Source organism: Microcoleus sp. S36a_B3 (assembly GCF_036700745.1).
Classification (GTDB): Bacteria; Cyanobacteriota; Cyanobacteriia; order Cyanobacteriales; family Microcoleaceae; genus Microcoleus.
In genome coordinates this window covers 1-49,088 of record NZ_JAUBPN010000032.1, presented here as the reverse complement: position 1 = coordinate 49,088, position 49,088 = coordinate 1, and the positions used below count along the sequence as shown (strand labels likewise).

At 44.4% G+C, this 49,088-nt stretch carries 46 protein-coding genes and 21 tRNA genes; 20 read left to right on the top strand and 47 right to left on the bottom strand.

Annotated features, from left to right (window positions below; genetic code table 11):
* Positions 1 to 246: 246 nt before the first annotated feature.
* From QUA01_RS23990 to QUA01_RS23980, 3 genes are all read left to right on the top strand, one after another.
* Complete coding sequence (locus QUA01_RS23990; RefSeq protein WP_333092935.1) at positions 247 to 369, top strand: hypothetical protein; 123 nt, start codon at positions 247 to 249, stop codon at positions 367 to 369.
* Positions 370 to 395: 26 nt separating this feature from the next.
* Positions 396 to 1,310: a Uma2 family endonuclease gene (locus QUA01_RS23985; protein WP_333092934.1), complete on the top strand. Its 915-nt coding sequence runs from the start codon at positions 396 to 398 to the stop codon at positions 1,308 to 1,310.
* 65 nt (positions 1,311 to 1,375) lie between these two features.
* On the top strand, positions 1,376 to 3,244 hold the full coding sequence (locus tag QUA01_RS23980) for a tetratricopeptide repeat protein (RefSeq protein ID WP_333092933.1): 1,869 nt from the start codon (positions 1,376 to 1,378) through the stop codon (positions 3,242 to 3,244).
* 61 nt (positions 3,245 to 3,305) lie between these two features.
* Here the strand turns inward: QUA01_RS23980 and QUA01_RS23975 are convergent, their stop codons facing one another.
* Entirely contained in the window at positions 3,306 to 3,938 is a 633-nt protein-coding gene (locus tag QUA01_RS23975) for a L,D-transpeptidase (RefSeq protein ID WP_194012195.1), read from the bottom strand.
* A 709-nt stretch (positions 3,939 to 4,647) separates the two neighbouring features.
* Here QUA01_RS23975 and QUA01_RS23970 point away from each other — a divergent pair.
* Together QUA01_RS23970 and QUA01_RS23965 are read left to right on the top strand one after the other, a co-directional pair.
* Positions 4,648 to 5,151 carry an autotransporter gene (locus tag QUA01_RS23970; RefSeq protein WP_333092931.1) on the top strand — a complete coding sequence of 168 codons (504 nt, stop codon included), beginning with the start codon at positions 4,648 to 4,650 and terminating at the stop codon, positions 5,149 to 5,151.
* A gap of 104 nt (positions 5,152 to 5,255) precedes the next feature.
* Entirely contained in the window at positions 5,256 to 6,602 is a 1,347-nt protein-coding gene (locus QUA01_RS23965; protein ID WP_333092930.1) for a PQQ-dependent sugar dehydrogenase, read from the top strand.
* 694 nt (positions 6,603 to 7,296) lie between these two features.
* On the opposite strand, the gene QUA01_RS23960 is transcribed toward QUA01_RS23965, so the two are convergent.
* On the bottom strand, positions 7,297 to 7,653 hold the full coding sequence (locus tag QUA01_RS23960) for a peptidoglycan-binding domain-containing protein (protein ID WP_333092929.1): 357 nt from the start codon (positions 7,651 to 7,653) through the stop codon (positions 7,297 to 7,299).
* A 294-nt stretch (positions 7,654 to 7,947) separates the two neighbouring features.
* A complete protein-coding gene (locus QUA01_RS23955) occupies positions 7,948 to 8,586 on the bottom strand; it encodes a HesA/MoeB/ThiF family protein (RefSeq protein WP_333092936.1) in 639 nt (212 codons plus the stop codon).
* A gap of 297 nt (positions 8,587 to 8,883) precedes the next feature.
* Between QUA01_RS23955 and QUA01_RS23950 the strand changes: the two genes are divergently transcribed.
* Positions 8,884 to 9,243, top strand: coding sequence for a DUF4189 domain-containing protein (locus tag QUA01_RS23950; protein WP_333092928.1), 360 nt, complete (start codon positions 8,884 to 8,886; stop codon positions 9,241 to 9,243).
* Between the two features lie 186 nt (positions 9,244 to 9,429).
* On the opposite strand, the gene QUA01_RS23945 is transcribed toward QUA01_RS23950, so the two are convergent.
* Entirely contained in the window at positions 9,430 to 9,771 is a 342-nt protein-coding gene (locus QUA01_RS23945) for a hypothetical protein (protein ID WP_333092927.1), read from the bottom strand.
* 443 nt (positions 9,772 to 10,214) lie between these two features.
* Here QUA01_RS23945 and QUA01_RS23940 point away from each other — a divergent pair, with 443 nt between their 5' ends.
* Entirely contained in the window at positions 10,215 to 10,526 is a 312-nt protein-coding gene (locus QUA01_RS23940) for a DUF433 domain-containing protein (protein WP_333092926.1), read from the top strand.
* Between the two features lie 97 nt (positions 10,527 to 10,623).
* Here QUA01_RS23940 and QUA01_RS23935 read toward each other — a convergent pair whose 3' ends face one another.
* From QUA01_RS23935 to QUA01_RS23805, 27 genes are all read right to left on the bottom strand, one after another.
* Complete coding sequence (locus tag QUA01_RS23935; RefSeq protein ID WP_333092925.1) at positions 10,624 to 10,884, bottom strand: hypothetical protein; 261 nt, start codon at positions 10,882 to 10,884, stop codon at positions 10,624 to 10,626.
* Positions 10,885 to 11,172: 288 nt separating this feature from the next.
* A complete protein-coding gene (locus QUA01_RS23930; RefSeq protein WP_333092924.1) occupies positions 11,173 to 12,135 on the bottom strand; it encodes a GNAT family N-acetyltransferase in 963 nt (320 codons plus the stop codon).
* 170 nt (positions 12,136 to 12,305) lie between these two features.
* Positions 12,306 to 12,379 (bottom strand) — tRNA-Lys (locus tag QUA01_RS23925).
* Between the two features lie 74 nt (positions 12,380 to 12,453).
* Positions 12,454 to 12,996: a Uma2 family endonuclease gene (locus tag QUA01_RS23920; protein WP_333092923.1), complete on the bottom strand. Its 543-nt coding sequence runs from the start codon at positions 12,994 to 12,996 to the stop codon at positions 12,454 to 12,456.
* A gap of 183 nt (positions 12,997 to 13,179) precedes the next feature.
* On the bottom strand, positions 13,180 to 13,752 hold the full coding sequence (locus QUA01_RS23915) for a dihydrofolate reductase family protein (protein WP_333092922.1): 573 nt from the start codon (positions 13,750 to 13,752) through the stop codon (positions 13,180 to 13,182).
* A gap of 327 nt (positions 13,753 to 14,079) precedes the next feature.
* Positions 14,080 to 14,649 carry a 3'-5' exonuclease gene (locus QUA01_RS23910; protein ID WP_333092921.1) on the bottom strand — a complete coding sequence of 190 codons (570 nt, stop codon included), beginning with the start codon at positions 14,647 to 14,649 and terminating at the stop codon, positions 14,080 to 14,082.
* 148 nt (positions 14,650 to 14,797) lie between these two features.
* A tRNA-Ser gene (locus QUA01_RS23905) sits at positions 14,798 to 14,880 on the bottom strand.
* Between the two features lie 4 nt (positions 14,881 to 14,884).
* Positions 14,885 to 14,958: transfer RNA gene (locus QUA01_RS23900), tRNA-His, on the bottom strand.
* A 154-nt stretch (positions 14,959 to 15,112) separates the two neighbouring features.
* Positions 15,113 to 15,189, bottom strand: a tRNA-Ala gene (locus QUA01_RS23895).
* A gap of 7 nt (positions 15,190 to 15,196) precedes the next feature.
* Positions 15,197 to 15,270: transfer RNA gene (locus QUA01_RS23890), tRNA-Arg, on the bottom strand.
* A 15-nt stretch (positions 15,271 to 15,285) separates the two neighbouring features.
* Positions 15,286 to 15,357 (bottom strand) — tRNA-Thr (locus QUA01_RS23885).
* 95 nt (positions 15,358 to 15,452) lie between these two features.
* Positions 15,453 to 15,526, bottom strand: a tRNA-Leu gene (locus QUA01_RS23880).
* 122 nt (positions 15,527 to 15,648) lie between these two features.
* A tRNA-Pro gene (locus QUA01_RS23875) sits at positions 15,649 to 15,721 on the bottom strand.
* Between the two features lie 4 nt (positions 15,722 to 15,725).
* A tRNA-Leu gene (locus QUA01_RS23870) sits at positions 15,726 to 15,806 on the bottom strand.
* Positions 15,807 to 15,829: 23 nt separating this feature from the next.
* Positions 15,830 to 15,906: transfer RNA gene (locus QUA01_RS23865), tRNA-Leu, on the bottom strand.
* Positions 15,907 to 15,932: 26 nt separating this feature from the next.
* Positions 15,933 to 16,006, bottom strand: a tRNA-Gln gene (locus QUA01_RS23860).
* Between the two features lie 5 nt (positions 16,007 to 16,011).
* Positions 16,012 to 16,090, bottom strand: a tRNA-Gln gene (locus tag QUA01_RS23855).
* Between the two features lie 10 nt (positions 16,091 to 16,100).
* A tRNA-Asn gene (locus QUA01_RS23850) sits at positions 16,101 to 16,175 on the bottom strand.
* Between the two features lie 6 nt (positions 16,176 to 16,181).
* Positions 16,182 to 16,254, bottom strand: a tRNA-Phe gene (locus QUA01_RS23845).
* 3 nt (positions 16,255 to 16,257) lie between these two features.
* Positions 16,258 to 16,344, bottom strand: a tRNA-Ser gene (locus QUA01_RS23840).
* A 220-nt stretch (positions 16,345 to 16,564) separates the two neighbouring features.
* A tRNA-Tyr gene (locus QUA01_RS23835) sits at positions 16,565 to 16,646 on the bottom strand.
* A 13-nt stretch (positions 16,647 to 16,659) separates the two neighbouring features.
* A tRNA-Lys gene (locus QUA01_RS23830) sits at positions 16,660 to 16,734 on the bottom strand.
* A gap of 5 nt (positions 16,735 to 16,739) precedes the next feature.
* A tRNA-Glu gene (locus QUA01_RS23825) sits at positions 16,740 to 16,814 on the bottom strand.
* A 45-nt stretch (positions 16,815 to 16,859) separates the two neighbouring features.
* Positions 16,860 to 16,933 (bottom strand) — tRNA-Cys (locus tag QUA01_RS23820).
* Positions 16,934 to 17,011, bottom strand: a tRNA-Glu gene (locus tag QUA01_RS23815).
* A 111-nt stretch (positions 17,012 to 17,122) separates the two neighbouring features.
* Positions 17,123 to 17,195, bottom strand: a tRNA-Asp gene (locus tag QUA01_RS23810).
* A gap of 383 nt (positions 17,196 to 17,578) precedes the next feature.
* Complete coding sequence (locus QUA01_RS23805; protein ID WP_333092920.1) at positions 17,579 to 17,806, bottom strand: hypothetical protein; 228 nt, start codon at positions 17,804 to 17,806, stop codon at positions 17,579 to 17,581.
* A gap of 73 nt (positions 17,807 to 17,879) precedes the next feature.
* Between QUA01_RS23805 and QUA01_RS23800 the strand changes: the two genes are divergently transcribed.
* Together QUA01_RS23800 and QUA01_RS23795 are read left to right on the top strand one after the other, a co-directional pair.
* Positions 17,880 to 18,812 (top strand): polysaccharide deacetylase family protein, encoded by a 933-nt coding sequence (locus tag QUA01_RS23800; protein WP_333092919.1) that lies wholly within the window; start codon positions 17,880 to 17,882, stop codon positions 18,810 to 18,812.
* Between the two features lie 180 nt (positions 18,813 to 18,992).
* A complete protein-coding gene (locus QUA01_RS23795) occupies positions 18,993 to 19,934 on the top strand; it encodes a biotin--[acetyl-CoA-carboxylase] ligase (RefSeq protein ID WP_333092918.1) in 942 nt (313 codons plus the stop codon).
* A 289-nt stretch (positions 19,935 to 20,223) separates the two neighbouring features.
* Here QUA01_RS23795 and QUA01_RS23790 read toward each other — a convergent pair whose 3' ends face one another.
* Together QUA01_RS23790 and pdxA are read right to left on the bottom strand one after the other, a co-directional pair.
* Complete coding sequence (locus tag QUA01_RS23790) at positions 20,224 to 23,835, bottom strand: OmpA family protein (RefSeq protein WP_333092917.1); 3,612 nt, start codon at positions 23,833 to 23,835, stop codon at positions 20,224 to 20,226.
* Positions 23,836 to 24,030: 195 nt separating this feature from the next.
* Positions 24,031 to 25,134: a 4-hydroxythreonine-4-phosphate dehydrogenase PdxA gene (pdxA, locus tag QUA01_RS23785; RefSeq protein WP_333092916.1), complete on the bottom strand. Its 1,104-nt coding sequence runs from the start codon at positions 25,132 to 25,134 to the stop codon at positions 24,031 to 24,033.
* A gap of 513 nt (positions 25,135 to 25,647) precedes the next feature.
* Here pdxA and petM point away from each other — a divergent pair.
* The 3 genes from petM (at position 25,648) to QUA01_RS23770 (ending at position 28,055) form a co-directional block, all read left to right on the top strand.
* Entirely contained in the window at positions 25,648 to 25,806 is a 159-nt protein-coding gene (gene petM, locus QUA01_RS23780) for a cytochrome b6-f complex subunit PetM (protein ID WP_370528839.1), read from the top strand.
* A gap of 352 nt (positions 25,807 to 26,158) precedes the next feature.
* Positions 26,159 to 27,136, top strand: coding sequence for an SDR family oxidoreductase (locus QUA01_RS23775; protein WP_333092915.1), 978 nt, complete (start codon positions 26,159 to 26,161; stop codon positions 27,134 to 27,136).
* Between the two features lies 1 nt (position 27,137).
* Complete coding sequence (locus QUA01_RS23770) at positions 27,138 to 28,055, top strand: NAD(+) kinase (protein ID WP_333092914.1); 918 nt, start codon at positions 27,138 to 27,140, stop codon at positions 28,053 to 28,055.
* 377 nt (positions 28,056 to 28,432) lie between these two features.
* Here QUA01_RS23770 and QUA01_RS23765 read toward each other — a convergent pair whose 3' ends face one another.
* The 7 genes from QUA01_RS23765 to era all read right to left on the bottom strand — a co-directional run bounded on the left by QUA01_RS23765 (position 28,433) and on the right by era (position 34,068).
* A complete protein-coding gene (locus QUA01_RS23765) occupies positions 28,433 to 29,509 on the bottom strand; it encodes an ATP-binding protein (RefSeq protein WP_333092913.1) in 1,077 nt (358 codons plus the stop codon).
* 313 nt (positions 29,510 to 29,822) lie between these two features.
* Entirely contained in the window at positions 29,823 to 30,812 is a 990-nt protein-coding gene (locus QUA01_RS23760) for an AbiTii domain-containing protein (protein ID WP_333092912.1), read from the bottom strand.
* 358 nt (positions 30,813 to 31,170) lie between these two features.
* Positions 31,171 to 31,503: a DUF5615 family PIN-like protein gene (locus tag QUA01_RS23755; protein ID WP_333092911.1), complete on the bottom strand. Its 333-nt coding sequence runs from the start codon at positions 31,501 to 31,503 to the stop codon at positions 31,171 to 31,173.
* Positions 31,500 to 31,730, bottom strand: a complete 231-nt coding sequence (locus QUA01_RS23750; protein WP_006634608.1) for a DUF433 domain-containing protein — start codon at positions 31,728 to 31,730, stop codon at positions 31,500 to 31,502. Before QUA01_RS23750 ends, QUA01_RS23755 begins: the two co-directional genes overlap by 4 nt.
* Positions 31,731 to 31,801: 71 nt before the next feature.
* Positions 31,802 to 32,380, bottom strand: coding sequence for a Uma2 family endonuclease (locus QUA01_RS23745; RefSeq protein ID WP_333092910.1), 579 nt, complete (start codon positions 32,378 to 32,380; stop codon positions 31,802 to 31,804).
* Positions 32,381 to 32,412: 32 nt separating this feature from the next.
* On the bottom strand, positions 32,413 to 32,997 hold the full coding sequence (locus QUA01_RS23740; protein ID WP_333092909.1) for a Uma2 family endonuclease: 585 nt from the start codon (positions 32,995 to 32,997) through the stop codon (positions 32,413 to 32,415).
* A 159-nt stretch (positions 32,998 to 33,156) separates the two neighbouring features.
* Positions 33,157 to 34,068: a GTPase Era gene (era, locus tag QUA01_RS23735; RefSeq protein ID WP_228042427.1), complete on the bottom strand. Its 912-nt coding sequence runs from the start codon at positions 34,066 to 34,068 to the stop codon at positions 33,157 to 33,159.
* 509 nt (positions 34,069 to 34,577) lie between these two features.
* On the opposite strand from era, the gene QUA01_RS23730 reads away from it, so the two are divergent.
* On the top strand, positions 34,578 to 34,997 hold the full coding sequence (locus QUA01_RS23730; protein WP_333092908.1) for a hypothetical protein: 420 nt from the start codon (positions 34,578 to 34,580) through the stop codon (positions 34,995 to 34,997).
* A 255-nt stretch (positions 34,998 to 35,252) separates the two neighbouring features.
* Here the strand turns inward: QUA01_RS23730 and QUA01_RS23725 are convergent, their stop codons facing one another.
* Positions 35,253 to 35,510: a hypothetical protein gene (locus tag QUA01_RS23725; RefSeq protein WP_333092907.1), complete on the bottom strand. Its 258-nt coding sequence runs from the start codon at positions 35,508 to 35,510 to the stop codon at positions 35,253 to 35,255.
* A 441-nt stretch (positions 35,511 to 35,951) separates the two neighbouring features.
* Here QUA01_RS23725 and QUA01_RS23720 point away from each other — a divergent pair, with 441 nt between their 5' ends.
* From QUA01_RS23720 to QUA01_RS23705, 4 genes are all read left to right on the top strand, one after another.
* Positions 35,952 to 36,509 (top strand): NUDIX hydrolase, encoded by a 558-nt coding sequence (locus tag QUA01_RS23720; protein ID WP_333092906.1) that lies wholly within the window; start codon positions 35,952 to 35,954, stop codon positions 36,507 to 36,509.
* Between the two features lie 81 nt (positions 36,510 to 36,590).
* Positions 36,591 to 37,346, top strand: a complete 756-nt coding sequence (locus QUA01_RS23715; protein ID WP_333092905.1) for an ATP-binding cassette domain-containing protein — start codon at positions 36,591 to 36,593, stop codon at positions 37,344 to 37,346.
* Between the two features lie 53 nt (positions 37,347 to 37,399).
* Positions 37,400 to 37,861 (top strand): DUF29 domain-containing protein, encoded by a 462-nt coding sequence (locus QUA01_RS23710; protein WP_194009938.1) that lies wholly within the window; start codon positions 37,400 to 37,402, stop codon positions 37,859 to 37,861.
* Between the two features lie 33 nt (positions 37,862 to 37,894).
* Entirely contained in the window at positions 37,895 to 38,545 is a 651-nt protein-coding gene (locus QUA01_RS23705; protein WP_333092904.1) for an ABC transporter permease, read from the top strand.
* Positions 38,546 to 38,556: 11 nt separating this feature from the next.
* Here the strand turns inward: QUA01_RS23705 and QUA01_RS23700 are convergent, their stop codons facing one another.
* Positions 38,557 to 39,168: a DUF1802 family protein gene (locus QUA01_RS23700; protein ID WP_333092902.1), complete on the bottom strand. Its 612-nt coding sequence runs from the start codon at positions 39,166 to 39,168 to the stop codon at positions 38,557 to 38,559.
* A gap of 125 nt (positions 39,169 to 39,293) precedes the next feature.
* On the opposite strand from QUA01_RS23700, the gene QUA01_RS23695 reads away from it, so the two are divergent.
* Positions 39,294 to 40,253, top strand: coding sequence for an aldo/keto reductase (locus tag QUA01_RS23695; protein ID WP_333092901.1), 960 nt, complete (start codon positions 39,294 to 39,296; stop codon positions 40,251 to 40,253).
* Positions 40,254 to 40,425: 172 nt separating this feature from the next.
* Positions 40,426 to 42,297, top strand: coding sequence for a serine/threonine-protein kinase (locus QUA01_RS23690; RefSeq protein WP_333092900.1), 1,872 nt, complete (start codon positions 40,426 to 40,428; stop codon positions 42,295 to 42,297).
* A gap of 109 nt (positions 42,298 to 42,406) precedes the next feature.
* Here QUA01_RS23690 and QUA01_RS23685 read toward each other — a convergent pair whose 3' ends face one another.
* Positions 42,407 to 43,048 carry a Uma2 family endonuclease gene (locus QUA01_RS23685; RefSeq protein WP_333092899.1) on the bottom strand — a complete coding sequence of 214 codons (642 nt, stop codon included), beginning with the start codon at positions 43,046 to 43,048 and terminating at the stop codon, positions 42,407 to 42,409.
* 96 nt (positions 43,049 to 43,144) lie between these two features.
* A complete protein-coding gene (locus tag QUA01_RS23680; protein WP_333118285.1) occupies positions 43,145 to 43,651 on the bottom strand; it encodes a hypothetical protein in 507 nt (168 codons plus the stop codon).
* Positions 43,652 to 43,909: 258 nt separating this feature from the next.
* Between QUA01_RS23680 and QUA01_RS23675 the strand changes: the two genes are divergently transcribed.
* Positions 43,910 to 45,154 carry an SGNH/GDSL hydrolase family protein gene (locus QUA01_RS23675; RefSeq protein ID WP_333092897.1) on the top strand — a complete coding sequence of 415 codons (1,245 nt, stop codon included), beginning with the start codon at positions 43,910 to 43,912 and terminating at the stop codon, positions 45,152 to 45,154.
* 98 nt (positions 45,155 to 45,252) lie between these two features.
* On the opposite strand, the gene QUA01_RS23670 is transcribed toward QUA01_RS23675, so the two are convergent.
* From QUA01_RS23670 to QUA01_RS23660, 3 genes are all read right to left on the bottom strand, one after another.
* Complete coding sequence (locus tag QUA01_RS23670) at positions 45,253 to 46,188, bottom strand: branched-chain amino acid ABC transporter permease (RefSeq protein WP_333092896.1); 936 nt, start codon at positions 46,186 to 46,188, stop codon at positions 45,253 to 45,255.
* Between the two features lie 190 nt (positions 46,189 to 46,378).
* Positions 46,379 to 47,329 carry a branched-chain amino acid ABC transporter permease gene (locus QUA01_RS23665; RefSeq protein ID WP_333092895.1) on the bottom strand — a complete coding sequence of 317 codons (951 nt, stop codon included), beginning with the start codon at positions 47,327 to 47,329 and terminating at the stop codon, positions 46,379 to 46,381.
* Positions 47,330 to 47,562: 233 nt separating this feature from the next.
* Positions 47,563 to 48,819 carry an ABC transporter substrate-binding protein gene (locus tag QUA01_RS23660; protein WP_333092894.1) on the bottom strand — a complete coding sequence of 419 codons (1,257 nt, stop codon included), beginning with the start codon at positions 48,817 to 48,819 and terminating at the stop codon, positions 47,563 to 47,565.
* Positions 48,820 to 49,088 lie beyond the last annotated feature (269 nt).

The window sequence follows — 49,088 nt, the reverse complement described above, 5'->3', positions numbered from 1 at the left end:
GACTTTTTGAGAAGACGCACAAATGGGGCTGGCTGGCATGATAGGAAAGCATCAGCACTACATTCTACTCCTCTATCCTTACATATTTAGCACTACCCCGTTCGGAATGGGGTCGGGATTTGTTTGCTGCCGTCCGTTCAGTTGTGAATACTGGCAAACGTCAGGGTTTAACTGCTTATCAATCTATTCAACAAGCTCTCTCGATTGATGGCTCCCTTTTTTCCCCTAGTTGAGCAATTACGTTTTATGTTTGCAGTTCGTGATTGTTATTTAGCTAAGATTCCCGGTGCAAAGGATACCGACTTTCTGCCACAAGAAATCACATCGCGCTATAATGTAACAATTACCGCAGTGGCTGTATCTCCTTAATATCTCGCAGGGATAATTGTATAACCATGCACGTACCAGATCCGCAATCTTCCCCAACAAAAGTGCTGCCGACGATGTACGATCTACCCAGTGAAGACCCGGAGGAACCCGGTTTGCCTGACGAATATCACCGGTGGCAAGCACAACTTTTGTGCGATAGCTGCATTCCCCCCAATTATCCGCCCGATCGCGTATTTTCTGCCAGCGATCTCAATCTATACTACGACTCCAACCATCTCAATTGGTACAAAAGACCCGATTGGTACTTAGTTGTGGGCGTTTCCAGATTTTACAAAGACAGAGACTTGCGCCAAAGTTACGTGATTTGGGACGAAGCTGTCAATCCTTTAATTGCGATCGAATTTCTGTCACCCGGTACCGAAGATGAAGATTTGGGGCTGACAGAATCTGCACCAAACAAGCCGCCGACTAAGTGGCAGGTTTACGAGAGAATTTTGCAGATTCCGTATTATTTTGTGTTTAGCAAATACAACAACCAATTGAGAGTATTTCGCTTAATCGGCAACCGTTACCGCGAACAATTGTTAACAGGTTCTCGATTCTGGATACCAGAAATACAGTTAAGTTTGGGTTTGTGGCAAGGTGCTTTCCTGCAAAATGAAAGGTTGTGGCTGCGCTGGTACGATATTAATGGGAATTTGATTGCGACTCCTGAAGAATTTGAAAGACAGCGAGCTCAATTGGAAAGCCAACGAGCTGAATTTGAAAGGCAACAAGCTCAAATTGAAAGACAGCAAGCTGAATCGGAAAGACAGCGGGCTGAATCAGAAAGACAGCGGGCCGAATTTGAAAGGCAGCAAGCTGAAATTGAAAGACAGCAAGCTGAATCAGAAAGACAGCGGGCTGAATCGGAAAAGTATCGAGCCAATCAATTGGCCGATCGCCTGCGAGCAATGGGCATTAATCCAGACGAGCTGTAAAATGAAGTAGCAGCCTGCAATACTGCCTGCTGTCTCAATAAAAACTTATTAACTAAAAATAAATTATGCCAGAATCTACCTCATTGCGCGATCGCTACCTAGCACTGATCGATAAAATTGTCGAAATCACCCTCAAAGGTCAAATTCGCTCTAAAGAACAAGTTTATCAAATGCTGGTGGAAGACATTAGCACCGGCACCGGCGAAATCTTTGAACGCTGTTTTGGCGAACGCCTTGACGCTACCGAAAACCTGCTAAGAAACGAAAAAGACGAAATCAAACAAGCAAAGGCAAATCGCAGCCTCAGAGCGCTAAAAACCATCCAAGGAGAATGGGAACGCTGGCAGAAAGATAACCGCGTCGATCGCGAAATTGCATCATCCATCCAACAAATCCTTAGTGCCGAATCAAACGGCCGTCTCCTGGCAATATTGCAAGTAATAGATCCCAATAAAGAACATCCGCTGACTCTCGCTCAATTGCAGCAATTAGCAAAATCCCTGCACCAACAAATGCTGCAAACAACTAATCCCGAAACCGAGCGAGATTTGCAGCAAATTACCGCCGGTATTGCCAAAGGTTTAGAATCTTGGCAGCGGTTGGAACCGGAACTCGTCGGTTGGATTTATCAGCCGCAGCAGCTAGGATTCGCTGGCAGTCCCGAACAAAATGGGCCTTGGGCTTTTTGGGCGAAAAAGGTTAATAGTCCTTTGCCTCATGCTCTTTTGCAGACTATTTCAATCGGTGAATCTATAGTTGAATTTGCAGCCCAGCAATCTACTGTAGAAATTGGTACATTGGTGGAATTGGCGATTATTTTGCAGTGCTTGCAACGGGCTTTGGCGACATGGTTTGACAAGCAAGTTTATGATTCCAAAGTATCCACAAAAGCTTCAATTTCTACTTATATTACTTTTGCGGTAATTTGGAGCCAGCTAGCTAGTGGGTTTAATAATTCTACTAAGAGCGGGGAACAGTTGGCTAATGCTTGTTTTCAAGTAACTTTGCAAATTTTGCGGGCTTTTTCTGTGCGGGAATACTTTCCGCTTTACGGGGGAATTTTTGCTTCGTTTGACGGTAAAGCTCTGCGCCATACTTTGGATTATTTAGATGAACCGCTGCGCCGTGTTGAAGGTACTCAAGCGAAAGCTCGGATTCTGACGCTTTTGGGTTATTCGATGCAGGCGGCTGGGGCCTACGAGCGATCGATCTTGCTGCACAAACAATCGCTGGAAATTGCCCGCCTCGAAGGAGACAAAGCTTGCGAAGTTGCTAATCTCAATCACATCAGCCGCAACTATGTTGCTCAAAAAAATTATCAGGAAGCGATTAATTACAGCCAGCGGGCTTTAATTATGGCACGACAAGCGGGAGAGCGGCAAGGTGAGGCAAATGCCCTGGCTAATTTGGGCTACAGCGAAGTGTTTCAGGCGCGGCAGTTGGAGGAGGTGGAACCGGAGGTTTATGAAAGTGCGATCGGCTATTTGGAGCAAGGTTTGTTGTTGTCGGAAAAATTGGGCGATCGCCAAAGTCAAGCTTTTTGCTCTAGCAGCCTCGGAATTGCTAAAATTGCTCTGGAAAATCCCGCAGGTGCGATCGAGTATTTGATTGAAGGTTGGCAAGCTGCCCAATTTTCGGGCGATTTGTATTTGCAAGGTCTGAATTTAGCTTATTTGGCTCAAGCTTATTACAGCTTGAATGAACTAGAACAAGCGATATTTGCTGGCTGTTTGGGGATGTATACTTTGGAGCAAATTGGGGCGGTAGAGTGGCGGCAATCGGCTGGTTTGCTGACAATTTTGCGGGGACAAATGGGCTCTGAAGCTTTTAAAGAATCTTTGGCCAAAAGCCGATCGAAGATCATTCCGGCGATCGGCGTTGATGGCTACGATTACATCCCAGAATTGCTCGAAAAATACCAGCAATCTATTTGATATTCGTAATCTTGAAAAATCAGGGCGGGCACTCTTGGCACCGCCCCTACCGAAACTACGATTACTTCTCAACAATCACAGACGTACCAACTGCGACTTTCTCAAATAAAGCTTGGGCATCTTTATCGAACATTCTGACACAACCGTGAGAAGCAGCTCGCCCGATCGACTCTAGAGTCGGAGTCCCGTGAAAACCGATCACATTCTTACCATCAGTCCAAAACCCGATCCACCTACTCCCCAGCGGATTGTCGGGCCCTGCGGGTACAAGTTCTCCCGTCCAAGGATGTTCCCAAACAGGATCTTTAATCATTTGCATGACTTTAAAGCTGCCCGTGGGAGTTTCCCAGCCCTGTTTCCCGACAGCAACCGGGAAACTCGCTTGCACCTTATTTTTGCGGTAAACATAGACGCGGCGTTCTCGCAATCTCAGCACTAAACGGACTTCCTCAACGGGATTTTCTACAGCCTTTGGTTCCTGGGGAATAAACTGCAAAGATTCGCCCAGGGGCGGCAGTTCTGGGGCTGCGAGATTCGGCAATTTTACCTCCGATTTTGATCGCTCAGTGGCGGCACTATTGCTTGGATTTGCAACAGATTGGGCAGTCGCCTGCTGCTGTAAGGCTACAGACAGCGCCGCCGCACTCAAACTCAGCACAATTAACTTGTTAAATAAAAATTTGCTGTTTACCATTTTTTGTTCGCTGAACTCCTCACTAGAACTTGCTACAAAGCTGCTATCCAATTATCCGCCAACTGCACCCGATATGCAAATTTTCGAGCTGAATTTTTGACTGTAAATTCGCCCCAATCTTTTGTTTCCATTTCACAAATTATAACTTGTTTAACGGTAACAGCAAAGGTTTGTAGTGAGGAATTTAGTCCTCAGATGGGATGCGAACTTTAGTCCGCAATTTAGGACAAAGTAAAGTCCGTACTACGAACTGTTTTTGCGATCGAGCTGCCGGACATAATTATGATGCGTAAATCCTGCAAACCCATGATTTAATTTTACCTGGGACTAATTTTGATTTTTTAGCTGTGGCAGACTGGCGATCGACAATTAAAACTGTGGCACTGCTGAATCCGGCAAGCGCAATCTGTCTTTTTGCCGATTTTCCCGCCCGGGAGCGACAGTTAGGTGGGCCTAAAAAAACGGAAACGGTCGATCGAACAAACTCAATATATCACGCCTGCACAAAGAGAGATACCAAGTGCTGAACTTATGGTAAATCGGGAACTTTTGATATAAAATTTAGTCGCTAATAAGTTATTCGATAATCTTTTGTAATATTGTTATAAATTTCCTACTCCGGGGATTAAACTGGATTAGGTGTAGAGGTTGGGATTTTCGCGCAGCGGAAGCAAACCCAACCCAGAATAGTAGTTAATGTGAGGTTTCAATGCGTCTTCAGAAAATCAAATTATTGACAGGTGCAACCCTGTCGGTGCTAATGTCGGCTGTCTCAGTGCATCCGGTGATGGCTAACCCTGCAACTCAAATAGCCCAAACGCAGACCACCACAACAGCAAATACTCAAACCCTGACCGGTTTTGTCAAAAGTATTGTCGGCGACGTAGTAACCATTCGCCCAGAAAATTCGCGGTACAGGACTCTCAGGATTCAAAAATGCGTCCTGAAAATTATTGGCCTCGTACCGGGAATGAAAGTCAGAGTCTTGCTAGCCGGAGATATGGTGCAAAATATCGCCGTGATCCCCGACTACAAGGTGGTAGCTACAACGGTTGTTCGTCCCGCCGCCGTAGCACCGCGTCCGGCCCCTGAACCGCCACCAATGCTTCCGGCTCCCGCTCCCCGTCCAATAACCCGTCCGGCTCCAGCTCCGATGCCGGCTCCCCGTCCAATTCCGGCTCCCCGTCCGGCTCCTGTGAGAGGACTTTGGTAGAACTAGGTTTTTAAAGGGAATTAAGTCACCGCGCGCGGTGGCTTCGCTGTTTAATAGCAGCTAAAATCAAAGAATTGTCGAGCAATTGTGGAGAAACCGCTGCTATGTCTTACCTGCGTTTCCTGTTGCTAATTCTGCTGCTGCCGTTGATTGGGTGCGATCGAGCTACAGATGCCACAGCCACTTCTGTTCCCCAGCCAAGTCCACTGTCGCAAATTCCCTCCCCTGCACCGCTGACAAATGGTCGGGCAAATCAAATTGTACCGACCAAACCGCTTTCCCCGCAGCCGATCGGCATTGTGGCAAATTCTTTGCCGCAGCCAGGAGCCACCGAAAGCGCCTCGAAACCTGCTCAAATAATACCGATTCCCCCATCGCCAGTGCTGCGAGTGCCTCCGGGCTTTGTCGTCAATGTTTTTGCTGACAATTTAGATGCTCCCCGATGGCTGGCTTTGACGCCGACTGGGGATGTTTTGGTAACAGAAACCCGGCAAAATCGGATTACGCTATTGCGGGATGGTAACGGCGACGGTGTTGCTGAGGTTCGCAAGACTTTTGCTAGCGCCCAAAACAATTTAAATATTCCCTTTGGCATGGCTTTTGCCGATCGCTATTTTTTCCTAGGAAATACCGCAGAAGTCCGCCGGTTTCCCTACACAAAAGGGCAGGAACAATTAACTGGAACAGGGGAAAAAATTGCCGATTTACCGGGCGGTGGCTACAACCAACACTGGACGCGAAATGTGATCTCTTCCCCAGACCAACGCCAGTTGTTTGTATCAGTTGGTTCCCAGTCTAATGCCAACTCCGAACCGCTGCCGAGGGCTTCTGTGCAAGTGATGAATTTGGACGGCACAAACCAGCAAACATTTGCTTCCGGTTTGCGAAATCCGGTGGGATTGGATTTTCACCCGAAAACTAATCAACTCTACGCCACAGTCAACGAACGCGATGGTTTGGGAGATGATTTGGTGCCGGATTACTTGACAAGAATTCGTAAAGGCGAGTTTTACGGCTGGCCTTACGCTTATTTTAAGCCGAATTTGCTCGACCCGCGCCACGCTAAAAACGGCAAGAGCGATCGACCTGATTTAGCGGCCAAAACATTGATGCCAGACGTGCTGTTTCAGGCGCACTCGGCAGCTTTGGGATTTCAGTTTTACGACGGAAAAACGTTTCCCAAAAGATTTTTTAACGGGGCGTTTGTGGCGTTTCGCGGCAGTTGGAACCGCAACGCAGGAACTGGTTACAAAATTGTGTTTGTACCTTTTAATGCGGCTACCGGACGACCTCAAGGTTATTATGAGGATTTTTTGACTGGTTTTCTCACCGATCCTTCTGGCCCGAAAACTTGGGGGCGGCCGGTTGGTTTGCTGGTTTTACCTGACGGGAGTTTGCTGTTTACTGAGGAAGCGAACAACCGGATTTATCGGGTTCAGTATCGCGGGTGAAAAAAGGGCGATCGATTAGATACCGACTTTTTCAAGAAGTCGGGAATCTGATTTTTTAGTCAGCTTCAAACCTTACTTATATCAAATCCGGTAACATCGGAATGATTCAGATATATATTCTCTCCCTCTGTGTACTCTGTGTTCTAGCACCGGTTAAATCATTCCGATGCTACCGGAAACGATATAAGTTTAGATTTACCGGAAATTTCTTGAATAATTAATAACCTATCTGCTTCCGCAGTTTCGCGATTTAAATCCGACAGTTCGTAAAATGATAATTTTAGTAGCCGATTTGATTTGAAATTTTAAATGTTAGCCGAAAATCGCTATTTTTTATATCAATTGCAGTCTGTGCTTTTTGTTTTAAAGTCAGTGGGGTATTCCTCTTAATATCGTTTCCGGTTGCATTGGAATGATTTAACCACAGAGGCCGCAGAGAACACAGAGGAAGACAAGAGAGATTTGTAGTTACACAAAATAGGCTCTCTGCACGACTACAAACCGCTGCGATTAATAATTGGAAACAATGACCCCGCCCAAAAATAAAAGTCGCCGAGGCGATCGACGGTGGAACAAAAAAATTTAGACTTTTGTTCGAGTTTCCAGATTCACGGCGCTGTAAGTAAATCTAAAATCTAAAATCTAAAATCTAAAATCTACTGATTTAGGAACTTTTGTTGTCAGGTACTTAAAGTTAGGAACTAGCAAACAATCTGTCCCAAGTTTTGCCTCCCACAATTCCGTCTACAGGAAGGTGGGCTTGTCGCTGAAATCTCTTCACTGCATCTAAGGTTGTAGTGCCGAACACGCCATCAAGTGCGATCGGCTCTGGGCACACACCCTGCGCGTTCAACAATTTTTGCAGTTTTTTGACATCTGCCCCTCTCGATCCGTGTTTCAAGATCCTTTTATGGAATCTAACTTCTGGTTCGTGGCAATCATTAGTGGGACAAACAGTGCCGCCCGCTGAATAACTGGCTGCATTGGCGCCAGTCAAAACTAATAAGCCCAGAAGTGCTAGTAAATAATAAAAAGTCTGCGATCCAACCATACTTTCCCTGTTAATTTTATCAAGCGTTTTCTGCAACTTTCACCCGCCATCAACGGGTATCGTGCCGCCGACTCAAATCGTGGACGATCCCCAAATTTTAGACTAAGAGCTCAACTTCCCGTAATTCACGACGCTGCAAGTCAATCCAAAATCTAAAACTTGTACTGAGCGAATCCGAAGTATCTAAAATCTAAAATCGACTGACGATCTCTTTCGAGGGTGAGAAACCGGGTTTATAGGATGGGGGCATCCAATCTTGATTGACCGGGTTTCTGGCAACAGTCAACGGACATTCTACAATATAAGTGGCTGTACTGCAAAATCTCCGATCGTGCAAGTTAAATTTTGTTGCTCTTTGGTAGCAGCAAAGGTAACAATTACTTTGCAGGCGACTGCAACTGTCAGCATTACCAAGTTTCTCGCCAGGGGGTAATCGCAAACGTCATCATTCGCCGCTGAAGGAACCCGATAGTGTTGGTTCCATATTATTTCGGAGTAATCGGCTGCTAATCGGACGTGCAAGCAGGGAATGGAGACTCTGGTACAGTAATCTTTGACTGCTTGCCGCCCGACGCTGTTATCAAAAGTATCGATCGCGACGGCGCTATTGGCAAGCAGTCGATCGGCATTTGCGCGTGTCAATTCTTTGGAGTGCGCGTCAATGCTGACGGATAAAGCGCGGTACAGGTTGTTGGCGAGAATTTTGGCTTTGAATGCGCCGATGTCCGATCGATAATAAGGTTGAGTGGAAAGGTTGCGCTTTTCGATGCGATCGCGATCGATGACTCTTAACTGGCAAAAGCCCGATCGCGCCAGACTTTCTGTAATATTCGCACCCAAAGCGCCCGCGCCGCAAACCGTTACCGAGAAGTTTTTTAGCAGCGACATTACTGCGGAACTTCTGTAAAGTTGTTTGTGAAAAAATATACTTATAGTAATTGGGAATTGGGAATTGGGAATTGGTTATTTGACCAAATACTAACTACTAACTACTAACTACTAACTACTAACTACTAACTATTTCCGATGCCCCATCCCTCCGCTTCGCTCCGCCCATTATCTATCTTCAACTACTCCAACTAACGACTTTTAAATTAATCGAGTATTAATTTTTCTAAAGATTCTTGACATCAATAAATATTCTAATATAATAGTGAGCAATCGTCAAGATAAATCTTGTAAAGCTCTGAATCGAATATGTTGCAAAATCTCTTTTTCAAGTTGGTTGGAGTGACAGTTTTGACAGTTTCAATCTTGGGCTATGCCCCAGTTGTTCGAGCTGAAAATACTCATGGAGCTACTGCTTATTCTCCGACTTCTGACGCTACGGGTATTAGTTGGGATCATGCTACAGAGAAAGAAGCGCTAGACGCAGCAGTCGCCGCGTGCAATCAGCAAAGTGATGGGGCTAACGACTGCGAACCCCTGACATCTAATACGAATAACTGTGGAGCGATCGCAGTAGGTAAAGGAGGAGCGGGCGCTGGTTGGGGCGATGATAAATCAGCAGCAGAAGCTCAAGCTTTGGCTGGTTGCAGCGAACTAGACGGCGGCAACTGCAAAGTGCAGCTTTCGGCTTGCAACAAGTAATTGAACTGATAAAAATCGGTCGGAGGGATGTATATTTCCGATCGCAAAACAGCTTAAAAAATATCTATATTATATCCAGTCAGTTATGCAAAAAAAATGCTTGTAGTGAATACTTTATTCATGATAATCTGATGACTAAAGCTCTCACTACAAACCACTTGGGTGCGCCACAAGCACCTTACCCAGTTAATCACCTATTTCGGAAGTAACTGGATCGGGTGGCAGTAAACTTTCTAATCTATCTTTTGACCAGTATTCAGTAGGATAGGCGAGTCCAATAATATCAGAGAGTCGAATCAGCCACGTAACTTGTCCGTAAGCATCAGTATTTTCTCCCTGTTCGTTTGGGGGAACAATTACCAAAAGTTCGATAAATTCTCCAAACAAATTAATCGGAATGCCGCCGAAACTACTATTATTTGTTTTAATCCAAATTTTACTGCCTCGATCGAGAGCTTCTTGCAGTCGCTGGAAGAGCAAACTGGATTTTTTGACCAGGGATTTTTGGGTTTTTGACTTTTTTCCCATAGTTTTAAGAAGTTAAAGTAGTTGTACTGTCGGTTGCACGGTGGCTTGGGGTTAACGCGCGATCCCATAGCTGCAAGCTTCGCTAACCCAATTTGGTATTTCAACGAACAAAAAAAGGTGGTGAAGCGGGCTTATCCCCTAGGGAATCGCCTTGTCAACACCCTATCAGTGTAGTCTACAAGAAAGTGCTGCAGTGCGATCGTAACAACAATTTAATTGCCAAATCGGGAAATGACACCAGTTTACAAAAAATGTAAGTTTAGCAAAGCTTCAAACCCTTAACTCATAAGTGATTGCCAATTATTCAATTATTTAATATAAAATCTCAAATCCTCCGATATTCGGTGGGAGTGTTACAGAATCAGTTAGGGATACCCGTATTTATACTGTGCCCCAATTGCAGTATAATCGACGAAATCTTCCCAAATCGTTTAAGTAAAAAAATGGACTGGCGAAAGCTCATTCATCCCAACCGGAAAACTTCAACAAGTCCACCAGCAGCGCCAGAAACTCGATTGTCTGTAGAATTCTTATTGGGGCTGTTTGCAGCGGGATGGACGGAACAACAGGTATTAGAAAAATATCCCGCACTCACTTCGTCTCAATTGCGCGAGGCTTTAGCTGCTACTGATTCAAAGTTAATTTCATCCATCGCCAATCCAGAGTTACTAGAAATTGTCGAGCAAACTAGAGAAGAATTGAAAAGCGGAAAAAAGTTATCGCTTGAGGATATTGAGGGAGATGTTTGGGAGTAATCTTAAATATGGTTAGATGGGAATTATACAGTAGTGCGATCGTCCTCGATCGCGATTATTTGTCGCCAGCGGGGACGATCGCACTGCACTCAAAAAATTACCATTCTGTTTCTGCCAAATGTCGGTGATGTTGACGCATTCCCTTTAGCATAACTTGTTCTGACACCACATTCAGAATTACGCCCCAACTGCGACAGTAATTCCTATCGGCATCAACAAAATAAGGTGCAGAATTTTCGCCTTCATCTGTTACCATAATGAACTGCTCGACAACTTGCTTCTTAAGTCGCATTGCTTCCACCGCGCAACCGCAGCTAGTGCCGCCGCCTGCGTTAATATAACTCTTGCAAAAATCCAAAGCACCCCACCCCAACCCTCCCCTTATTAAGGGGAGGGAGCAAGATTATTCTTGTTTCTCCCCTTAATAAGGGGGGACTTGCGGAGGGTAAATTTGACTTTTGCAAGAGGTCTAATGTGCTTTAATGCGCGTTCCCAATCAATCAATTCGCTGCCGTTTGCTTGGACTTGGTACGGCATCGTGTCAAAGGCTCAGACGAACAGTGTAGCTTCGCAAATGCCCGAAATCTTAGCAGCGAGACGCTTGGAAACCCGGTTTCTCAAACCCTGCGCGCAAGTCTCAAATCGCTCAAACATCCTTTACATAAAAAATGCTATCGCGAATTTTGTGGAAGCCGGCTGACTCATAAAGTCGCAATGCACCGGAAGGGTTTGCAGCATCTACGCCGATAATTGCAGTCTCGACACCGGCAGCTTTCAGTCGATGCAAACCAGCCAGCAACATAGCCCGTCCCAATCCAATTTTGCGGAAACCTCGCCTTGTACCGAGAACAGTAATCCAGCCTTCATTTCGTCCTGTGCGATCGCACTCTTCCGGGCTAATTTCGCAATAACAAAAAGCTGCAAAAGTCCCGTCAGCAGCAACTGCAATCAAGTCTAAATCTTTTCTATAATTGGGTTGGGCTAAATCGTATTTGAATTTTTCGACTGTTAAATCGCGGTGGTTCCAGTGATCGATAAACGATTGGTTGTACATTTCTACCCAAGCTTCCGAATCCTGCGCGCCGGGGAATAGACGCAGCACAAAACCTTCTGGGAATTGGGGTTGTGCGATCGATTCCGAGAGCGATCGCGCCATGCGGCAAAAATGCCGATCGACTCGAAAACCGCAACTTTCCAGCACAGAAATGCGATCGGCATCCTGTGCCCTAGCCCAGGATCGCAGCTTCACAGGCGCGCCCCGCTCTTTTACAACTTCGCGCATCCGCGTTTCGCCCCAAGCGACGGCTACCGCTTCCACATCCCCGGATCGGGCGTCGGGGTGGACGCGAAACGACAGCAAACCTTGGATCGGCTCTCCTGTTTCCGAAATCGACAACGCGGCGAAACAGATTAATTTGTTTTCGGCATCTTCCCAAAGGCGGATATCGCGGGCTAAATCTCGGCACGGTTGGTTGATTTTTTGTTGCAATTCCGAGATGGAAGTGCCTTGATCGAGCCGATCGACTGCTTCGCAAATATCGATCAAATCGACGATCGCATCTAAATCGCGATCGCCTCCATAGCAGCGCGCCGACAGATTTGCTATCATAGCCAATCACCATTTCCTGTTGTTATTCAGTTTAAAAATAGCTTGGGCGATCGCGCGATCGGGTCGATCGACATTAAAAATCCCAAAACGCAAATACTCACAGTAATCCAACCCCTACAGCAGTTGATTGCACTCGTGAGTTTCGCTCGATTCAGGTTAAGGATTTGGGATGGGAGTAGAAGGACTTGAACCTTCGACCTTGAGATTAAGAGTCACCTGCTCTAACCAACTGAGCTATACTCCCGCATCGGAGCTAATATAACACAACTATTCTGAAAAATCAAGTGTTTTCGTAAAAATTTGTGGCGATCGCCCCAATCACCCGAAAAGTCTCTCAACGGATACGCGAATGTCGGGAAATGCCAGCGGTATAACCGTTCCCGCCTCGATCTTTTGCTCTGTAGCGTACTCGCCATTCTGAGGATAGCGAAACACGATGATTTGCTTAGCAGATAAATTTAAAACCCAATATTCTTGAATTTCTGCCGAGGCATAAATGGCGGCTTTCAACTCTAAATCCTTCTTCAAGCTAGTTTGAGCAACCTCTACAATCCAAAAGATATCTTGAGGTTCGGGATGGCGATCGTTGTAAGCAGACTCCGGCAATCGCACGATCGCAATATCTGGTTCTGGTTCAGAGTCTGATAGCGTAATTGGCCCGTTGAAGCGGACATCAGCTTTACCTGCGAGTAGTTCTTCGAGGTATTTAGTACCTCGTTTGGTTGTGTTGTAATGAATTGGGGTTTCTGGACTCATCTGGCAAACTTCACCGGCTAGCAACTCCACACGGCGATCGCGTAGAATCCCTGCTTCAATCATGCGGTGATAGTCGCCCACAGACCATTTAGCTAGCGTTTTCATTGCAGAATCGACGCATTTTCTTAAAGAACAACTTTATTTTACACGAGCGTCCTTATTCAATACCGCTCTGCCAACCACCCTTAAAATTTCTGTTTTTGCGTTTCAATTCCTAGAAAATCATTTTTTAGTAAATACTTCAGTCCTTTTTTCCCCCAGAAATTGCAACAACTAAAGTCTATATTGCTAATGCTTCAGTCGATAGTGAAGCAACATGAAACCGTTACTGTAGATTTTGCGATCGACCAATTCCAGATTCGTCGGAGCGATCGCCCTCCCAAACACAGGAATTCCCGCCCCAATCACTACCGGGTTCAACTTCACAATCATCTCGTCAATCTCAGAAAAAAGAGTTGCAGCTAAATTGCCACCGCCGCACAGCCAGATATCTTTACCCGCTTCCTTTTTCAATTCTTTAACGAAGGCAACTGGATTGTCTGAAACGAGTTTAACATCCTCATCTGGACTGGCTTCCATACTGCGCGAAAAAACATACTGTTTCAAGCTGGGATAAGGATTAGTCAGACCCACATTTAGCCCTACCTCATAGGTTTTGCGTCCCATCAGAACAGCATCAAACTGCTTGTTCTCTGGACTAATGCCGAGAGCCTTTTGAAGGTGAGCCGGAAAAGTTTCAGGAAAAAACTCAAACAAATCAGCAAAATGCTCTCCTTGCATAGGAAAACAATCAAATGAGCCATCTTCGCGAGCAATAAACCCATCAATGGTGGAAGCAACGTAATATTTTAGTTTTCTCATATTTAACCTTTTTTCTGATAAAATGAAAGACAACAAATGGAGAGGACGGGACTCGAACCCACATCGATCGACAGCAACTTTCAGGAAACGCGCTTCCTTACTGCCCGCAAGCAGACGGGAACTGCCCCCATCTCGGACTGTTAATTCCTTTCAGTGCATCTGCAACCTGTTGCCAGTTTGCGCTTTCAGGGAACGTCGCGAAGCAACTTTTTACCCTACTCAACCAACCCGATCGTCCTTTTGGGAGCCGCTTTTCCAAAGTTTTTACGGTGCCATTCCATTTAGGCGACCTCCCCATAATTTTTCTCACTCTAGTAGGATAGCAAATCAGGACAACTGTTTTCGCTCCAGAATATAAGGCAACAATTTAGCAATATTTCTAGCATCATCTATGCCTCGGTGATGAGTACCTTCTAGCGGTAAACCCGCGATTTGCAGAGCTTTCGCCATGCCATACCGTTTTCGCAAACCTTGCTTTTCTGCAAACAATTGTTTGAGATTGACATGAGGATAAGCAATAGGAAAAGGTACTTTGTGAAAATTGCTGTCTTGTTGAAATTGTTTGCGATCGAAATCACCCCAAGAACCAAACACGCCGTTTGAGTAACCAGACAGCCATTTTTTCAAAAGTGCGATCGCCTCCGGGTAAGTGGGAGCTTCCTCGACTTGTGCCTGAGAAATAGATGTTAACGATTTGCAGAATTCAGTCAGCATAGGATGGCGAACTGGCTTAATAAAGCTTTGAAGTTCATCAATAATAATTAGCGTTTCTGCTTCTAGCATAACGGCTCCAATCTCAATAATCTCCATCTCACTCTGTTTGATAGTTCCTTGTTTTTCGCAACAGGTTGCTTCAAGGTCAAGCACTAAATAGTAATTGTAATCTTTTAAATTCATATTTAACCTTTATTTTGAGCCTGTGAAATTACAACAATTTCACCTATACTTATTATAAACCAATCCATCCACCGAGGAGGTACTGCCCCTCCTATCGCCGCGTTATCAGCACGGTGTCTCGCTTTTCGACTTCCGGTGGTTAATTAAAAGGAAGATGAAGGAATCGAACCCTTACAGTTAACTGTACCCCAGTTTTCAAGACTGGTTGCCAACCATTTAGCGGCATCTTCCGAGGGGTGTCTGACGGGAATTGAACCCGCTATTACTGGTTCCACAAACCAGCGCCGCTACCGCTTTGGCTTCAGACACCGCAGTTGAATCAAGGAGCATCGTAGGCGAAGCCTTCCCGAGGGCTACTCCTAACCTCTTGCGTGCCAAGCAAGCGCTCTACCAATTGAGCAATGAGCCCGCGTAAAAGATTCACCTGTCGAGTAAATCTAAAATCTAAAATCTAAAATTGGTGTGGTGGATTGCGATCGGATTTGAACCGATATCTTTCTAACAGCCAGTTAGATGCTTTACCAATTAAGCTACGAACCCCAGACAGCAGGAGCGGCAGGACTTGAACCCACAACATTCGAGGTAGAAGCTCGACACTCTATCCAGTTGAGTTACGCTCCCATGTTTTTGGTTAATGGCAGATGGCGAGATTTGAACCTGCAAGAAAGCTTTACAAGAGCCTCATGTTGCCAGTTACATCACACCTGCATTTTTGGTGGCGGGGGCAGGAGTTGAACCTGCTATGAAGAGGCTTATGAGACCTCCAAGCCTACCCAGGCTACTTCACCCGCGATGTCACCAAATACCCCTGACTGGCATCGAACCAGCACTGACTAGATCCTAAATCTAGCGCCTCTACCGATTGGGCTACAGGGGCAAAACCGATTTGAGATTTGAGATTTGAGATTGAATAAAACCTCATACCCCTGACTGGACTCGAACCAGCAAAACACTCGTTCTAAGCGAGCGATGTTTTTCAATTACATCACAGAGGTAAAGTCGGGATGGTTGGATTTGAACCAACGACTCCATGCTCCCAAAGCATGGCTTCTGGCCGCTGAATTACATCCCGTTCATGCTCCCGGTGAGACTCGAACTCACAATCAAAATAGAACAGATTTTAAGTCTGCCGCGTCTGCCAATTCCGCCACAGGAGCAAGTAGAAACTTAGTTGAAAATTTGGTACTCCTGGTGAGATTTGAACTCACACAACACAATTCTTGAAATTGCGGCCTCTGCCAATTGGGCTACAGGAGTACGATCGATCTGCTTTTGCAGCAGAACTGGGAAGGTAGGACTTGAACCTACATTTGTCCGCTTTCAAAGAGCGGTGCCATGCCAATTAGGCGACTTCCCAATAATTGGATGCCGGGGTAGGCTTTGAACCTACATAAACTCCTATTTCAGAGATAGGCGACTTTACCAATTTGTCTACCCGGCAATTTGAAAAATGGCTGCCCCAGCAGGACTCGAACCTACAACCTAGCGGTTAACAACCGCTTGCTCTACCATTGAGCTATAAGGCAACGCAATCCCCCAAGTCAGTATCGAACTGACGACTTCTTGTTCTTCAAACAAGCGCTCTACCAACTGAGCTATCGGGGGAAACGGAGAAGGTAGGATTTGAACCCACGACGGGTGTTAAACCGCTCTTTCTTAGCAGGAAAGCGCCATAAGCCGCTCGGCCACTTCTCCGAGCATGAGAACGGAGGGATTTGAACCCCCAAATGTTCAGTCGCGCAAACTGAATTGTTGTCCAGTTACAACTCATTCTCAAGATTGCAACTGCATATTAAATACACAGGACTTACCCAAGGGGGTCAACAACCAGGTTTCTTTCTTAATATCTCTCGTAGAGATGCAAGATTTTTCTCAGAAACTGGGTTTTCTGTATAAGTCATAATACAGTTGCAAATGGGTCGGGCTGGAATTGAACCAGCAACGCTTTAAGCTACTGTTTTACAGACAGCTACCCACACCAATAGGAGGGCCAACCCAAGATGGAAAATTTGGTAGGTCGCCAAGGAATTGAACCTCGATCCATCCGCTTAAAAGGCGGCTGCAAAACCATTCTGCCAACGACCCACGCAAAGTGCTGACGGGAGTTGAACCCGCAATTCACTTGGGTGAAAACCAAGCGGCTTAAACCATTTGCCTACAGCACTATTTATTTGAGATTTGAGATTGCTCTTGCGAATTGGTAAGAACAGAGGTTAGGGCGGGATTTGAACCCGCGAAATTCGGTTTTGCAGACCGATGCTTTGAGCCACTCAGCCACCTAACCTGGGAGTCCCGACGAGGTTTGAACTCGCAATTTTCACCTTGAGAGGGTGACGGCTTAAACCAATTTGCCTACGGGACTTTGAAAGTTTTGAGTTTTAAGTTATGGGTTTTGAGTTAAAGAAAATTGTTAATTCAAAACTCATAAATTTGTTACTCATAATTTGTTACTCGCAACTCCGGGAAACGGAGACGAGGCTGACGGGTTTCGATCCCGCTACCTTCGCTGTGACAGAGCGACGCTCTCCCAATTGAGCTACAGCCTCAAGAAATTGCTGTTTGGACGAGGTGGCGGTTGATTCCGCGTACTACAAGCCGATCGGGCTTTTGTTGCCGGAGTCTAAACCGCCGATGTCCGCAATTATGTGACACGATTAATTTTCTATTCGGTTTTCAAGGTTCGTATTGCTTGTGGAATAAGGCTTTTAAGCTCTTCCTCCTTTGCCATACATTTATACTACATTGTGTATTACAAGACTGTCAAGGGGGTAATACAACTTTTTTTTAAATTGGGTTTTTTCAATGGGTGTCGATCGCCCAAACCAACACTCTCACATCCCAGAGTTACCAAAAATCAAGACATTAGGCTGATAACCCGGTGGTGCAGCCCGTAATAAATCCGATGGTGAGACTGTACTACACACAGATATTAACCGTGCTGAGGTTTTTTGAGGGTTTGCTGGCGGAACAGTTTTCTTTGGCGGAAGTCGTGGCGGGGACTGCGATGCCTTCTGTAGGGATGTTTGAGATATCTTTTGATGAGAAATCGCCGCGATACAAACAAAGTCCACCTGCGCGCACTCAAGAAACTCTTAACTCTTGCCGGTTTTGTCTGTGTCGGCGCGCATTCGATCGCTGTCAATCCCGGCTGAGACATAATAAAAAATTTAGTTTTTTTCCCTGGAATTCCCATTATCATTATCCGCAGTGTGGAGTGAAAGGAATTTCAAGTGAGCGGAAATCATCTGTTTGAGAGACTGCGAAAACAATGGCGTTTTCTGGCGATCGCCCTGGCAGCGGCTGTGATTAGCTTTGTCATCGGTACGCTGATGCCGACAAACCAACACCTCAGCAATAATCCTGCAACCGCTCAGGTGCAGGTGCAGAATCTCAACCAATTTTTAACGGTAAATCCGCTAGCAAAGGAAGTAGGGGACGATCGCACAGCGTTGAATGTCGATCGCACAATTGAGCAATTTCTCACTGTATTGGAATCAAAAGAAAAGCTTTTGACTTTTGTGCCGCCGGAACAGTTTCAGGGAACAACTGTTTTTGAGGGAAAAGTCAAAGATTCTGAGAAAGTTATTGCTTTAACGGTTGACGATGGGCCGTGGCCGGAAACGACGGAACAAATGCTCGATATTTTCCAGCAAAATGATGTTAAAGCCACCTTTTTTTGGATAGGTAAATCTATCGAAAATTCTCCTGAAATTGCTCGAAAAGTTGTGGCTGCAGGTCACGCGATCGGCAATCATACGTGGCATCACTGGTACGATCCGATGGATGTGGCGACGGTGGCTGATGAAATCGATCGCACGGCTAAACTTATTTACGACACGACGGGAGTTAAGACTACTTTTTTCCGCCCGCCGGGAGGTGTTTTGAATAATGGTTTGGCTAAGTATGCTAAGGATCGCAATTATTCTGTGGTGATGTGGTCGGTAACTTCTGCAGATACCGATCCGCACGCTCAACCGTCGGCTTTTGTTAATAATGTGTTGAAGGGTGCGAAGCCGGGGGCGATCGTTTTGATGCACGATGGCGGGGGCGATCGATCTCGTACTATTAAGGCTTTACCGGAGATGATTGCGGGTTTGAAAAAGCAGGGATATCGGTTTGTGACGGTTCCTGAGTTGCTGGAAATGCAAGACCAATCAGCGTAAATTGTGGGGCGATTGCTTGTCTTTTTTTGAGGGTAATACTAAGGCTAAACAAACCCCGTTTCTTATCGCAAAAATCGGGTTTCTGACTCTCTGTGCGTCCAAGATTGATATCAATTACGGCTGTAGGGGAATGATTTAACCACAGAGAACACAGAGAACACAGAGGAAGAGAAGAGAGAGATGAATAATTTCGATACTAACGGATTTGATATGACTGAGGAAAATGCCGATCGCCCAAATCACCTAAAAAAAACCGATCGGCCTGCGATAATCAGCTTTGAGATATCAAATATTACAAATCAAACCTTGTCTGAACAGCCATTAATTCCACCAGAATCAACCGATCGCCCAAACCTCCCCCACTGGCTGCACACCTTAGAAACCTGCGAGAGTACAAACAGTTGGGCGATCGCCCGCGCGGCCAAACTCCACCACGGAGATGTAATATTTACTCAGCAGCAAACCAGCGGGCGCGGCCAACACGGACGCATTTGGTATTCGCCGCCCGGTGTTTTTACTGCTAGCTTTGTCCTAGACAATCTCAATCCCAATCTGTTACCTGGACTCAGTTTAGCAGCCGGTTTGGCGGTGATTTACGCGATCGAAGATTTGGTTCCCGAATGCCGCGATATGCTGCGCCTGAAATGGCCGAATGATGTTTGGATCGATCGCCACAAATTAGCCGGAATTCTCTGTGAAGCCACTTCTAGCAATGTTTCCGGCAAAACTCGCGCCGTTGTGGGAATTGGACTCAACCGCTGCGTAGATTTCGCGGCTGCGGGATTGGATGAAAAGGATCTCGGCAATGCGGTAAGCTTGCATTCTATTGCTAATACAGTACCAGATGAATTGTGTTTGCTCGATCGACTGCGGCACTATTTACTCGAACTAGCCGATATGTTTTCCACCACAGACAAGCCCGCCCAAAAGTCTGGTTTAGCGCCGCTTTTGCCGGAATTGCGCCGCCGCGACGGGCTGATTGGGTGTAATGTGGCGATCGAGCTTTCCTCAGAAACCATGTGCGGAGACGCCGCCGGCATTGACGGAAGCGGCCGGTTGTTAGTATGCTTGGCGGGCGATCGAATACAAGCCTTTACCTCCGGGCGAGTTCGATTGAATTAATAGTCAGTAGTCAGTAGTCAGTAGTCAGTAGTCAGTTGTTATTTGTTATTTGTTATTTGTTGTTTGTTATTAAGTTTTCGCGCATTTACATTGTATATTCAGGGCGGGTTCTCCGGCCCACACCACAAGAGTTTTATTTTTTTTGACATACAGTTTAAATGCCGCAACAGCTTAGTTATTAGTCAACAGTCAACAGCCAACAGTTAACAGTCAACAGTTAACAGTCAACAGTTAACAGTTAACAGTCAACAGCCAACAGTTAACAGTCAACAGCCAACAATTCCCAAATTTAATTAACCACCTCAAATACTACTAATCTTCTCAGCCAGAGCGGTTGATTAGCCTCCACACCTTCAGGACTGCCCTTAGTAGAAGCCACCTGTATTCTGTTACCACTTATCCCTTGTTTAACCAGAGCAGTTTTCACATTTGCCGCCCTTCCCAGTGCCAATTTTTGATTTTCCGCCGGACTGCTCTTAAAATCACTGTAGCCAATAATTCTTAAATTCTTCGTACTATTTTCCTTCATATATTCCTTGACTTTTGTCAGCTTTTGTGCGATGTCTTTTGGCGATAAAATTGCCGAACCCACACCAAAATAAAGGCGAACATCTATTGCTTGTGAGGAAGGTTGAGTGCCTATTCCCACTGTATTTGTTACAGACTTCACCCCCGGAATTTTTTCAAAAGCTTGAGTTATTTTCTCAGCATCTGCCGCCTTGCTCACGCTACCTGCAACGGCGACTTTTCCCTCTGCATAGCGAGCCGAAATATTAATGCTTTCTAATTTATTCAAAAGCTCCACAGTACGTTTGACATCGGCTGCAGCTAAAACTGGATCGGGAGGTACTTCAACGGCGATGATTTTATTGTCAATTGTTAATTTGGGAGCAGTTTGTTGAGCTATTTTTTCCGCTTGCAATCGCAGTTTTTGATTCGGTACTCGTCCCGAAATCTCCAATATTCGATCTTTCACATCTGCCGCGAGGCGATAAACCGATAACTCTGGACTAGATTGTAAAGCTAAATTTGTATCTGCTTCTATGCTAGCTGCAATCCCGCTGCGGTATTGATGAATTCCCCAAGGTATGCCAATTAAACCTAACGCTGCTAAACCGATAATTGGTAAAATTGGCTTTTTAGGAGATTTAACTTTTATATCTGTCTCAATTAACTTTTGCAAATTCGTGTTGATTTCGGGCGGCACTGCAGTGGGATCGCCGTTAAATGATTGGATTATATCTCCATATTCTTGAACAATATTTTTGAATATTGCTCGCATTTTGTACTTAAACCACTGCCTCGTTTCTCCCTGCATTACTACTGCTAGATAACACGAACCAGCGACTTCTAGTACAATTGTAGATGTGCCGTATTCTATGGCATCAATTTCGGCAATATTTCCCGATTGAGAGATACAATCGTTGACAAAAGCGCGAATAGCAGTCAGCATTCCCGCTACCATCTCTGATTCTAGCTGTTCGCGTTCAGAATGCTGTACTACTGAAATTACTAAGCCTGATTCTTTTTGAATTAAAAAAACAGCTTTAACAGTCAGCGGTGTTGTTTGCTGCATCAGCAATTCTGCTTCCGAAACTCCCTGTAATTTGGATTTAATTTTGCGAGTAATTCCCTCTGTACTTAAGGATGATTCGACTTTTTCATTGATCTGGTGCATCATCTCTGCGATGTACTTTAAAATCGTGCTACCGACGATCGGATAAAGTGCATCCGACATTGCTTCTCGTTTGAGATGAATTTGCTGTTTGATAGCAGAGGCCATTTCCGGTGCTATCGCCATTGCAATTGCATCGGGCGATTCACTGACTGTGTGACGGATTCCCGCAGGAAGAGCAGGCGCTATGGCTACTCCCATCGAGTGTTTATTTTCTCGGGTTTTGGTATTAATTACTTCATCAATTATCGGAGTTATGCTTTCTGTAAATGATTGTCTCGACTGATTTATTGTTTCGAGCATCATTTCGGGAAATATCAGTTGAATCTGCCTCACTAATTCTTCCCGATCGCCTCCCCATTGAGCATTGGTTATTTTGCGTTCGAGTTCCTCTACTTTACCGTTGAGTTTGTAATTATAACCTACAACTTCATCTAACAATGGTAAAATAGATTCGATCGCAGACTTTTGTAGTTGCGCGTGATGGTTAGCCATCAACTCGTCAATCAAAGGTTTCAGTAAATCTGTAAACAAGTCTGTGGATTCATAAATCCGGTGTTCGATCGCCACAATCTTTTCTTCGATGTTTGCGAGTCTTGCATCGATCCTTTGATTCTGAATGATGGCATCAACAGCGGGGGCGATCGCAGATTCTATCTCTAGCTTCGCTTCCCGAAGGCTTCCCGACACCATCTCTACGATCGCAGGCATGATTCTGCCCATCAACCCTTCTATTTCCGCTAAAACTTGCTGCTGAACTTCGACAATCTTACTTTCATTTTGCAATATTTGTGCTGCAATGCCACTGTTTTGAATGGCAGTGTTGACAGCCGGGGCGATCGCCTCTCTGACTTCTAACTTTGTCTCATCAATTTTCCGGTTTAGCGACTCAATCATTAGCGGCATCAACCGCGCCATGATTTCTTCCGGCTGAGACTTTTGCTGTCGCTGAAGATTGTTTAATCTACTTTCAACATCGCTCAATTTTCCTTGAACTTCTCTTTGCAGAATTGCTGATTCTATCAAAGGTTCGATCGCCGCTGCTACTTCTAATTTTGATCGCTCAATTTTTTGGTTCAGCAAATCAGTGATTGCTGGCATCAGCATCGCCACGATCTCTTCTGGCTTCTGAATTGGCGACTGTTGCACCGCCAGCCTGCCCTCAATGATGCTTAATACTTTTTCTTCTATTTCTACCCAAGCTATTCTTACCTGTACTGACGGTGCGACAGCTTCGACAACCTCTAATTTTAATTCACTAATTTTGCGGTTCAGCAAGTCGCTAACTACCGGAACTAATTGCTTGATTAAATCTTCCGGTTGCTGCTGGGAACGCTGCTGAATGTTCGCCAATTTATCTTCAATTGTTACTACTTTCTCTTCCAGCCCGTTTTGATTGTGAATTACTTGATTGACTGTCGGTGCGATCGCCGAAGCTACTTCTAACTTAGACTCCTCTACCCTGCGGTTGAGCAACTCGCCCACCACAGGCATCAGCCGTTGGATCAATTGTTCGGGATTCGGTAGTTCCTGGTGGTTGAAACTAGCAATTTGATTTTCCAAATCCGCTAATTTTGCCTGGAATTCCAGGGGATTAATTCTATCGTTGGTGGCGAGTTCGATCGCCTTTTTTAATTCCAACTTAAACCCCTCTACTTCTTCTCTCACCAACGATGGAATTAACGGTCTGACTAAATTCATCAACTCCTGCGGTTCAGACATCAAACTTTCAAAATTTTCTAACCTTTGTTCCGCGTTCAAAATATGACTGTAAAATTCCGGCACATCCCTTTCAAACAGCAATTGCTGCAACCTTTTGAACTCCTCCACTGCTTGTGCTAATTCTTCCTCCGAAGGTCGATAATTTTTGGCTGCCTTCGCCGTCCTAGATACACCTGGTTCTTCATTATTTATTTGTCGTTTTTGAGATGGAATTTCTTCATTATTAGTCAATACTTCCGGTACAACAGCAGAGGATTCTATCAAAAAAGACAATCGCTTTCGTTGATTTTCCTGTTCATCAAATCGCTCGATCTGTTGTTGAGGTGAAAGCGGTAATTTCAGCTCACTTGGTCTTTTTTTAAAGTTTTTTACTAATTGCAATTCAGTCAGTATGGTTAGCAATTCCTGGAGTTGTTCTCCAGCGTTAGGAATTGCCAAATTTTCATCTGCAACTTCTGGTTCTGACTGATATACTTTGCCTAAATTATCATTAGATGCTGCCATACTTTGTTACCAAAATCTGATTTTAACCGATCGCCAAAAATGACCTGTTGGTTTATCGCCTCACTACTGCGAAAATCAATAGACATCTCCAATAATTCTTGTGGAACTGGCAGGATACCTGCTGTTTACAGGCTTTTTAGGATTTGTCTAATAGGAATGACACAATTAATTTTTCGCCTTGGGCCGATCTCGCGCCTATCGGCCTATCTTAACTGCTGTTCTGCGACTGGCCAACTCGGCCGCCAACTGCAATGCTGCTTTCATGCTGGAAGCATCGGCAATCCCTTGACCTACAATATCAAAAGCTGTGCCGTGATCCGGAGATGTGCGAACAAAGGGCAAACCAATTGTTGTATTGACTGCTTTGTCGAAGGCCATCAATTTTACTGGAATCAACCCTTGGTCGTGGTACATTGCCAAGTAACCGTCGTGAGCTTCCTTGGCTAAGCCGTACCAAACTTTAGCCGGTTTTACCCACAGGGTATCCGGGGGTACTGGCCCGTCTAACTGCACTTGAGGAAAGCGATCGCGCTGCGTTTCCAACCAAGGTATCATCCAGTCTTGCTCTTCCTTTCCCAGTTTGCCATTTTCGCCGCTGTGAGGATTTAAGCCAGAAATTGCAATTTTCGGTCTTTCTATCCCAAAATCTTCCCGCAAACACTCTACCAGCAATTCTAGTTTTTCGCTCAGCAATTCTGGAGTCAAAGCATCGGGTACTTGACGCAGGGAAATATGTGTAGTAGCGAGTAAAGTTACTAGCGTCCAACCGCTGTGGGGAGATGTGGCGGCAAACAGCATCCCGAAGCGCTGCGATTTGGCTCTTTCTGCCAGGAGTTCTGTTTGTCCGGGATAATTGTAACCGGCCGCTTGCCAGCAAGTTTTGGAAATTGGCCCGGTAACGATCGCACAAAATTCGCCGGCAAGGGTACGGGCGATCGCCTCTTCCATATACGCAAAGCTAGCCGCCCCGCTAGCTGCACTTCCAACACCGGGGACAATGGAACCCCATTTGCTGTCTGCTGCTATATCAATAATGTGTAGTGTTTCGGGATTTGCCAAGGATGCAGCAGCATTAGGATGGATCGATCGCCACCGATCGTAAGTTTGCTGCAAAATTGCCCGATCGCCAAAAACCGTCACTTTCAAAGCTGCAGCGGGATCTGCCAAGGCCTTGAGAATCACTTCCGGGCCTATTCCCGCCGGATCTCCGAGAGTTACAGCTAGTTTTGATTCCCGATCCAGACTCAAGGCAGTTTTCTCCCACAAAATACAGGAATTTCGGCAATGAAATTTTAACATTTAAGTAGCTAATTTTCTCAAATTATCCGAGACCTGCCGAAAATCCCGGAAATCCCCGACTGCGGATGAAAACTCGCTGCTGGATTAACCCAGGCTGTGAAGTTCTTTGATACCGATCGTTGATCTAAGTAACTTGATACAGTAAAATACCACCATGACACAGGCCATAACACCGTTGATACGTTAAAGCGCGATCGGCAAGTGGAACAATTGGTCAACCAGAAGTAGCAATCTCAAGTGAGATACCCAGCCGCTCTCAAAACAGTACGGCGAAACTTGACCCAGAAACCAGCAAAACTCAAATTTTCAATTCAAAAGTAGGGTGGGACACGCCCAAACTCTAGGTCAGTATCCTAGTACGCTTGATTCAGATGAACTGGCAAAGATTGTCTAAACTCGACTGTTTGGTTGTGACTTGGGTAGAATCGAACTGTTCGGAAATTGCTCGCAAGAGATAGCTAATTTTCCGGTGAATCAAGGAATTGAGAATCTCCGACTCTAACAAAGCCGAGAGTGTCAAAGTATGTTTATTTAATTTGCGATCGTCAAGGAACTCTAAAACACATGAACCCTGAATTTATCAGCGCAGCCTTTTTGTCATTTTCCCTAATTTTCGTCGGTATCGGTGGAGGCTTCTTGCTGCTCAAACTCCAAGGCGGCGGCGAAGAATAGGCGATCGTACCGAGCGTCGTAACCGGGTTTTTTTACTATAAAAATCGTGCACGATCGTTGGCAAGATTAGAAAAACCCGGTTTATTAAAATTTATTGTCAGAGTCCTGAGTTATTACAACATATCGTCAATAAGACATCAGTATCAAAGCCACAAGCAAAATTTTTATTCGTCGATAAATACGCAACGCTTTCTCTCAAACTCTGGGACTCTGGGACTCTGGGACTCTCTCGCCTGCTGGATACCGATCGTTATATGAGACGATTTCAGGTTTTTGTTAAGTTTTTATAAAAAAATGAGAAAGACCTGATACTATTGTATAGAAAGTTTAAGATTCATAAATAAATCCCTAGATGACTTTATTGATTGTAGGTGCCACCGGCACTCTCGGCCGCCAAATAGCCCGCCGCGCCCTAGACGAGGGCTACCAGGTGCGCTGTTTAGTTAGAAATTACAGAAAAGCTGCATTTTTGAAAGAATGGGGCGCCGAACTGGTACCGGGGAATCTTTGCCAGCCCGACAGCCTGATTCCTGCACTAGAAGGCGTCAGTGCTATCATCGATGCAGCAACAGCCAGTGCCGGCGATTCTGTCAGCATCAAAAGAGTAGACTGGGATGGAAAAGTATCGCTGATCCAAGCAGCAGCAGCAGCAGGCATCAAGCGTTACATCTTCTTTTCCTTTCTCGATGCCGAGAAATATCCGCAAGTCCCCTTGTTGGAAATTAAGCGCTGTACAGAGCTGTTTTTAGCAGAATCCGGTCTAGATTACACAATCTTGAGACCTTGCGGCTTTTTGCAAGGACTGGTGAACCTGTACGCGATGCCGATTTTGGACAATCAGGCAGTTTGGCTGCCTAACAAGCCGTCAGCCCTTGCCTACATGAACACTCAGGACGTTGCGAAGTTTGCCGTCCGGGCGCTTTCGGTTCCCGAAACCGAGAAAAAAACTTTTCCGGTAGTGGGAAATCGAGCTTGGGATGCTGAAGAAATCGTGCGGTTGTGCGAGCGGCTTTCTGGGAAGCAAGCGAAAATTACGCGCACCCCAGATGCCTTGTTGCAAGCCACCCGTCAATTTGCTAAGTTCTTTCAGTGGAGTTGGAACGTAGCTGACAGATTGGCTTTTTCAGAAGTTTTGGCCGCCGGAAAACCCTTGAAAGCTCCGATGGATGATGTTTACAGTGTCTTCGGAATCGACCCCAAAGAAACTACTACTTTGGAGTCTTATCTCGAAGAATACTTTAATCTGATTCTGAAGAAGCTCAAGGAAATAGAGTACGAGCAGCTTAAGACGAAAAAACGGAGTAAACAAAAAATGCCCTTTACATTTTAAAGTGCCGAAAGCTGGGATTATATACAACGACGTTAAACCAGTCTCTTGTCGCATCGCCGAAGAGTTGAAAGACAAGCTGACTGCCCGCGGCTGGGAGGTCTGCGCGGTTTCCGGTGCCGGGGGAATTTTGGGCTATTCTAGCCCCGATCGCCCCATGTGCCACACTCCTATCGACCAACTTGTCCCTCCCGGTTTTGACAGTGACATGGAGTTTGCAGTGGTTTTGGGCGGCGACGGTACGGTGCTGTCTGCATTTCGCCAAGTTGCTCCCATCGGAGTGCCACTGCTGACTGTCAATACCGGTCATATGGGCTTTTTAACAGAAACTTACCTAAACTTGCTCCCGCAAGCTTTGGAAAAGGCGATCGCCGGAGAATACGAAATAGAAGAAAGGTCAATGCTGGCCGTGCGACTGTTTAGAGACAATGACTGCCTCTGGGAAGCCCTTTGTCTCAATGAAATGGTTCTGCACCGCGAACCGCTGACTTGTATGTGTCATTTTGAAGTGGCGATCGGTCAGCACGCCTCTATTGACATTGCCGCAGATGGAGTAATTATCTCGACTCCGACAGGATCGACAGCCTACGCCCTTTCTGCCGGCGGGCCTGTAATTATTCCCGGAATACCGGTGCTGCAATTGATCCCTATTTGCCCCCATTCGATGGCTTCGCGGGCTTTGGTGTTTTCCAACACCGAACCGGTCAAAATTTTGCCGGCGAGTCCGAATCGCCTGGTAATGGTGGTAGATGGGAACGGCGGATGTTATGTTTTGCCGGAGGATTGGGTGCAAGTGGAGCGATCGCCCTACCCAGCGCGTTTTGTTCGGATACAGTCTTTTGAGTTTTTCCACATTTTGCGGGAAAAATTAGGCTGGGGTTTGCCTCACATTGCTAAACCGAATTCGGTTGAGTTGCCTTAATAGTTGTTGTTGACACTCCCCGACTATCAAGGTACGGGGATTGTTGGCTCAACCAGTTGGCTTGCTCGTAGATATCATATCAAGTCCTAGCTGTAGGAGACCGCAATTCCCGTTCCCGTTTTTCACCGATTGAAGGGATTTTGATTTCTTTATCTGTTGATAAATCGTAAAATAAAGCAGCAATTAGTGTGGGTAATCTAGCCCAACATTTATCCAGCGAAATCCTTGATTCTCGATCGAGCTTCCCAATCATCTCTAAGGTCAGGCAGCGTTTACGATATAACGGTGCCCATCACCCGCCGCCAACAACCTTTCTATCATAACAAATTACCTTTCGACAGTCGGTGTCCATGGGCGTTGTTAGGCATCAAGGTCACCTAGACATTCTCATAGCTTATTGTCACTGAGAATGATGTTGCATCTTGCGTAAAAATTGCTGGAGAAAGATTTTGATGCTTTAGCATTTTTTTTACCCATAACAACCCACTACCAACTAACTCAACAAGCCCTTTTTGTCGAAGCTGCAATGCTAATTTTTCATTCCTTATTACAACGTATCCTCCAGAAATTTGATTGTTACTAAGACTTAGAGGAGGCAATAACCTTCCAGGATTTTTTACCTGAATCGAAGTTGGCATAACCTTAATAACTACATCATTAGCTCGATCGTATGCGCGATGTACTATCGCATTTACTAATAATTCGCGAAGCAGCATGATAGAGATGCGCTCTTGGTGAATCAGAGGTGAGAAATTAGGAATAATAAACTCTTCTAATATAGAAATTGCTGAGGATATTAATTCCTCTATTGTATCTTCAAGTCGATATTTCTTCCTAACGACTTGACCGCTAATGTCCAATACTTCTACTACTACTGCACATTTACTTTCAATGGTAGTGATAGATGAAATGATTTCGTCTGAGGGAATAATATTTTTTTCAATCTCAGATATTAATTCTTGAAAACGACTGTTTAGATAATTGCAAGGATCAGCAGGAATTTTCCATTTTTGATTAAATAATATATCTTTGCAAGGTAGAGCAATGCGTATGTCAGCATCCAAAGACAAGTTATTATATGGACGATGCTTTGCGTTCCAAGATTCTTGTGAATGATAGACTTCTTGTATTTTTTTGCTGCCGTTTATAAACCATATTTCATTTGTTTCAGGACGGTAAATGGCAAGACATAAGTATGGTTGACATTCTAAATATTTTTTCTTTAATCCCTGAATAAAATTATGTTTTATATTTGTTTTTTCTGGAAATTGAACCGATTTAACTTGTATAGGAATTGTAATATTAAGTTTTCCAATTTTTACTCTGAAGTTTACATCAATCTCGTCATCAATTTGTAAAGGTTTATCAATATTGAATCCGCATCGCGACAAAACTGCTATGACATTCATTTCGCCAGCAGTACCAGATCGGGTATTTCTTAATTTATTGGGCATTTATATAGTTTCCCTCACATGGCATCTGTAGTTTCGGTAGTTCATAGTTGGAATTTTTGAGAATCTCCTAGTTTGAGGTTTGGTGAAAAGATTGGATTTACGAGCTTGTTGTATGGTGCGCGATGAAGCGTATCTATTTATTCTACCAATTTTCTTTCTGTAAAGCTCTCGATCGAGCTTCCTAATCATCTCCAAAGTCAGGCAGTGTTTGCGAGATAACGGTGCCCATCACCCGCCGCAGATAACCTTTGCATCATAACCGAGCAACTTTTGGCGGTCGTCGTGCATGGGCGTTGTTATGCTGCTAGTAACGCTAACTACCTGGTTGTAGCCAACCTTTGATAGCCGACTTGACAACTTTGAGATATTTGTTTTCTAAAATGAACTCGTCGATTGCTGTTTCACCGCTTGCCTGGAGCGCACCTGCGACACGACGCTTAAAACTTGGAGTAGTTTCATCATTAACATAAGCAACTTTTTCTAACTCAGTTGCAGTTGGGTTCGTCTGCTCCAACTGCTTCAAGAGTTGCTGAATTTCCTCGGCTGCTTCAGCAAGAGTCCTCCGCGACTCAGATGAATGGATATGCTGATTTGCCTGCTGCCGCGCATTGCCAGAAACTTGGTTTGCGAAATTAGCAACGTTTGCTTCGCGAAGGTCATTGCTGAATGATTCTGAGCTTGATTGACTTTCTGATGAAGAATTTTGCACTTGTGACTGTCCTATAGTGATTTGGATTAAACTACTATAATCTTTCTTGGCAGCGATCTGTTTTTCTTCTTGGGAGAAAGTCATTTCTTCGCCTAAAATCCCATCTTCCTCTAATTTCAATGACCAGTTAAGAACGACATCCCGTACAGCCTCTAGCACGCCTGTTGCTTGTGATATATCTATATGTATTTGCATTTCAAATTGAATGCCATGGTACTCTCTTAAAAATTTTTCCAATGCTGGTGGCATGGTAATTAAAGGGTCGTTTTTATCCTTCAAATTTTCAACAAGTGTTTCTATTTGACTGATTGGTTGAACAACAGGTCGTTTAGATATGAACTCGTGAATCTGAGGATTAACTATGACTGGTATCCATCCGATAGAAGGATTACGTGCCTTTAACTGTCCAAACATGAAGCGATATTGAGGGAGATATGATATCTCAGGATAGCCATTAAGTTCTTTTTCTACCCATTGCTGAAACTCCTGAATATTGAGTTTCCTTGCAACAACCAAAGCTTTTCTTAGTAGAAGTAACACGGAGATTTCTGGATTAAGCGCATCTCTTTGTAGTTCCAAAACTAATGAACCCATAAAGCTTCGTTAACCTTGCTTCAAAAACTGCATTTTTATTCTAACGTGTCATTTAAACTACTCTTTTGAATTGCCCTGCCGATAATTTTAAAGTGCTGCCCTAACCGATAGCCCAGCATCATAACTTATAATTATGTTGCAGTTGCGGTACAATACTGCATATATTCTAAAGATACCGCATATCGATGACGTATGTCAACCCGTTCTTACTCCCCATCGGAATCTCCTTTCCTCGATCGAGTTCGCCGCACGATTCGACTCAATCACTTAAGCCGCCGCACTGAAAAAACCTATCTTTATTAGATTTTAGATTAGAGAGCATTTAGAGTCGATCGCACACCCTCGGCGATCGGTACAATTATGATAAAGCAAGCAGCGATAAAGTCTCATCTTCATAAAATAATTCGATCGCGTTAAAATTCCGACGTAGCAAATTTTCAATTTGCAATGTCGAACAGTTTCCAAGGCAAAGCCAAATAACTTTCGGTGGATTCCCAAATACTAAGCTCAGGTCGTGCATATCCGCGTCTTTCGAGACAATCATCAAATTATTGTCTTTTGCATAATCCCAAACTATTGGGTCGATCGTTGCTTTCATGCCCACATCTCGAACGTGAAGCGAATTTGGAAAAATATCGCTCAAACGATTCGGCAACTTGGGCGACAAGTTTTCATCAAAAAGTAATTTCATGCCGATAAGGTCGCGGTCATAAACCGACGCTCACGGTCAGCAGCATAAGCTATACAAGCTTTTAAATCTTCTCGTGTCAAATCGGGAAAATCGTCTAGAATTTCTGCTTCGGTCATCTCGGAAGCCAGGTACTCAAGCACTTCATAAACCGTAATTCGCAAGCCGCGTACACAAGGCTTACCACCGCGTTTATTTGCCTCGATCGTGATGTGGTTTCGGTAGTTCATAAGAAACACTCGGTAATACCATTTTTCTGTGAAGCTACATAGAATGTATCCTCATAAATCCATTTATAAATTCAAGATTTCTGCTCGAAAACAATTTCTTCATAGAATTTCTCGATCGCCAAACTCAACCCAATACCTTTAAGCTCAACGCGATCGCCCGCTCGATAGCTCAGAATCAACCAATCCCCCGCATCATTTCTGTGATAAATATCGATCGCCATCTCATCAGAACTCACTAAAACATAATCAATTAAATTCGGGTTGCGGCGATATTTTTCAAACTTCTTGCCGCGATCGTAAGCCTCGGTACTATCCGATAAAACCTCAACAATCAAACAGGGATAGGTAATATATTGAGGACTAGAATTATCTCGCCGATCGCAAGTGACACTCAGATCGGGATAGGTATAGTTGCGAGTATTGAGAATATTAACCTTTAAATCCGAATTAAAAACTCTACATTGATTTCCTCGCAAGTGAGATCTAATCGATAATAAGAAATTAATAGCGATCGCACTATGATTTTGCGTACCCCCACTCATCGCATATACGCGACCATCGATTAGCTCATGTTTTTCTAATTGTTGCTCCTCCCAAGCAAAATACTCTTCAGGTGTAAAGTACCGCTCCTGCTTTCTACCTGCAATCATAACAATCTCCTAATTTAATCGCTCTATCAATTTTAAGCTGTTGTTTCTGGGGTGAGGTCGAGGTTGCGATAGACTTGTTCGATCGCAAAACTGAGATTGATGCTTTTTAGTTCTATAGTATCACCTTCTTTGTAGTTAATGATGAGCCATTCACCAGCATCATTTTTGTGATACAAATCCATTTCGATACTGGTGGAACTAACCAATAGGTAATCTTGTAAGACAGGGTTGTTACGGTACATTCTAAATTTGCCACCGCGATCGTATCCCTCAGTGCTGGGAGAGAGAACTTCCACGATTAAGCAGGGGTAAGTAATGTATTGGGTTGTGGTTTTATCGCGATCGTCGCAGGTGACACTTGCATCAGGATAGGTGTAGTTAGTTGTTTCGACAATATTAATCCTGATGTCAGAATTGCCCGTTATACAACCACTATTTTCTAAATGATGATCAAACATGGCAGTAAGTTTGATGGCAAGGCGACCATGATTGACGCTACCGCCGCTCATGGCGTAGACTTGACCGTCGATATACTCATGCTTTTCTAGCTGCTTTTCTTCCCAAGCAAAGTATTTTTCTGGGGTTATTTGAGGAAAGTTTTCTTTTCCGGCAATCATTGTTTTAGGTAATGAGTGGTAGGTAATAGGTAATGGAGTTTATTTATATTCCCTATTTTAGTCTCACACAAACATTTTTTGCAGAAAGCCTTTTTAGAATAATTTGAACAGTTTTTAAAGAGGGATGCGATCGCGAACATCCCGCAAAGCACCAAAGTTTTATTCTTCCACGCGATAGCCCAATTCTGCTAAACGAGTGCGCGACTGCCGCCACTTCGGCTGCACCTTGACAAATAACTCCAAATACACTTTGCCTTCAATTAACTTTTGAATCTGTTCCCGGGCCGCACTGCCGATCGACTTCAGCATACTGCCGCTCTTACCGATTAAAATACCTTTTTGGGAATCCCGTTCGACGTGAATTGTCGCCAGAATTCGCGTAATTTTGGCTTCTTCTTGAACAATGTCGATCGCGATTGCTACAGAATGCGGCACTTCTTCCCGCGTCAGCAGCAAAATCTGTTCCCGAATCAATTCGCCCATAATAAAGCGTTCCGGCTGGTCAGTCACCAAATCGGGCGGATAATAATAAGGCCCAACCTCCAGATGTTCGATTAACAATTGTTGTAGCGGTTCGACGCCCTCGCCCGTGAGAGCGGAAAACTTGACGACTGGCCACTCAGGATTGACAATTTGCTCGTAAGTGCGATCGATCAACACGGAATCCTCCGGTTGTTCGTCCAACTTATTCATCCCCAAAATCACCGGAATTTTGCAATTGCTGAGAATTTCGATGATATATCGATCGCCCCCTCCCGATTCCACCGAACCATCCACCACAAACAGCACCACATCCACAGACTGAATCGCGGTGCGCGCATTCTGCACCAAAACCTTACCCAATTGGTGGTGTGGCTTGTGAATTCCGGGAGTATCGACAAAAATAATTTGTGCTTCAGGCGTTGTCAGGATGCCCCGCAGCCTGTTGCGCGTCGTCTGAGACACCGGCGAAGTAATCGCAATTTTCTGCCCCACCAACTGATTCATCAGCGTGGATTTGCCGACATTCGGCCGCCCGATAATACCCACAAAGCCCGATTTGTAACCCGCAGGAGCCGCGGGAACACCCATGATTTCCGATAAGTCTATAATCTTGCTATCTTCCACTAAATTCACCTATTTTCAAGCCCCTTCTCTGCCTATTGTCGCTTGAAAACACTCAAACGCCCATCGATGCACTGTAGCATCTTTCTCGTCCTGGTATAGCGCGTAACACTCAAAGGGCGATCGAGCTGCTGGGACAGTGTTAAGATGTGATGTGCGATCGGCAAAACTTGATATCTGAGACAAAATTTGATAAGGTTCCCATAACATCGATCTAAAATGAATCATTCTGGTCAAATCGAGTCTCCCATACTGTAACAACTTCAGATGTGTAAATGTCTTACTCAACTGAAACCGTTCTACAGTTTGTCAGGCAAACCAGTTTTCACATTTTTGAGGATGTATATTAATAAATTAGGTGGGTCAAACTTCAGATAAAAAGCTCATTAGCATCATATTTTTGATAAATATAAGCTAATGTTTTTGGAGCCTATCTAATTAGTGCTAATCGTCATACAGTTGAGGAGATGAATCGGATGAAATCGAAATTATTTTGGAGTTGCTGCACCGTCTTGGTAGCAAGCTTGCCTATTCCAGCCTTCGCTCAAACAGCCCCCGAAGCAAGTATTGACTACAAGGGTGGCTCGATGAACTACCAGATAGTACCTGGCAAAATACCTGACAGAACTTTGCCCAAAAACTTTGACTTTCCAATTATTACGAATGTTGCTACAGACACTAGCATCACCACGGATCACATAATTACCGATCAGTTTCGCGCACCAGCGACTCGTACAGAATACACCAGCGCTCTCACCGCCTGGTCTGAATCAATCAAAGAATGTCTGGGTAAACAGCCCCGCTTGATTCGAGCCAGCACCAAAAACCCGATTATGATTAATGGCAGAGTAGGCACCATTGTCAGAAACGCCAATAACCGTGCTGTTTGCAAATAAGCGAATAAGTTCCGCTGTCTGAAGACAAAAACTAGAGAGTGTTTTTGCACAAGACAAAAAGAGCAATAGGTTTTCTACTGCTCTTTTTGTTGTCAAAATTTTAATTAATTGGTTTGTAGTGAAAACTCTAGTCCTGCTTAATCCTTGAGGACTGAAGTCTTCACTACAAACGAGATAATTCCGAAAAGACCTGGTTTTTTCCAAAAATATGCTTTGAAGCCTGAAAGATATGGATTTCCACACTTTAATTTTTGATTAAGTAGCGCAAAATTCATTCGTATTCAGCAAAATTTCCCCATGATCGGGAATCCAAGCTAGCCACTTGTCCTCGGAGTGCTGACACAACAGCCGCGCTTCGTCAAAACTAAATGCTGTTGGGGGATTGAACAATCTTACCCACAGGTCAGGAGCCAATTTTGGTGCAGGTACGGCGCAGCCGAATCTTTCCCGATCGCGATCGCTCGTGATGCCGGCTGGCGGTTGCCAAGTACGAATATCTGTTTGCAGTTGCATAATTACTCCTGTCTGTTGAGCTAAGAGTCTGCACTCCTTGCGGGGTTTTAACAACCCAGAGCTGCAGATAAATTTTGATTATGTAGTCTATGTTACTGAATTATCAGGGTGAACGTGTAGTTTGTTGCAAAAATTTACAATGGAGATGGGAAAAGTGGCTCTAAGGTCGATCGGGTATTTGGGCGATCGACAGCGATCGACTACCATAGCCAACAACATCTAATTTATAGCAACCATAGCCAACGCTTAGGATATTCTTAATTATTTTTTGCCTGTGCCCTATTCCTTCTGCCTTCTGCCTTCTGCCTGATGACGTTGGACGGAAAGCTCGGGGGGACAGCACTAACAACTAATAACTAATAACTAATAACCAATAACTAATAACTAATAACTAATAACCAATAACTAATCACCAATAACTAATAACTAATAAGTAACAACATGAACCCAACCCAAGAATACCACTGGAAAACCCTAGATCGTTTTGTAGAAATCAACTCTCACTGGGTAAAGCTAATCGCCGAACATCTCGAAACTGCCGAAGGGAAAATAGTAGAATATTGGCGAGTAGAAAGAGCAGATTCAGTTGTAATTTTGACGGTTCAAGCTGACAAATTTTTGTTTCCCTCACCGATGTATCGCCCCGGCGTAGCATCCGCAACCCTCGATTTTCCCGGCGGTCGCGTACCAGAAGCAGTAACGCCAGCAGCGGCAGTTCCAGCTATAATCAAAAAAGAACTAGGCGTGACAGAAAGTGCGATCGCCCGCATCCAACCCCTCAACACCACAGGCTGGGCCATCAACAGTTCATTCTCCAATCAAAAACTCTACGGTTTTGTGGCAGAATTGCACCCGACAGCCACAGTCAACCCCGAACTTCTCGGCGCTGCATATCCTGTCACCCCCGACGGCATTCGAGACTTGCTCAAAAAATTAACTTGCCTCCAATGTCGAGCCTTGTTGCTAGAATGGCAAAACCACAACAATTTTAGATTGTAGATTTTGGATTTTAGATTTTAAATTGTTCCGCGACGCTAGCCGATTGACGATTTATTATAACCAACATCACCGAAACTAATTATGCCTCTCAATAATGAAGTTGCTGTCGAATGCCTCGACGTGACATATCGCCTCAACCGCAGGCATTTAGTAGACAAACTCAATTTCAAAGTGCTGCAAGGAGAAGTTTTAGTATTGCTGGGACGCAGCGGAAGTGGCAAAACTACTACCATGAAATTGATTAACAATTTACTCGCACCAACTAGCGGTGAAGTGCTTGTCATGGGAAAACCGACAACTGAATGGAACCCCATTCAATTGCGGCGAAAAATTGGTTATGTGATTCAAGAAATTGGTTTGTTTCCCCATTTTACCGTCGAGCAAAATGTCGGTTTAGTCCCGAAATTGGAAGGTTGGGAGCGATCGCGCATTCAATCTCGCGTCCGCCAACTGTTAGAATTAGTCAACCTCGATCCGCAGCACTTCGCCAAACGTTATCCCCATCAGTTATCTGGCGGACAGCGGCAGCGCGTGGGTGTCGCCAGAGCACTGGCGGCAGACCCTCCGATGCTGTTAATGGACGAACCGTTTGGTGCTTTAGACCCGATTACTCGCCTGGAATTGCAGCGGGAATTCGGTCAATTGCAGCAGCAACTGGGCAAAACTGTGATTTTTGTAACTCACGGCATTCAAGAAGCTTTTTTGTTAGCTTCTAAAATTGGTTTGATGCAGGATGGACGATTGGTTGAATTGGGTTCACCGGATGATTTTTTAAAATCTCAGCATCCAGAAGCTCAGGCATTTCTTGAATGTTTGCAAGTAGCTAGATTTGAATGATTTTAGCAAAAATTCGATAATATAGTTTTAGTAACTAAGCTGATAATCAAACAATGCACAGTCTTTACGAGACAGACTTCTATGCTTGGACGCAAGAACAAGCCAAGTTACTTCGCAAGTGTCAGTGGAGTGAACTTGACTTGCCCAATTTAATTGAGGAGATTGAATCTTTGGGCAAACAGGAACGTCAAGAACTTAGAAATCGTTTGAGCATTTTGCTGGGACATTTGCTGAAGTGGCAATATCAGCCCCAGCAGCGCAGTCGTAGCTGGCTGTCTACAATTCGAGTGCAGCGGCGGGACACTCAGAGACTGATACAGGATAACCCAAGTCTGAAACCTTACTTGCAAGAAGCTTTCCAAGAAGCTTATCAAAACGGTAGAGATTTGGCAGTAGGAGAAACCGATCTACCTCTTAAAACATTTCCTCCAAACTGCTTTTACAGCTTAGAGGAAATTCTGGACTTTCGCTTCTATCCTGGTGAAGAAAGTCCTGAAATGGAAAATGATTTATAAGATTGATAGCAATCAGCAATAACCAATAACCCGATGATAGAATTTTTAAATCGGTACGGTGCGGAGATAATTCAGCGCGTACTCGAACACTTATATTTAGTAACTGTGGCAATTTCGATCGCAATTATTGTCGGGATTCCCCTCGGTATTTTAGTAACGAGAAAACCCCAATTGAAAAAGCCGATTTTGGGATTTGCAAATATTATGCAAACAATTCCCAGTTTAGCTTTGTTTGGCTTGCTCATTCCGATGCCCGTTGTGGGAGGAATAGGCGATCGCACCGCAATCATCGCCCTCACACTTTATTCCCTACTGCCCATTATCCGCAACACTTATACCGGGATTGTCGGCGTCGATCCGGCGATTGTGGCAGCGGGAACGGGCATGGGAATGACGGATATGCAACTGTTGTGGCAAGTAGAACTTCCCCTAGCGCTGGGCGTAATTTTGGCGGGAGTACGAGTTGCTGCGGTAATTGCGATCGGGCTAGCAACGATCGCCGCTGCAATTGGTGCCGGCGGCTTGGGCGTGTTTATTTTTCGCGGCGTTGCTACAGTCAACAATCAGTTACTTTTAGCTGGGGCAATTCCGTCAGCTTTAATGGCATTAGCAGCAGATTTTGGGCTGGGTTTAGTAGAAGGACACCTCTCTAAAAGTACATTAAAAAGTATTAATGAAGACTGAAGTCCGAACGATCAAATCGTCAGTTGTGTGATTTTCTGCGAACCAGAAGCATTCGGAGGATTCGCGATCATATTACGGATTTCATTTGAACGTTCAAGGTATTCTCGATTGCATAAAACAGCTTCGCTTCCCTCCAGGGAAATAGGACTAGCCAAATCTATCCAAGAACGGCAACCGCCGTAGGCAGAAATGTACGGAATTTCTAGATTTTGGGCTAACCGATAAGCCCGCAGTAGTAAAATATAAATTGGCTGATTTTGTTTCCATTTCAGGCGATCGCCGACAAATTTTTCATTCCAGATATGGTAAGGAAAAAGCGCCGTAATTGCAGGTTCCCAAGCTACCAAAAAAACATCGGTAATCTCAGCCCAACTGCTAATTTTAATAAATTCTGGATGCCAACCAGATTCTACCGTTTTTACCTGACTCGCAAAATCTGGCTTTAATAAATCAGGCTGTTGGTGTTCAAAAGTTGGATAAAGCAAAACCTGCTTATCACCAACATTAAACTGTCCTGCTTGCTCGCGAATACCCCCCTTTCGCAACAGTACAATCGTTTTGCCCTGTTCCAAAGCATTAACCGCTACATTCCATTCTTTCAGCGCGCGAGTAGTTGATTTCATAGGATTTAGTTTGGTTTTAACCAAAGTAACAAAATCGGTAATTTATAGCAATTATAACAACTTTTTTCTGTTAAAATTAGATAGTTTGAGGGTAAATAGTAAAAATCCAAATTAGGGCTATAGCTATGGAAAAGCGACAATTGGGGACATCGGGAATTCAAATTAGCCCGATAATTATGGGGACTTGGCAAGCTGGGAAGCGGATGTGGGTGGGAATTGAGGATGCCGAAACTATCAAAGCAATGCGCGCCGCTTTTGAGGCCGGTATTACCACCTTTGATACGGCGGAGGTTTACGGAGAAGGACATTCGGAACAAATTATCGGCAAAGCGCTTTCAGATGTGCGATCGCAAGTAGTTTATGCTAGCAAAGTTTTTGCCAACCATCTCAAACCCGATTTGGTAGTCGAGGCGTGCGATCGATCGCTAAAAAACCTCAACACCGATTATATCGACCTTTACCAAATCCACTGGCCCGCCGGGACTTGGAATTCCGAATTAGTGCCCATTGCAGAAACAATGGACGCGCTGAACAAATTAAAAGAACAGGGGAAGATTCGGGCGATCGGCGTTTCCAACTTCTCCAGCGCCCAAATAGCAGAAGCCGCCCAATACGGACGCATCGACAGCTTGCAACCGCCCTATTCTCTGTTTTGGCGCTGGGTAGAAAAAGAGGCAATGTCCTACTGTGTAGAAAATAATATCTCAATCGTTGCCTACTCATCTCTAGCTCAAGGAATATTAACAGGTAAATTCGGGCCGGAACACAAATTTGAAGAAGGCGATCACCGCGCCAAAAGCAAGCTGTTTATCAAAGAAAATTACGCCAGAGTCCAAACAGCATTAAATCAACTCAGGCCAATTGCCGATCGCCACCAAACAAGCTTGGGCAATTTAGCATTAGCCTGGTTAATCGCCCAGCCACAAACCAACGCAATTGTTGGCGCGCGCAATGCCGAACAAGCCACCGCTAATGCCAAAGCTGCCGAAGTAAAGCTGAGTCAAGAGGACTTAAAAGAAATTGACGCGATCGGGCGAACCGTCACCGATAGTTTAGATGACAACCCAGTTATGTGGAACTTCTAAAATAGTTGACTTCCAAAGGTTCGTAGTGAGGAATTCAGTCCTTCTTTGCCCAACTTGCATAGAAAGACTCAAGTCCTCACTACAAACAAATTTTATATAGTCGGGCAAGAGGTATAATATTTAAAACTTTGGACAAGAAATCTAAAATCTAAAATCCAAAATCTAAAATCGAATGAGTTATTGCCTAAACCCCAACTGTTCCAAGCCCGAAAACCCGGATACAGCCAAAATTTGCCGAAATTGTCGGTCAAAACTGCTGTTGCGCGACAGATATCGGGCCATAAAGGCGATCGGACAAGGAGGTTTTGGCAGAACATTACTCGCCGTTGACGAAGACAAACCATCAAAACCCCGCTGCGTCATCAAACAATTCTTACCCCCAGAAACCCCACTCATCCCATCAGCCAGCAATCGCAATAGCAAAAAAGCAGCCGAACTTTTTGAACAAGAAGCAATGCGATTAGACGAATTAGGGAAACATCCTCAAATTCCCGAACTCTTAGCATATTCCATCCAAGACAACCGACAATATGTAGTCCAAGAATTTATCGACGGACAAAATCTAGCACAAATTGTAGCAACAGAAGGTACATTTACACAAATTCAAATTCAAGACTTACTCAACAGCTTATTACCCGTACTTCACTTCATCCACTCCCACAACGTTATTCACCGAGATATCAAACCCGAAAACATCATCCGCCGCGCCGATAAACAATTAGTTTTAGTAGATTTTGGTGCAGCAAAAATAGCTACAGGTACAGCCTTACTCAAAACAGGAACTAGCATCGGTAGCCCCGAATACATCGCCCCCGAACAAGCCAGAGGCAAAGCATTTTTCACCAGCGATTTGTACAGTTTAGGCGTAACCTGCCTGTATTTGCTAACTCAAGTTTCTCCCTTTGACCTCTTCGATCCGGGCGAAGATGCCTGGATTTGGCGACAATATTTGGCAAACAACCCGGTGAGTGAAGAAACGGGCAAAATCTTAGACAAAATGATTGAAAATGCTACGAACCATCGCTATCAAACGGCTGTTGAAGTCTTAACACAACTGAATCCAGAAGCAGCTAGTAAACTCACCATTCCTCAAACAATTACCAAAGCAGTCAAACCTGCCGCCAATCCCAATCCGCCCCCTCAGCCAACTCATAACTGGCAATGTATTCACACCTTAACCGGACACAAAAATTTAATTTCCTCTGTAGCTTTCAGCCCTAACGGAGAAGTTATCGCTAGCGGTAGCGATGACAAAACAATCAAGCTTTGGCAAGTACAAGACGGGCAAGAAATAGTAACTCTCGCCGGACACATCAACTCAGTTCATACAGTAGTTTTTAGCCCAGATGGAAAAATACTTGCCAGCAGTAGTCACGATAAAACAATCAAATTTTGGCGGATGAAAGACGGGCAAGAAATCCGCACGCTTGCAGGTCACAGCAACTCAGTTTATGGCTTAGTTTTCAGTCCCGACGGCGAAACTGTGGCTAGCAGCAGTTGGGACAAAACAATTAAGCTTTGGCGCGTGAAAGACGGGCAAGAAATCCGCACATTTAGCGGTCACAGTAACTTAGTTTACTGCGTCGCCTTCAGTCCTGACGGAGAAACTCTGGCTAGCAGCAGTTGGGACAGAACTATTAAGATTTGGCGAGTCAAAGATGGCAAGCTAATTCGCACGCTGACTGGTCATACAGACTGCGTGCGTTGTGTAGCTTTTAGTCCCAACGGAGAGTTTCTGGCGAGTGGCAGTCACGACAATACTATCAAAATTTGGTGGGTCAAAGATTGGCAAGAAATTTTAACAATTGCAGGTCATTCTTGGTATGTAGATTCGATCGCGTTTAGTCCCGATGGCGAAGTAATTGCCAGCAGTAGCAATCAAATTATCAAGATTTGGCGGGTAAAAAATGGTCAAGAACTTTGTAATATTTTAGGTCATACAAATTCTGTTTATTCCGTAAATTTTACCCCGGAAGGAGAGTTTTTGGCTAGCGGCAGCAGTGACAAAACTATCAAAATTTGGCAGAATATTATTTCGGTTTAATTAGCCTTCATAAAACAGGTTCGTAGTAAGGACTTTAGTCCTTCTTCATCGCAATAACCTTTCCTAGAGGACTGAAGTCCTCACTACAAACCTAAGACAGAGGAATGATTCAAGAGTTTTCTCTCTCAACTTTTCGTCGCAACTCCCGAATTATTGTACTTGTATGGCGATCGCGCGACATTTGCCAGCATTCCTCCACAATTTCTGATACATTAAAATTGGGAAAATAACGGCTAACTGAACTTTCGACATATCGCTCGTTTTGCAAGTCGTAAATTCTGAGCTTATTTTTCTTAAACAGCCACACTTCCGGCACTTGATAAGGCAAGTAATCATCCAAATTAGTGTAGCTAGTGACATCCACTTCAATTACTAGATCGGGTGGCGGTTCAACACCCCAAGCAATCCGATCTTTACCCAGAATGGCGGCGCAATTATCGATATAAAAACAATAATCTGGTTCAATCCCTCTTACCTCCGGCAAATCCATCGTAATTGGCGTAAACGCTTCATAATCTCTGCCCAAGTAATCTAGTAGAACTATTGCCACAATTGCGATAATATGAGCTTGTTTTCCGTGTACGGGTAAAGGGGACATTAATAAAATCTCTCCTGGTCGATATTTGATGCGCGGAATCTGACGATCGCCCAATTGTTCTACAAGTGCTTGGTAATCCTGCCAACTACCGGGAAATTTTATCAGTGTTCCTGGTGGCAAATGAATCTTTTCTGGGGTGACGACTGCGAACATAAAACTTATACCTCCTGACTGAATTATATGTGTTTCAACCCACAGTCGCCACTGTTTCAGATAAAGGGTTTGAGACTACAAATAAACTCATTCTTTTCAATCTACCTGTTTCACCGCCTCCAAGGCTAGTCCTAGCACCCCTGCAATTTGCTCATCCTTCAAGCCCAACTCCCGTAATTTACCAACCATTTCAATTTTACCTTGATTCGCGCCGTCATGGTAGTCGGGAGTCGCAGGCTGACTTTTATCTGGCGTAGGAGTGAGTAGTTCTGAGCACCCATTGATATAGTTAATTGTGTGGCTATTACCAGAATTAGTAGTGCGATCGACCAAATGGATCTTCAGATTTAATTGCCGTTCTAAAACAGATTCCAGATTACCTTTATCAACTGGTTCACCAAAAACATTAGATAACATTTGTAAAAGCTTATAACCTACATCCTTAGCATGACCAGCCGTACAGCCATAAGTATCTGCAATATAATAATACTTTTGTCGCTTAAGTATTCCCTCTATAATTTTACGCTGCAAGTCATTTAGACGTTTGCCTGTCTTCGCGCTGAGCACTTCATCTACAAATTGCAATATATGGGCAGTGTCCATCAGTAGGGTTGTCAGAGAACTACGGTTAGTATAGCCGACTTTTTCCGTCTTTTTCCGCCTTTTTCCGCCTTGCATCCACATTTTATAAAGACCCGTCTTTTTCCGTCTTTTTTCTCTTTTCAGTTTTGGGCTATCGATATATGATACTCAAAAGTATAAAATTAGCTTCGCAAGAAAAACATTAATTGTCTGTAGGGATTGTCTTTTTGAGATAGTCACGGCGATTTAGACTAGATTTTTATATATAAAAAAACTAAAATGAAAAAACTAAGTTTATGGGCGCAAAAACTCAGCCTAATTTTGGGAGGAATTATGGCTGGTGTTTTTATGGGAGAATTAGCTCTGCATCTGGGGGGAATTAAAGGTATAGAAAAACCAAGCGATCTTGCTTCTTTTGCAAGTTACACACTAGACGATCCCGCTGGTTGGTCATTGAAACCGGGTGCGTCTTTCGAGTGGCAGGGGGAAGGCGATCGCTCCTTAATTCGCGCAAATAAAGATGGTTTGCGCGATCGCGAACATACTAAAGAAAAACCACCAAAAACTTTTCGGATCGCAGTGTTGGGAGATTCCTTTGCTGAATCTTTACAAGTACCGATGGAAAATACTTTTTGGTGGAAAATGAGAAAGCAACTCAATAAACAATGTACTGCTTTAGGCGATCGCAAAGTAGAGGTAATTAATTTTGGCGTTCAGGGCTATGGGACGGATCAAGAACTAATCACTCTGCGCCATAAAGTCTGGCAATATTCTCCAGATTTAGTGCTCTTAGCTTTTCTTCCTGGCAACGATATCATTAATAATTCAAAAAAACTTGAATTTTCTCAACGTAAGCCATTTTTCGTATATAAAAATGGCGAATTAGTTCTAGATAATTCAGGGCTGAACATTTCACAAAGACAACATAACTATTTAGAATTTTCATTTGTTGATTATCTTCCGACTTCGTTGGTCAATAATTCACGCATTTTGCGGTTAGTCAGACAAATTGATTTAAATAATAAGAAACGTCTAGTTGAGACGATAGACAGAAAGCGCTCAGGTCATAACTTTCAAGAACCTATCGATCCAGTATGGAAAGAGGCTTGGCAAGTAACAGAAGGATTAATTACACTAATGAATCGGGAAGTCAAGACCCAAAAAGCAGATTTTATGATTTTGATTGTCAGTTCGGGAGTTCAAGTCAATCCTGAGCCTATGATGCGTCAAAGCTATGTGAAACGATTTAGGATTAACGACTTGTATTATCCTAATCAGAGGATCAAAGCCCTTGGCGATCGCCTCAATATTACGACATTGGATACAGTCCCGCGATTGCGAGAGTATGCAGAAAAAAATAAAACTTGCGTACATGGCTTTCCCAATGCTATGCGCTGTGACGGTCATTGGAATAGTCAAGGTCATGAACAGGTTGCTCAACTTATGGCACAAAACTTATGCGATCGGTTCAAAGCAGAAGGTAAGAATTCCACCAACAATAACGCCCTAGTCAAGCAAAAGTAATATGATTCTTCTCACCTAAATAATAAAATTCTTAATAATTGTAGATCATTGATATAGCCATTGATGAGGATGGGGCAAAATCGTAATACTATCTGTTTTTAAACAGAAGTGCGATCGCCCTTTCTCAACTTCTTCAACAACTCCGGTGTCACCAACCCTTGCGGAAAAAATATCGTCCCTACGACAATCAGCAACCCAAAAATAATTAACCGTCCATCCCGCAGAAATTGCGCCAGCCAAACCGGCAATCCTTGAATAGTAGCCATCCCCCTCAAAACCTCCGGCAAAGCAGTAAAAATCATCCCACCCAAAACCGACCCGACAAAAGTTCTACTACCACCAATCAACACAAAAGTTAAGTAAATAATACTAGCATCAAAAGTACCTTGACGGGCGTTCCAAGTATTGAGGAAATGCGCGCTAACCGCACCGACAACCCCTGCTAAAATAGCGCCCAATGTAAAAGCCAGAACCTTATAAAAAGTCGGGTTAATGCCGATCGCATCAGCCGCCAACTCATCAGCCCGAATCGCCGCAAAAGCCCGTCCCACCCGGATGCGTTCCAGTCGGTACAGAATCGCCATACTTACCAGCAGCAAAGGCAGTACAATCCATAAATACTCGATCGACGTTGCAAACGGTTGCGGAATTCCAAAAATCCCCACAGCCCCGCCAGTAATATCCAGATTCAGGGATAAAACCCGCAGAATTTCCACAAAAGCAATAGTGGCGAGCGCCAAATAAATCCCCCTCAACCGCAACGCCGGAATACCCACCAAAATACCCAGCAACCCCGAAACAGCCCCTGCAATTATCATCTCCAATAACAGCAACGGCAGCGGAAATAAGCCACCCGTCGTTTGAAACACCGTCGTAGACAAAATCGCCGCAATATACCCGCCCAAAGCATAAAAACCGGGGCTAGCCAGAGACAACTGCCCACTCATCAAAGGCAAATATAACGACAATCCCAACATTGCACCCAGCAACATCAAGACAATCAGAAACCCGTAAGTAGTAAAAAATACAGCCATGATTTTATTTTAAATAATAAACATACTTAAATACCAACTTTATCTCCAATGTAGTCCTATCATAATCATTTATTTCTCTCTTCTCTTTCTCTGCGTTCTCTGCGTGCTCTGCGGTTAAATCATTCCGATCTAATTAGTTTCTGTAGGGGCAATCCCCCGTGGTTGCCCCAATTTTAATCGCCGCATCATCTTACACCTTTTCAATCAAACGCCGCCCAAACAAACCCTGCGGCCTAACCAACAACATCACAAACAAGATCGCAAAAGCCACAGCATCCTTATAAGCCGAAAAATCACCAGGAACAAAAGCCTCCACCAAACCAATTATAAACCCACCAAAAACAGCCCCAGGAATACTCCCCAAGCCGCCAAGCACAATCACAGCCAAACCCTTCAAACCAAAAGCAATTCCAAAATATGGCCCAGCAATACTCACACTAGAACCCACCAAACCCCCCGCCAAACCAGCTAGAAAACTGCTCACAAAAAACGTCAAAACAATATATCTATCAGTATTAATCCCTAACAAACTAGAAGTAGTCGCATCTTCTGCCACCGCCTGCATTGCTTTACCAAATTTGGTAAAATTTATCAAGTAAGTTAGCAGGCTAACAATCGCCACAGCTACCCCAAAAATCACTATTTGCACAGTGCGAATCGGAATCTGTCTATCCGCCGTACCAAAGTTAATAGCTGCTGGCAAATTACCGTAAGTATTAGCTGGAAAAGTGTAAATTTCCGCCCCTACAAGATATTGAATGATATTGGCGATCGCCACTGCCGCCCCCAAACTAGAAACAACTGTCAGCAAAGGATCTGAGTTTCTGCGGCGTAAAGGCAAAAAAGCAACTCTTTCCAGAATTACTCCCACCAAACCAGCCAGCGTACTACCCAAAATTAGCGCCACAGCAAAAGGCAATTGTACGGGAATTCTCGCATTAGCTAACAACCCGTTAAAACCGAAAGCGCCCCCCATCAGCGTATAGGTGAAATAAGCACCCACAGTAAAGACTGCACCGTGAGCAAAATTAATAATTCCTAGAATAGAAAACACCAGTGTGTATCCCAGTGCAAAAATAGCATACACGCTGCCGATCGACAAACCATTCAAAAATTGTTGCAGAAACAGAGTTAAATCCATCGCCCGTCACGAATTACGCATCAATATTAAATCCAGTAGCATTGGAATTATATAGTGCGAGCGTCCCCGAAGAGCGATCGACTTCGCTTGGGGGGGACGATCGCACTATCAATGATTAAAATATATAATTCCGATGCTATCGGAAACGATATCAATATTAAATCATTCACCGATAGACAAACTAAAAATCTTCCTTCTATCCGTTACATCCGTTGCCGAACTTCCCTGTTGATTCATTTCAAAAACTCAAATCTACCATTATTTCCATCCGCCTCCATTTTAATCCGTGCCACATAAAAATCTTTCTGATTGATTTCACCTTCCGGCGTAAAAGAAATTTCCCCTAAAGGCGTATTGTACTTACCCATCAACAACTGCTGATTCAGCTTTGTCCGCAATTGGGCTAAAGGCGTTTCACTAATCTTAGACTGAGCATTAATTGCCTTTAATGACTCAACAAAAACTTGTACCCCAGTAAAAGCTTGAGCGCTAAACTGAGGCGGTTCTTTCTTAAATTGGGCGCGATAAGCGTCGCGGAAAGCCTTATTAACTTCATTCTGATATTCCGGGCTGTATGCTTGGGCAATCAAAACCCCATCGCAAAGAGCCTTGCAAACGGTAAATACGTTGGAAGTATTCAGACCGTTGCCCCCAATAATAACGCCTTTGTAGCCCAACTCCCGCAACTGCTTAATTAAATTGCCTCCATCTGCCGCCAACCCGGAAATAATTATCAAATCGGGCTTGACATTGATCGCATTAGTGGCTTGAGATTGGAAATCTGTATCAGTAGTCAAGAATTTTTGAACTGTTGCCAATTCCAGTCCCATCTCTTTAACTGTTTTCTGGAAAGTTTCAGTCTCAGATTTGCTAAAAGCATCATTCTGAGCAAAAAACACGGCTACTTTCTTGATATTGGGATTTTGCTTGAGGGCGGCTTTAACTGCGTTAGGTGCTACCACGGCGACGGGCGCGGAGACTCTGGCGACATAATCGCCAATCTGGGGAATGCCTTTAGCTGTGTTGGAGGGTGCGAGCACGGGTACTTGGGCGCGATCGGCGATCGGATCTGCACCAAAAGCCTGTTGCGATAGAGTTGGGCCCACAATACCCACCACTTTATCCTGATTGATCAAAGTATTAAAAGCATTGATCGCCCCCTGTTCGTCTCCACCCGTATCTTGTAACACCACTCTAATCGGCGTCCCATCTACACCGCCGCGATCGTTGAAATACTTTTCAGCAATTTTCGCCCCTGCCACCTGTTCCTGGCCAAGTAAGGCGACATTGCTGGTTTGCGCCACCCCAACTCCAACGAGAATAGCGGCTGAGTTCGCCGCACCCGCACCCTGTGGCGAAGTTGCTGGAGATGGCGAAGTAGCTGTAGATACTGTTGTGGAGGTCTGAGGAGTGTTGGTCTGACTGCAACCAATCAGCAGTGAAGCGCAGGTAACGAATAAGGCACTAGGACGAGTAGTAGGGTTTTTCATGGGCGATCGAACATATATATATAGAACATCTGTCTGTACAGATATTCTACCCATTGGCGGAAGAGTCCCCTGAAAAAACCTTACTAATACCGATCAAAAGAAGCGATATCCCGAGAACCAGAGCCCGGTAATAGTAGAATTGATTTGACTCAGCAGTGGAAAGACCTGCTGCGTATAGCCTTGAAGATTAGCAAAAAACTTTGCAAAAAAGCTTGACAACTCAGGGGAGAGTTGATATATTAATAAAGCGCCAAAGAGAAGGCGGTTCA

What these genes read in the sequence shown, in the direction of transcription:
- QUA01_RS23675 (WP_333092897.1), top strand. Translation starts at nt 43,910, where the DNA reads ATGAAAAAACTAAGTTTATGGGCGCAAAAACTCAGCCTAATTTTGGGA.
- QUA01_RS23915 (WP_333092922.1), bottom strand. Translation starts at nt 13,752, where the DNA reads ATGAGAAAACTAAAATATTACGTTGCTTCCACCATTGATGGGTTTATT.
- QUA01_RS23660 (WP_333092894.1), bottom strand. Translation starts at nt 48,819, where the DNA reads ATGAAAAACCCTACTACTCGTCCTAGTGCCTTATTCGTTACCTGCGCT.
- QUA01_RS23700 (WP_333092902.1), bottom strand. Translation starts at nt 39,168, where the DNA reads ATGAAATCAACTACTCGCGCGCTGAAAGAATGGAATGTAGCGGTTAAT.
- QUA01_RS23990 (WP_333092935.1), top strand. Translation starts at nt 247, where the DNA reads ATGTTTGCAGTTCGTGATTGTTATTTAGCTAAGATTCCCGGTGCAAAG.
- QUA01_RS23920 (WP_333092923.1), bottom strand. Translation starts at nt 12,996, where the DNA reads ATGAAAACGCTAGCTAAATGGTCTGTGGGCGACTATCACCGCATGATT.
- QUA01_RS23765 (WP_333092913.1), bottom strand. Translation starts at nt 29,509, where the DNA reads ATGCCCAATAAATTAAGAAATACCCGATCTGGTACTGCTGGCGAAATG.
- QUA01_RS23975 (WP_194012195.1), bottom strand. Translation starts at nt 3,938, where the DNA reads ATGGTAAACAGCAAATTTTTATTTAACAAGTTAATTGTGCTGAGTTTG.
- QUA01_RS23695 (WP_333092901.1), top strand. Translation starts at nt 39,294, where the DNA reads ATGGAAAAGCGACAATTGGGGACATCGGGAATTCAAATTAGCCCGATA.
- pdxA (WP_333092916.1), bottom strand. Translation starts at nt 25,134, where the DNA reads ATGTTAAAATTTCATTGCCGAAATTCCTGTATTTTGTGGGAGAAAACT.
- QUA01_RS23755 (WP_333092911.1), bottom strand. Translation starts at nt 31,503, where the DNA reads ATGAAATTACTTTTTGATGAAAACTTGTCGCCCAAGTTGCCGAATCGT.
- QUA01_RS23680 (WP_333118285.1), bottom strand. Translation starts at nt 43,651, where the DNA reads ATGGACACTGCCCATATATTGCAATTTGTAGATGAAGTGCTCAGCGCG.
- QUA01_RS23745 (WP_333092910.1), bottom strand. Translation starts at nt 32,380, where the DNA reads ATGATTGCAGGTAGAAAGCAGGAGCGGTACTTTACACCTGAAGAGTAT.
- QUA01_RS23665 (WP_333092895.1), bottom strand. Translation starts at nt 47,329, where the DNA reads ATGGATTTAACTCTGTTTCTGCAACAATTTTTGAATGGTTTGTCGATC.
- QUA01_RS23715 (WP_333092905.1), top strand. Translation starts at nt 36,591, where the DNA reads ATGCCTCTCAATAATGAAGTTGCTGTCGAATGCCTCGACGTGACATAT.
- QUA01_RS23685 (WP_333092899.1), bottom strand. Translation starts at nt 43,048, where the DNA reads ATGTTCGCAGTCGTCACCCCAGAAAAGATTCATTTGCCACCAGGAACA.
- QUA01_RS23750 (WP_006634608.1), bottom strand. Translation starts at nt 31,730, where the DNA reads ATGAACTACCGAAACCACATCACGATCGAGGCAAATAAACGCGGTGGT.
- QUA01_RS23970 (WP_333092931.1), top strand. Translation starts at nt 4,648, where the DNA reads ATGCGTCTTCAGAAAATCAAATTATTGACAGGTGCAACCCTGTCGGTG.
- QUA01_RS23775 (WP_333092915.1), top strand. Translation starts at nt 26,159, where the DNA reads ATGACTTTATTGATTGTAGGTGCCACCGGCACTCTCGGCCGCCAAATA.
- QUA01_RS23805 (WP_333092920.1), bottom strand. Translation starts at nt 17,806, where the DNA reads ATGTCTCAGCCGGGATTGACAGCGATCGAATGCGCGCCGACACAGACA.
- QUA01_RS23790 (WP_333092917.1), bottom strand. Translation starts at nt 23,835, where the DNA reads ATGGCAGCATCTAATGATAATTTAGGCAAAGTATATCAGTCAGAACCA.
- QUA01_RS23985 (WP_333092934.1), top strand. Translation starts at nt 396, where the DNA reads ATGCACGTACCAGATCCGCAATCTTCCCCAACAAAAGTGCTGCCGACG.
- QUA01_RS23740 (WP_333092909.1), bottom strand. Translation starts at nt 32,997, where the DNA reads ATGATTGCCGGAAAAGAAAACTTTCCTCAAATAACCCCAGAAAAATAC.
- era (WP_228042427.1), bottom strand. Translation starts at nt 34,068, where the DNA reads ATGGGTGTTCCCGCGGCTCCTGCGGGTTACAAATCGGGCTTTGTGGGT.
- QUA01_RS23720 (WP_333092906.1), top strand. Translation starts at nt 35,952, where the DNA reads ATGAACCCAACCCAAGAATACCACTGGAAAACCCTAGATCGTTTTGTA.
- QUA01_RS23940 (WP_333092926.1), top strand. Translation starts at nt 10,215, where the DNA reads ATGGACTGGCGAAAGCTCATTCATCCCAACCGGAAAACTTCAACAAGT.
- QUA01_RS23710 (WP_194009938.1), top strand. Translation starts at nt 37,400, where the DNA reads ATGCACAGTCTTTACGAGACAGACTTCTATGCTTGGACGCAAGAACAA.
- QUA01_RS23910 (WP_333092921.1), bottom strand. Translation starts at nt 14,649, where the DNA reads ATGAATTTAAAAGATTACAATTACTATTTAGTGCTTGACCTTGAAGCA.
- QUA01_RS23945 (WP_333092927.1), bottom strand. Translation starts at nt 9,771, where the DNA reads ATGGGAAAAAAGTCAAAAACCCAAAAATCCCTGGTCAAAAAATCCAGT.
- QUA01_RS23795 (WP_333092918.1), top strand. Translation starts at nt 18,993, where the DNA reads ATGAATAATTTCGATACTAACGGATTTGATATGACTGAGGAAAATGCC.
- QUA01_RS23965 (WP_333092930.1), top strand. Translation starts at nt 5,256, where the DNA reads ATGTCTTACCTGCGTTTCCTGTTGCTAATTCTGCTGCTGCCGTTGATT.
- QUA01_RS23725 (WP_333092907.1), bottom strand. Translation starts at nt 35,510, where the DNA reads ATGCAACTGCAAACAGATATTCGTACTTGGCAACCGCCAGCCGGCATC.
- QUA01_RS23980 (WP_333092933.1), top strand. Translation starts at nt 1,376, where the DNA reads ATGCCAGAATCTACCTCATTGCGCGATCGCTACCTAGCACTGATCGAT.
- QUA01_RS23690 (WP_333092900.1), top strand. Translation starts at nt 40,426, where the DNA reads ATGAGTTATTGCCTAAACCCCAACTGTTCCAAGCCCGAAAACCCGGAT.
- QUA01_RS23730 (WP_333092908.1), top strand. Translation starts at nt 34,578, where the DNA reads ATGAAATCGAAATTATTTTGGAGTTGCTGCACCGTCTTGGTAGCAAGC.
- QUA01_RS23960 (WP_333092929.1), bottom strand. Translation starts at nt 7,653, where the DNA reads ATGGTTGGATCGCAGACTTTTTATTATTTACTAGCACTTCTGGGCTTA.
- QUA01_RS23705 (WP_333092904.1), top strand. Translation starts at nt 37,895, where the DNA reads ATGATAGAATTTTTAAATCGGTACGGTGCGGAGATAATTCAGCGCGTA.
- QUA01_RS23760 (WP_333092912.1), bottom strand. Translation starts at nt 30,812, where the DNA reads ATGGGTTCATTAGTTTTGGAACTACAAAGAGATGCGCTTAATCCAGAA.
- QUA01_RS23670 (WP_333092896.1), bottom strand. Translation starts at nt 46,188, where the DNA reads ATGGCTGTATTTTTTACTACTTACGGGTTTCTGATTGTCTTGATGTTG.
- QUA01_RS23930 (WP_333092924.1), bottom strand. Translation starts at nt 12,135, where the DNA reads ATGATAGCAAATCTGTCGGCGCGCTGCTATGGAGGCGATCGCGATTTA.